At 69.8% G+C, this 55,741-nt stretch carries 57 protein-coding genes and 1 pseudogene (2 of these 58 cut by a window edge); 30 read left to right on the forward strand and 28 right to left on the reverse strand.

What is annotated here, in order from left to right; translation table 11 throughout:
- On the forward strand, nt 1–824 hold the 3' portion of the coding sequence (argF, locus tag OG407_RS05780) for an ornithine carbamoyltransferase (RefSeq protein ID WP_405855625.1). The gene continues 205 nt to the left of window position 1, outside the view; only the last 824 of its 1,029 coding nucleotides appear in the window; its start codon lies off the left edge, out of view; its stop codon occupies nt 822–824.
- Nucleotides 825–834: 10 nt separating this feature from the next.
- The gene (locus OG407_RS05785) at nt 835–1,833 is read left to right on the forward strand and encodes a carbamate kinase (RefSeq protein WP_405855627.1); all 999 of its coding nucleotides are present in this window, start codon (nt 835–837) and stop codon (nt 1,831–1,833) included.
- Between the two features lie 102 nt (nt 1,834–1,935).
- Here the strand turns inward: OG407_RS05785 and OG407_RS05790 are convergent, their stop codons facing one another.
- From OG407_RS05790 to OG407_RS05815, 6 genes are read right to left on the reverse strand one after another with little or no spacing between them, the layout of a single operon-like run.
- A complete protein-coding gene (locus tag OG407_RS05790; RefSeq protein ID WP_405855628.1) occupies nt 1,936–2,607 on the reverse strand; it encodes a hypothetical protein in 672 nt (223 codons plus the stop codon).
- A 2-nt stretch (nt 2,608–2,609) separates the two neighbouring features.
- Entirely contained in the window at nt 2,610–3,059 is a 450-nt protein-coding gene (locus OG407_RS05795; protein ID WP_405855630.1) for a hypothetical protein, read from the reverse strand.
- Nucleotides 3,056–3,880 (reverse strand): ABC transporter permease, encoded by an 825-nt coding sequence (locus OG407_RS05800; RefSeq protein ID WP_405855632.1) that lies wholly within the window; start codon nt 3,878–3,880, stop codon nt 3,056–3,058. Before OG407_RS05800 ends, OG407_RS05795 begins: the two co-directional genes overlap by 4 nt.
- Complete coding sequence (locus OG407_RS05805; RefSeq protein WP_405855634.1) at nt 3,877–4,806, reverse strand: ABC transporter ATP-binding protein; 930 nt, start codon at nt 4,804–4,806, stop codon at nt 3,877–3,879. Before OG407_RS05805 ends, OG407_RS05800 begins: the two co-directional genes overlap by 4 nt.
- Nucleotides 4,803–5,144 carry a hypothetical protein gene (locus OG407_RS05810; protein WP_405855636.1) on the reverse strand — a complete coding sequence of 114 codons (342 nt, stop codon included), beginning with the start codon at nt 5,142–5,144 and terminating at the stop codon, nt 4,803–4,805. Before OG407_RS05810 ends, OG407_RS05805 begins: the two co-directional genes overlap by 4 nt.
- An 18-nt stretch (nt 5,145–5,162) precedes the next feature.
- The gene (locus OG407_RS05815; protein WP_405855638.1) at nt 5,163–6,380 is read right to left on the reverse strand and encodes an Acg family FMN-binding oxidoreductase; all 1,218 of its coding nucleotides are present in this window, start codon (nt 6,378–6,380) and stop codon (nt 5,163–5,165) included.
- A gap of 1,074 nt (nt 6,381–7,454) precedes the next feature.
- On the opposite strand from OG407_RS05815, the gene OG407_RS05820 reads away from it, so the two are divergent.
- Nucleotides 7,455–7,661 (forward strand): DUF2180 family protein, encoded by a 207-nt coding sequence (locus tag OG407_RS05820; protein ID WP_329347865.1) that lies wholly within the window; start codon nt 7,455–7,457, stop codon nt 7,659–7,661.
- 103 nt (nt 7,662–7,764) lie between these two features.
- On the forward strand, nt 7,765–9,456 hold the full coding sequence (locus OG407_RS05825) for a GAF domain-containing protein (protein ID WP_405868299.1): 1,692 nt from the start codon (nt 7,765–7,767) through the stop codon (nt 9,454–9,456).
- A 14-nt stretch (nt 9,457–9,470) separates the two neighbouring features.
- Here OG407_RS05825 and OG407_RS05830 read toward each other — a convergent pair whose 3' ends face one another.
- From OG407_RS05830 to OG407_RS05850, 5 genes are all read right to left on the reverse strand, one after another.
- A complete protein-coding gene (locus OG407_RS05830) occupies nt 9,471–10,160 on the reverse strand; it encodes a response regulator (protein ID WP_405855640.1) in 690 nt (229 codons plus the stop codon).
- A gap of 107 nt (nt 10,161–10,267) precedes the next feature.
- Nucleotides 10,268–10,852 (reverse strand): hypothetical protein, encoded by a 585-nt coding sequence (locus OG407_RS05835; RefSeq protein WP_405855642.1) that lies wholly within the window; start codon nt 10,850–10,852, stop codon nt 10,268–10,270.
- Nucleotides 10,852–11,358: a flavodoxin domain-containing protein gene (locus OG407_RS05840; protein ID WP_405855644.1), complete on the reverse strand. Its 507-nt coding sequence runs from the start codon at nt 11,356–11,358 to the stop codon at nt 10,852–10,854. Before OG407_RS05840 ends, OG407_RS05835 begins: the two co-directional genes overlap by 1 nt.
- A 15-nt stretch (nt 11,359–11,373) precedes the next feature.
- A complete protein-coding gene (locus OG407_RS05845) occupies nt 11,374–12,105 on the reverse strand; it encodes a CBS domain-containing protein (protein ID WP_405855646.1) in 732 nt (243 codons plus the stop codon).
- A 13-nt stretch (nt 12,106–12,118) separates the two neighbouring features.
- On the reverse strand, nt 12,119–12,742 hold the full coding sequence (locus OG407_RS05850; RefSeq protein WP_405855648.1) for a hypothetical protein: 624 nt from the start codon (nt 12,740–12,742) through the stop codon (nt 12,119–12,121).
- Nucleotides 12,743–13,588: 846 nt separating this feature from the next.
- Here OG407_RS05850 and OG407_RS05855 point away from each other — a divergent pair.
- The gene (locus OG407_RS05855; protein ID WP_405855650.1) at nt 13,589–14,233 is read left to right on the forward strand and encodes a hypothetical protein; all 645 of its coding nucleotides are present in this window, start codon (nt 13,589–13,591) and stop codon (nt 14,231–14,233) included.
- Nucleotides 14,234–14,330: 97 nt separating this feature from the next.
- Nucleotides 14,331–14,489 (forward strand): twin-arginine translocase TatA/TatE family subunit, encoded by a 159-nt coding sequence (locus tag OG407_RS05860; protein ID WP_403595043.1) that lies wholly within the window; start codon nt 14,331–14,333, stop codon nt 14,487–14,489.
- A 10-nt stretch (nt 14,490–14,499) separates the two neighbouring features.
- Here OG407_RS05860 and OG407_RS05865 read toward each other — a convergent pair whose 3' ends face one another.
- Both OG407_RS05865 and OG407_RS05870 read right to left on the reverse strand, forming a co-directional pair.
- A complete protein-coding gene (locus tag OG407_RS05865) occupies nt 14,500–14,691 on the reverse strand; it encodes a hypothetical protein (RefSeq protein ID WP_405868301.1) in 192 nt (63 codons plus the stop codon).
- A gap of 195 nt (nt 14,692–14,886) precedes the next feature.
- Complete coding sequence (locus OG407_RS05870; protein ID WP_403595040.1) at nt 14,887–15,462, reverse strand: TerD family protein; 576 nt, start codon at nt 15,460–15,462, stop codon at nt 14,887–14,889.
- A gap of 173 nt (nt 15,463–15,635) precedes the next feature.
- On the opposite strand from OG407_RS05870, the gene OG407_RS05875 reads away from it, so the two are divergent.
- Entirely contained in the window at nt 15,636–16,052 is a 417-nt protein-coding gene (locus OG407_RS05875) for a BlaI/MecI/CopY family transcriptional regulator (protein ID WP_405855653.1), read from the forward strand.
- A gap of 6 nt (nt 16,053–16,058) precedes the next feature.
- The gene (locus OG407_RS05880) at nt 16,059–16,991 is read left to right on the forward strand and encodes a M56 family metallopeptidase (protein WP_405855655.1); all 933 of its coding nucleotides are present in this window, start codon (nt 16,059–16,061) and stop codon (nt 16,989–16,991) included.
- Between the two features lie 103 nt (nt 16,992–17,094).
- On the opposite strand, the gene OG407_RS05885 is transcribed toward OG407_RS05880, so the two are convergent.
- Nucleotides 17,095–18,333 (reverse strand): cation:proton antiporter, encoded by a 1,239-nt coding sequence (locus OG407_RS05885; RefSeq protein WP_405855656.1) that lies wholly within the window; start codon nt 18,331–18,333, stop codon nt 17,095–17,097.
- Nucleotides 18,334–18,337: 4 nt separating this feature from the next.
- Complete coding sequence (locus OG407_RS05890; RefSeq protein ID WP_328685276.1) at nt 18,338–18,823, reverse strand: TrkA C-terminal domain-containing protein; 486 nt, start codon at nt 18,821–18,823, stop codon at nt 18,338–18,340.
- A 288-nt stretch (nt 18,824–19,111) separates the two neighbouring features.
- Here OG407_RS05890 and OG407_RS05895 point away from each other — a divergent pair, with 288 nt between their 5' ends.
- Entirely contained in the window at nt 19,112–19,567 is a 456-nt protein-coding gene (locus tag OG407_RS05895; protein WP_405855658.1) for a hypothetical protein, read from the forward strand.
- A gap of 301 nt (nt 19,568–19,868) precedes the next feature.
- Here the strand turns inward: OG407_RS05895 and OG407_RS05900 are convergent, their stop codons facing one another.
- Nucleotides 19,869–21,335 carry a WGR domain-containing protein gene (locus OG407_RS05900; RefSeq protein ID WP_405855660.1) on the reverse strand — a complete coding sequence of 489 codons (1,467 nt, stop codon included), beginning with the start codon at nt 21,333–21,335 and terminating at the stop codon, nt 19,869–19,871.
- A gap of 121 nt (nt 21,336–21,456) precedes the next feature.
- Nucleotides 21,457–21,861, reverse strand: coding sequence for a MerR family transcriptional regulator (locus OG407_RS05905; RefSeq protein WP_405855662.1), 405 nt, complete (start codon nt 21,859–21,861; stop codon nt 21,457–21,459).
- Between the two features lie 281 nt (nt 21,862–22,142).
- Here OG407_RS05905 and OG407_RS05910 point away from each other — a divergent pair, with 281 nt between their 5' ends.
- Nucleotides 22,143–23,615: a SulP family inorganic anion transporter gene (locus tag OG407_RS05910; protein WP_405868303.1), complete on the forward strand. Its 1,473-nt coding sequence runs from the start codon at nt 22,143–22,145 to the stop codon at nt 23,613–23,615.
- On the opposite strand, the gene OG407_RS05915 is transcribed toward OG407_RS05910, so the two are convergent.
- A complete protein-coding gene (locus OG407_RS05915; RefSeq protein WP_405855664.1) occupies nt 23,609–24,019 on the reverse strand; it encodes an alpha/beta fold hydrolase in 411 nt (136 codons plus the stop codon). The two genes, OG407_RS05910 and OG407_RS05915, sit on opposite strands and share 7 nt — an antisense overlap.
- A 7-nt stretch (nt 24,020–24,026) precedes the next feature.
- Here OG407_RS05915 and OG407_RS05920 point away from each other — a divergent pair, with 7 nt between their 5' ends.
- Nucleotides 24,027–26,000, forward strand: coding sequence for an SMI1/KNR4 family protein (locus OG407_RS05920; RefSeq protein WP_405855666.1), 1,974 nt, complete (start codon nt 24,027–24,029; stop codon nt 25,998–26,000).
- Between the two features lie 85 nt (nt 26,001–26,085).
- Nucleotides 26,086–26,322 (forward strand): hypothetical protein, encoded by a 237-nt coding sequence (locus tag OG407_RS05925; protein ID WP_405855668.1) that lies wholly within the window; start codon nt 26,086–26,088, stop codon nt 26,320–26,322.
- Between the two features lie 8 nt (nt 26,323–26,330).
- Here OG407_RS05925 and OG407_RS05930 read toward each other — a convergent pair whose 3' ends face one another.
- Complete coding sequence (locus OG407_RS05930) at nt 26,331–27,746, reverse strand: DUF1254 domain-containing protein (protein WP_405855670.1); 1,416 nt, start codon at nt 27,744–27,746, stop codon at nt 26,331–26,333.
- Between the two features lie 265 nt (nt 27,747–28,011).
- Nucleotides 28,012–28,518 carry a cupin domain-containing protein gene (locus tag OG407_RS05935; protein ID WP_405855672.1) on the reverse strand — a complete coding sequence of 169 codons (507 nt, stop codon included), beginning with the start codon at nt 28,516–28,518 and terminating at the stop codon, nt 28,012–28,014.
- A gap of 177 nt (nt 28,519–28,695) precedes the next feature.
- Between OG407_RS05935 and OG407_RS05940 the strand changes: the two genes are divergently transcribed.
- Nucleotides 28,696–29,106 (forward strand): winged helix-turn-helix transcriptional regulator, encoded by a 411-nt coding sequence (locus tag OG407_RS05940; RefSeq protein WP_405855674.1) that lies wholly within the window; start codon nt 28,696–28,698, stop codon nt 29,104–29,106.
- A gap of 410 nt (nt 29,107–29,516) precedes the next feature.
- Here OG407_RS05940 and OG407_RS05945 read toward each other — a convergent pair whose 3' ends face one another.
- Complete coding sequence (locus tag OG407_RS05945; RefSeq protein ID WP_405855676.1) at nt 29,517–30,386, reverse strand: LuxR C-terminal-related transcriptional regulator; 870 nt, start codon at nt 30,384–30,386, stop codon at nt 29,517–29,519.
- A 129-nt stretch (nt 30,387–30,515) separates the two neighbouring features.
- Between OG407_RS05945 and OG407_RS05950 the strand changes: the two genes are divergently transcribed.
- The 6 genes from OG407_RS05950 (at nt 30,516) to OG407_RS05975 (ending at nt 38,290) form a co-directional block, all read left to right on the forward strand.
- Nucleotides 30,516–32,159, forward strand: a complete 1,644-nt coding sequence (locus OG407_RS05950) for an AMP-binding protein (protein WP_405855678.1) — start codon at nt 30,516–30,518, stop codon at nt 32,157–32,159.
- Nucleotides 32,160–32,177: 18 nt separating this feature from the next.
- Nucleotides 32,178–33,527, forward strand: a complete 1,350-nt coding sequence (locus OG407_RS05955; protein ID WP_405868305.1) for an alpha-L-fucosidase — start codon at nt 32,178–32,180, stop codon at nt 33,525–33,527.
- A 35-nt stretch (nt 33,528–33,562) separates the two neighbouring features.
- Entirely contained in the window at nt 33,563–34,516 is a 954-nt protein-coding gene (locus tag OG407_RS05960; protein ID WP_405855680.1) for an alpha/beta hydrolase, read from the forward strand.
- A 182-nt stretch (nt 34,517–34,698) separates the two neighbouring features.
- Nucleotides 34,699–36,171 (forward strand): FAD-dependent monooxygenase, encoded by a 1,473-nt coding sequence (locus OG407_RS05965; protein ID WP_405855682.1) that lies wholly within the window; start codon nt 34,699–34,701, stop codon nt 36,169–36,171.
- Nucleotides 36,172–36,209: 38 nt separating this feature from the next.
- On the forward strand, nt 36,210–37,472 hold the full coding sequence (locus OG407_RS05970; RefSeq protein WP_405855684.1) for an amidohydrolase family protein: 1,263 nt from the start codon (nt 36,210–36,212) through the stop codon (nt 37,470–37,472).
- Nucleotides 37,473–37,474: 2 nt separating this feature from the next.
- Nucleotides 37,475–38,290: an antibiotic biosynthesis monooxygenase gene (locus OG407_RS05975; RefSeq protein WP_405855686.1), complete on the forward strand. Its 816-nt coding sequence runs from the start codon at nt 37,475–37,477 to the stop codon at nt 38,288–38,290.
- Nucleotides 38,291–38,298: 8 nt separating this feature from the next.
- On the opposite strand, the gene OG407_RS05980 is transcribed toward OG407_RS05975, so the two are convergent.
- Both OG407_RS05980 and OG407_RS05985 read right to left on the reverse strand, forming a co-directional pair.
- Nucleotides 38,299–38,913 (reverse strand): TetR/AcrR family transcriptional regulator, encoded by a 615-nt coding sequence (locus OG407_RS05980; RefSeq protein ID WP_405855688.1) that lies wholly within the window; start codon nt 38,911–38,913, stop codon nt 38,299–38,301.
- Nucleotides 38,914–38,945: 32 nt separating this feature from the next.
- Nucleotides 38,946–39,794: a helix-turn-helix domain-containing protein gene (locus OG407_RS05985; RefSeq protein ID WP_405855689.1), complete on the reverse strand. Its 849-nt coding sequence runs from the start codon at nt 39,792–39,794 to the stop codon at nt 38,946–38,948.
- A gap of 137 nt (nt 39,795–39,931) precedes the next feature.
- On the opposite strand from OG407_RS05985, the gene OG407_RS05990 reads away from it, so the two are divergent.
- Nucleotides 39,932–40,288: a nuclear transport factor 2 family protein gene (locus OG407_RS05990; RefSeq protein ID WP_405855691.1), complete on the forward strand. Its 357-nt coding sequence runs from the start codon at nt 39,932–39,934 to the stop codon at nt 40,286–40,288.
- A gap of 117 nt (nt 40,289–40,405) precedes the next feature.
- On the opposite strand, the pseudogene OG407_RS05995 reads toward OG407_RS05990, so the two are convergent.
- Nucleotides 40,406–40,756: pseudogene (locus OG407_RS05995) on the reverse strand (AbfB domain-containing protein); the annotation flags it as partial.
- Between OG407_RS05995 and OG407_RS06000 the strand changes: the two are divergent.
- Complete coding sequence (locus OG407_RS06000) at nt 40,658–41,005, forward strand: hypothetical protein (RefSeq protein WP_405855693.1); 348 nt, start codon at nt 40,658–40,660, stop codon at nt 41,003–41,005. The pseudogene OG407_RS05995 and the gene OG407_RS06000 sit on opposite strands and share 99 nt — an antisense overlap.
- A 21-nt stretch (nt 41,006–41,026) precedes the next feature.
- Here OG407_RS06000 and OG407_RS06005 read toward each other — a convergent pair whose 3' ends face one another.
- Genes OG407_RS06005 through OG407_RS06015 form a run of 3 tightly spaced genes read right to left on the reverse strand, consistent with a single transcriptional unit; the run spans nt 41,027 to nt 44,453 of the window.
- The gene (locus OG407_RS06005; protein ID WP_405855694.1) at nt 41,027–41,626 is read right to left on the reverse strand and encodes a carboxymuconolactone decarboxylase family protein; all 600 of its coding nucleotides are present in this window, start codon (nt 41,624–41,626) and stop codon (nt 41,027–41,029) included.
- Nucleotides 41,623–42,993, reverse strand: a complete 1,371-nt coding sequence (locus OG407_RS06010) for an MmgE/PrpD family protein (protein ID WP_405855696.1) — start codon at nt 42,991–42,993, stop codon at nt 41,623–41,625. Before OG407_RS06010 ends, OG407_RS06005 begins: the two co-directional genes overlap by 4 nt.
- A 26-nt stretch (nt 42,994–43,019) precedes the next feature.
- Entirely contained in the window at nt 43,020–44,453 is a 1,434-nt protein-coding gene (locus OG407_RS06015) for an aldehyde dehydrogenase family protein (RefSeq protein WP_405855698.1), read from the reverse strand.
- A 210-nt stretch (nt 44,454–44,663) separates the two neighbouring features.
- On the opposite strand from OG407_RS06015, the gene OG407_RS06020 reads away from it, so the two are divergent.
- The 4 genes from OG407_RS06020 (at nt 44,664) to OG407_RS06035 (ending at nt 49,223) form a co-directional block, all read left to right on the forward strand.
- Nucleotides 44,664–45,497: a helix-turn-helix transcriptional regulator gene (locus OG407_RS06020; RefSeq protein WP_405855700.1), complete on the forward strand. Its 834-nt coding sequence runs from the start codon at nt 44,664–44,666 to the stop codon at nt 45,495–45,497.
- 752 nt (nt 45,498–46,249) lie between these two features.
- Entirely contained in the window at nt 46,250–47,254 is a 1,005-nt protein-coding gene (locus OG407_RS06025) for a sugar ABC transporter substrate-binding protein (protein ID WP_405855702.1), read from the forward strand.
- Complete coding sequence (locus tag OG407_RS06030) at nt 47,254–48,330, forward strand: ABC transporter permease (RefSeq protein WP_405855704.1); 1,077 nt, start codon at nt 47,254–47,256, stop codon at nt 48,328–48,330. The genes OG407_RS06025 and OG407_RS06030 overlap by 1 nt, the downstream gene beginning before the upstream one ends.
- Before the next feature lie 5 nt (nt 48,331–48,335).
- A complete protein-coding gene (locus OG407_RS06035; protein WP_405855706.1) occupies nt 48,336–49,223 on the forward strand; it encodes an ATP-binding cassette domain-containing protein in 888 nt (295 codons plus the stop codon).
- Between the two features lie 67 nt (nt 49,224–49,290).
- Here OG407_RS06035 and OG407_RS06040 read toward each other — a convergent pair whose 3' ends face one another.
- Nucleotides 49,291–50,292 (reverse strand): LacI family DNA-binding transcriptional regulator, encoded by a 1,002-nt coding sequence (locus OG407_RS06040; protein WP_405855707.1) that lies wholly within the window; start codon nt 50,290–50,292, stop codon nt 49,291–49,293.
- 208 nt (nt 50,293–50,500) lie between these two features.
- Here OG407_RS06040 and iolC point away from each other — a divergent pair, with 208 nt between their 5' ends.
- The 5 genes in view from iolC to OG407_RS06065 are tightly spaced (at most 13 nt apart) and all read left to right on the forward strand, a layout consistent with a single transcriptional unit that may run on beyond the window.
- Nucleotides 50,501–51,469, forward strand: coding sequence for a 5-dehydro-2-deoxygluconokinase (gene iolC, locus OG407_RS06045; RefSeq protein WP_405855709.1), 969 nt, complete (start codon nt 50,501–50,503; stop codon nt 51,467–51,469).
- Nucleotides 51,470–51,473: 4 nt separating this feature from the next.
- A complete protein-coding gene (locus OG407_RS06050; protein ID WP_405855711.1) occupies nt 51,474–52,346 on the forward strand; it encodes an aldolase in 873 nt (290 codons plus the stop codon).
- A complete protein-coding gene (iolB, locus tag OG407_RS06055) occupies nt 52,343–53,221 on the forward strand; it encodes a 5-deoxy-glucuronate isomerase (protein WP_405855713.1) in 879 nt (292 codons plus the stop codon). The genes OG407_RS06050 and iolB overlap by 4 nt, the downstream gene beginning before the upstream one ends.
- On the forward strand, nt 53,218–55,095 hold the full coding sequence (gene iolD, locus OG407_RS06060; RefSeq protein ID WP_405855715.1) for a 3D-(3,5/4)-trihydroxycyclohexane-1,2-dione acylhydrolase (decyclizing): 1,878 nt from the start codon (nt 53,218–53,220) through the stop codon (nt 55,093–55,095). The genes iolB and iolD overlap by 4 nt, the downstream gene beginning before the upstream one ends.
- A 13-nt stretch (nt 55,096–55,108) precedes the next feature.
- A protein-coding gene (locus OG407_RS06065; RefSeq protein ID WP_405855717.1) for a CoA-acylating methylmalonate-semialdehyde dehydrogenase crosses the window boundary here: on the forward strand, nt 55,109–55,741 show its 5' end (the start). It continues 858 nt past the right edge of the window; only the first 633 of its 1,491 coding nucleotides appear in the window; its start codon is at nt 55,109–55,111; its stop codon lies beyond the right edge, outside the window.

Below are 55,741 nucleotides of genomic sequence, written 5' to 3' on the forward strand. Positions count from 1 at the left end.
CCCGCTGCGCGTTCGAGGTCGCCGCCCACGACCAGGGCGCCCACGTCACCTACCTCGGCCCTGACGGCTCCCACATCGGCCACGAGGAGTCGATCCGGGACACCGCCCGCGTGTTGGGCCGGATGTTCGACGGCATCGAGTTCCGCGGCTTCGCCCAGGACACCGTGGAACAACTCGCCGACCACGCCGGGGTACCGGTGTGGAACGGCCTCACCGACTCCTGGCACCCCACCCAGATGCTCGCCGACATCCTCACCATGACCGAACACCACCCCGGCCCGCTGGAGCAGACCGCCTACTGTTTCCTGGGCGACGGCCGCAACAACGTCGCCCGCTCCCTGCTGGTCACCGGCGCCCTCCTCGGCATGGACGTACGCATCGCCGCCCCCCGTGAACTGTGGCCCCCCGACGATGTCATCGCCGCCGCCCACCGCCTCGCCACCACCAGCGGCGCCCGCGTGCTGGTGACCGACGACGTCGAACAGGGCGTGGCAGGCGCCGACTTCGTCTACACCGACGTATGGGTCAGCATGGGCGAGTCCGACGAGCGATGGAGCGCCCGCATCGACCTGCTCCTGCCCTACCGCGTCACCGAGAAGGTCCTGCACGCCTCGGGAAAGCCCGACACGAAGTTCCTGCACTGCCTGCCCGCCGTCCACGACCGCAGCACCCAACTCGGCGAGCGCCTCCATGAGTTGTACGGCCTCAGCGGCGCCGAGGTCACCGACGACGTCTTCGAATCGCACCGCTCGATCGTCTTCGACCAGGCCGAGAACCGGCTGCACACCATCAAAGCGGTCCTCGTCGCCGCCCTCGGCGACTGAGGCGGCCGGCATGCGCATCGTGGCCGCACTCGGCGGCAACGCACTCCTGCGACGCGGCGAGAAGCCCGACGCCGTCATCCAGATCGAGCACGTCCGGGCCGCGGCCCGGGCCCTCGCCCCGCTCGCCGCGCACCACGAGCTGCTCATCTGCCACGGCAACGGCCCGCAGGTCGGCATGCTCTCCCTGGAGAGCGAGAACGACCCGTCCCTGACCCGCCCCTACCCACTGGACGCGCTCGTCGCCCAGACACAGGGCATGATCGGCTACTGGCTGGCCCAGTGCCTGCACAACGCCGGAGTGACGAAGCCGGTCCTGAGCATCGTCACCCAGACGCTGGTCGACGCGCACGACCCGGCCTTCGCCGCGCCCACGAAGTTCGTCGGACCTGTCTACGATCACCAACACGCTCTGGAACTTGCCGAGTTGCACGGCTGGCAGGTCGCCGCCGACGGTGACCGGTGGCGTCGCGTGGTTCCCTCGCCCGAGCCACGGCGGATCGTCGAGCAGGACTCGATCACCCATCTGCTGGAGAACCAGGCGGTGGTCATCTGCGGAGGCGGCGGCGGAGCCCCGGTCGTCGACGACGGCACCGGCCTGCTCCAGGGCGTCGAGGCCGTCGTCGACAAGGACTTCACCGCGGCCCTGCTCGCCGTCGCCGTGCACGCCGACCGGCTGCTGGTACTCACCGACGTGCCCGCCGTGATGGCCCACTTCGGCACACCCCAGGCCACCCCGCTGAGCCGCCTCGACCCGGACGACCTGGCCCGTATGCGGTTCCCGGCCGGTTCCATGGGCCCCAAGATCGCCGCCTGCCACCGCTTCGTCACCGCCACCGGCCGGCGAGCCGCCATCGGTTCGCTGTCCGAGGCCACGGCCGTCCTGGACGGCAGCGCCGGAACCACCATCACCGCGGACCCTACCCACCGTACGGATGCCCGGCCAGGCCCCGGACCGGTGAGCGAGCCCGTGCCCATGTCCACCACGGTGACAGGACAGGAACGCGGTTGACCCTGCAGACAGCCTCCGCCCCCGGCCGACGATCCTCCCGGCACCGATCCATAGGAACCGTCGGCCGATCCGTTCGCGGACCCGAGGAGTCCCCGGACGGGTTCACGCCGTGGACTCGGCGCGCTCCTTGAGGGTGAGAAGCATCTTGCGCTCCATGACGAGGCTTCCGGGTTCCATGACGTAGCAGGAGAAAGCCCTGGACGCGAGGGAGGGATCGGGAGTGGCGATGCGATTGCGGCTCACGAGCCTGGTCGCGCCGTCCTGCGGGTAGAGGCCGAACGCCCAGATCCAGAAGCCGTCTTCGGAGCGCAGCACCAGCGTGTGGTCGGACTCCAGGACTTCGATCCGCATGCGCGGACCGCGGGTGCCCAGGGGGATGACGTCGCCGACTTTCAGGTCCTGGAACTCGGGCAGGATTTCATTCGCGCTGTGCATGTCCAGGCCGAGGAGGTTCTCGACCCAGTCGTAGGTGTACGCGCCGCCCCGGCCTGGGCCCATCTGCACCAGCCAGGGCCAGACCGCCGAGGGGGGCGCATCCACGGTGATCGCCCGTGTCGAGACCAGCGGCGCGCCGGGCAGGAGTTCATCGCCGGGCATCGCGCGACCGGCTTCCGCGTGGCTCGCGCCCCATGTCAGACACCGCCTGCGCCAGAGCAGCGGGTAGCCGGCGCCTGCGAACGCGGCAACTACGGCAATGGCTCTCACGGCAACAGACTTGCTGTTCATCGCGGCCTCCTCGAAGGGGGTGATCGACGGCACGAGCCGTGCGTACACGGTCAGGAGGTTTTCCTGCGGCGGTTCCTGGCGTGGAGCAGAACTGCCACGACGATCAGCGGGACATGGATGGCTGGCAGGTTGTGGGCGAGCCATTTCGGCAGGTAGATGTCGGTGACGGGAGCCCTGCTGCCGCCGAGCGGAACGGCCAGCTCGGTGAGGGGGCAACTGGCCCCGTTCGCCAGGAAGATCAGGCTCTCCCCGGCCACGACCGCGGCGGCGACCGCCACCCGCCGATCGGATCGTCCGGCGACTCCGGAGTACAGAAGGTAGACCATGCACGATTCCACCGAGAACCAGATGAGCGTGTGGACGGCCTTGAGCGTCCGCAGCGCCACCGGATGCACCTGCTGCGGCGCGGGACGAGATGCCCCGGCAACAGTGGGCGACCGGACTGCCGTCACCGGAGAGACCGGTACGCCGTCCGGACGGGTCGGGCGTGGGCCGCTCATGCGTCACGCCGTACGAGAAGAACCGCCGCGAGGGCGAGCGTCGCTGCGGCGTAGCCGGACAGGAGGAGAAATCCTCCCGCGGGGCTCAGCAGGTTGGGGAAATGGACGACGGCCGACATCGCGGCCCCGGCCGAACTCGGCAGGTACCGCGTGACGTTGTCGTTCCACGGGGAGGGCAGCAGGGCCACCAGGCCGGGCACGACGAGGAGGACCGCGAACAGCACCGCGACCGCTCCCGCGGTCCGGCGCAGGACGGCCCCCACGCCGACGGCGATGACCGCGATCAGGACGAGGTGCGCCACTCCCCCGATCACGGCGCGCAGGACGCCCGGGTCGGAGATCGAGACGCCGGCATGCTGGGGGGCGAGGAGTGCCTGGCAGACGAAGAACGCCGCGGCGCAGGAGACGAGGCCGATCGCGGCGACCACCGAACTGAACGTCGTGACCTTCGCGGCGAGCAGCAGACGTCGCTGCGGGGTGGCGCCGAAGGTGAGCTTGATGGTGCCGGTGACGTATTCGGAGGTCATGACGAGCACCCCGAGGACGCCGATGGACAGTTGGGCGAGGTTGATCCCCGCGAAGCTGTAGAGCAGCGGGTCGAATCCGGTGGCCTCCGCGGCTGTCCGGTGATCCCAACGGCTGACTTCGAGTCCCGTGAGGAGGGTTCCGAGGCCGACCGTGCTCACCAAGGTGAAGATCAGCACCCACAGGGTGGAGCGGACGGTGCGCAGCTTTGTCCACTCCGCGCGTACGGCTGCCATGAACACCCTGGGCAGCGTCGGAGGGATCGGAACGTGGCGGGGGGCGAGAGTCTGGCTCATCGGGTGCTCCGCAGAGGGCTGTCGGCCGTAGCGCGGAAGTCGGCGTGCTCGTGGGTGAGTTCCATGTAGGCGTCCTCCAACGAGGCGCGCTGGGCCGACAGTTCGTAGAGAGTCACTCCCGCCCCGGCCGCGAGAATCCCCACGTCGCGGCACTCCATTCCCTTGACCGACAGTTCTTCCGCGCCGTTCATGGTGACCGTCGCGCCTTTCTCGCGCAGCAGTGCGGCGAGGCTGGGGGCTTCGGGTGTCGCCACGCGTACGTGGTGGCCCGAGGTGCGTTCGATGAACTCGGCCACGCTCCCCGACGCCAGCAGGCGGCCTCGTCCGATGACGATGAGGTGGTCGGCGGTCAGAGCCATCTCCGACATCAGGTGGCTGGAGACCAGCACGGTGCGCCCTTCTGCGGCGAGGGAGCGCAGCAGTCGGCGTACCCACAGGATGCCTTCGGGGTCCAGGCCGTTGATCGGCTCGTCGAAGATCAGCACCTGCGGGTCGCCGAGCAGCGCGGCGGCGATACCGATCCGCTGCCCCATGCCGAGGGAGAAGGTGCCCGCTCGGCGGTGCGCCACCTCGGTCAGGCCGACCATCGCGAGGACCACATCGACGCGCTGCCGGGGGATGGCGTTGGTGTCGGCGAGCCAGACCAGGTGGTTTCGGGCGCTGCGGCCGGGATGGACCGCGTGGGCGTCCAGGAGCGCGCCGACCTCGTGGAGGGGAAACCGCAGCTTGCCGTAGCCGCGTCCCGCGACAGTGATCCTCCCGGCAGTGGGAGCGTCCAGTCCGACGATCATCCGCATGGTCGTCGACTTCCCGCTGCCGTTGGGTCCGAGGAATCCGGTGACCTGTCCGGCAGCGACGGTGAAGGTCAGGTCGTCCACGGCCAGTGTCGTGCCGTAACGCTTGGTCACCTGCTGCGCCTCGATCACGGCCGTGGCTCCAAGGAGGTGACGGATACCGCGTCGTGCTGCGGTCGGCCGAGGTTGCGGATGGCGAACCAGCCCAGCAGCAGGACCAGTACGGCCAGGACCGGTGTGGCGATGCTCCACCAGGTGCTGACGGCAAGGGGCAGCGCACCGGCGGCCAGCAGGACCAGCGCGCCCGGCACGGAGCGGTGGGCCGCGACGAGCGCGGCGAGGACGACCGGGCCACCGGCGAGACCCAGGATCCGGTCCCATCCGTGGGCGGTGAGCCCGATCCACATGTAGAGCAGCGCGACGACGGCCACCAGCACACCGGGCCAGGTCCGACGCAATGTCTCGTTCACCGAAACCTCCGGGGTGCGTTACGCGCGTACGACATCGGCGGTGGGCCGGCGAGGGCTCGGCAGCGCGGTGGTGGTGGGGTATCCGATCCGGAACGTCATGACCGCGTGCGAGCCGGCGGGCAGCATCGCCGCGATGGCGTCGGTGACCTCTGGTGGCAGGCCGGCCGAGGTCTCCCGGTCGACACGTTCGGGGATCTGGCACAGCGGCTGCATCCCCAGCCCCTCGGTGGTGGCCGTGAGGTGGACGCGCTGCCAGATACGTCCGGCCCGGAGGCGCTGGAGGGGATCGTGCGGATCCTGTACGACCAGGGCACCGAAAGCCGACGCGGTGGGCAGCTGGGTGTCGCGGGTGCCACTGAGCCAGCCGTCGTTGTTCTGCTTACGGGTGGTGGGCAGCAGCTTGGAGAGGGTCCTGACGACTGCGGACCGGCCAGAGGGATCGATGGTGATGCCGTCCTTGTGCCGCTGGATGTCGTGCCAGTCGGAGCGGTACCAGCGGTAGTCGTCGGCGGCCTGCCGCGGGTCGGCGATGATGGCCCGGGTCGCGCGAACGGTCAGGTCGCTGAACGCCTTCTTCTGCGCGTCGGTGGTGAACCAGACCAACCGCGTGCCGGGGATGTCGGCCAAGGCGCTGAGCGTGTCTAGTTGACGGCCGGTCACCGTGCGGCTGGTGCTGTAGGCGCCACGACTGGTGTGCCGTCTGGCGATGGCGTCGAACAGCGGTGAGCGCGAGGCTGCGGCCGGGGTCAGCGACACCGTCGCGATGTGGGTGGTGTCGGACGGGGTGGGCAGGAAGGACACCTTCGCGGCCATGCCGTTGGGCGCGGCGGCCAGCGCCAGGTTCTCCACGGCGCACCCGAGCGAGATCTGCATCTCGCGCAGCAGCGGGTCCATCGCCCCGGTGGTGCGGGACAGGTCGGCGAACAACTCGACACGGTCGGCGGAGACGGCGAATTGCCAGGGCTGGGTGTTGTGGGCGTTGGCGGCCAGAATCGCGGCGTCGACCAGGTTCAACGGATGGCCACCCGGGCCCGCCCGGCCCCAGGCGTCGTAGGCGGAGCCGGTCCCGGTCGAGAACACCCCGCCGTCAACGGCCCGCCAGGTCAGGCCAGTTGCCCCGGCGACCGCTACGACACCGGACCCCAGCCCGAGGATCTGCAGGGCCTTACGACGGCTCACCGGCCGCGCGACAACAGGTTGGCCAGGAGCGGGCGGCTGTTCCAGGTCGGTTCGCACGGGAGCGGCGCCCTTCTCAACGCCGCGCACCCGGCGGGCACGTCGACGACGGTGGATGAAACAACCACCAGGGACCGGGGCGACGACTTCACCCTACGCTCCATGGCCCCGATGAGAGGCGGACGATGCCGCGGGCACCGCTGGTCACGAGGCCCAGTGTCGGATCCGCCCAGATCGTGGCCGTAACCCCGGTCACGGGCAACGGTGTTGGGATGTCGGTCACGGGCAACGCCTACCGGGTCGACCTGGGACGGGGCAGCCGCCCGATGGGTCACGCGAAGAACCCGAGGGGCTTCGGGTCGTGACCTGCCACGACGTTCTCGCCTTCCTGGCGTGGTCCGGCCGTCGGAGACCAGAGCCTCATATCCCGGTCCAGGATCACGCCTGATCGAGCACAGGTGTCGAAGGGCCCTGTCCCCCGGTCTGATCCCGGCGTCCCCGGGAAGCTGTCGCTGTCCAGGACCGAATCCGGGGACTAGTCTGAGTGGTGCCGCCCTGGCCCCCGGCCGCGCCGCTCCCACCGCGATGTCGCACCGAAGCACTCCGCCCACCCGTCGCAGGGCCCGTGTCCCGTTCCCTGCACACGGTGCTCCTGGGCAACCCGATGCGTCCAGCGAGGCATCTCCCGCTGCCCCGCCCTTCTCGACAGGCCATCGAAGCCCTGGCGGTGCTCATGTACGTACTGCTCCTCCCGGCGGTGCTCCCGCTCACCCTGCTCGGCACGATGATCGCGCTGTCCTGGTGGGAAGACTGCCTCCCGCCGCGGCAGACCGAAGGGCTCCCTGCGGCGTCGGTGGTCGTGTCCCTTCGCCCCTCTGCGCCTGCCGAGATGTCGGCCGTTGACCATCGCCCGCTCATCGGGGGCGTAGAAGCGCACTGGACGGTAAGACGCTCCACTGCGAGGTCCTCGCGCCGACGTGCGCTCTTCCTGCCTGCGGACGACGGTCAAGGCGCGGAACGGGACCACACAGCTCTTACGCCGCTGAAGCGTGCGCCTGTTTCAGGTCTCGGCTCAAACGGGCGTGCTCGCGCACCCCGTCGCACCTGTCGACCTCTCAGAGAGGAGAACAAAGCATGAACTGCTACGAGTGTCACCAGTCCGGGACGACCACCGCCGCAGTCGCCGTCTGCCGGAACTGCGGCGCTGCTCTCTGCCCCGATCACGTCAACGTCGACCCGCAGCATCTGGAGCGGCCGGAGGGCATGGGTGTGACCACCCTCAAGGAACCTGCTCGCCGCATCACGTGCCTCACCTGTCATGACGCGGAGCACCAGTTCTGACCTGGCCGCGCCACCCACCGGGCACCAGCAACAGCAGGGTCACCCGGGACGACCGAACGACCGGAGGCAGCAAGTGGACGTCGGGGAACACGCGCGGTCCGAGATGGTGCCGCAACTACGTCTGGACGAGCTGCTCGAAGAACTCCAGGCCCAGATCCGCGTGGTCCGCGGCACCCGAGGACGCCTCCACGGACTGCTGCAGGCGATCCTGTCGGTGGGCCGCGAGCTCGATCTCTCCCAGGTGCTGCGCCACATCACCGAGGCCGCGGTGGTTCTGGTCGACGCCGAATACGGCGCACTTGGTGTCATAGGTCCCGATCAGCGCCTCACCCAGTTCGTCACGGTCGGGGTCAGCGAGGCCGAGCAGGCACGGATCGGGGCTCTGCCCGCCGGACACGGGGTACTCGGCGAGCTGATCAGGCATCCGGAACCGCTGCGGCTGACAGAGCTGTCGCAGCACCCGGCCTCGCACGGCTTCCCCCCGCACCACCCGCCGATGCACTCCTTCCTGGGTGTGCCCGTCAGTGTCCGGGGAGAGGTGTTCGGCAACCTCTATCTCACCGAGAAGCGCGGCGGTGCCCAGTTCGACAGCGAGGACGAAGCCGTCCTGTCGACCCTGGCCGTGGCCGCAGGGGTGGCGATCGACAACGCCCGCCTGTACGCGGAGGCACAGGTCAGAGAACGCTGGATGGCGGCCGGCGCCGAACTCACCCGCGGCCTGCTCTCCGGAACCCCGGAGACGAAGGTGCTGGAGCTGATGCTGAACCGGGCGCAGGACATCACCTCGGCCGATCTCGGCGTGGTCGACCTGGTCACCGCCGGAACGCGGGAACTGCGCGGGGTACTCGCGCTCGGGGAAGGTGCCGAGCTTCATCGTGGTGTGAGGCTGCCGCGCGAGGGGACTCTGAGCGGGGCGGCCCTGGCCGCAGAGCAGTTGATCGTCACCTCGGATGTGGGAAGCGACTCTCGGATCACCTACTGCCCCGAACGTTGGACAGGGCTGGGGCCCGCGGTCGCCGTTCCCATGAGTACCAGTGACGGAGATCGCGGGGTGCTCGTACTCGCGCGCACCGCCGGGTGCCCGCCCTTCACCCGAGCGGAGATCGCGCCGCTGCCCAGCTTCGCCGGCCAGGCCGCCCTCGCGCTGGAACTCGCCGACCGGCGCAAGGCGGCCGAGCAGGTGAGCCTGCTGGAGGACCGTGACCGTATCGCGCGCGACCTCCACGACCTGGCCATCCAAAGGCTGTTCGCGACGGGAATGACACTGCAGAGCGCGCATCGCTTCGTCGCGCACCCGGAAGGGACCGAGCGGATCGACCGGGCGGTCGACGACCTCGACACCACCATCAAAATCATCCGGTCCACGATCTTCGGTCTGCGGGCCCACGACAGCACCGCGATCGGCCACGGCCTGCGGGCCCGTGCTTCCAAGACCGCCGAGGAAGCCGTTCCCGCACTGGGGTTCACTCCGTCCCTGCTCATGGAGGGACTGCTCGACACCGATGTCCCGCACACCATGGCGGACGAAGTCGTGGCGGTGCTGAGCGAAGCGTTGTCGAACATCGCCCGGCACGCGCAGGCCTCGTCCGCGGAGATCGCACTCGTCGTCCGCAAGGAGCGACTCACGCTGACGGTCACCGACGACGGCGTCGGAATCGTCGAAGGCGGACACCGCAGCGGGCTGCGCAATCTCAGCGAGCGAGCGCGGAACCTGGGCGGTGAACTCACCCTGGCCGCACCGCCCGAGAGCGGCACCCTTCTGCGCTGGGGCGTACCACTACCCGATCGGCGCTAGCGCGGCCCTGCGTATCACGTGGTGTGGCACAGCGATGCGAGCCGGACCGCCAGGACCGCCGCCTGGACGCGGCGCTCGACCCCGAGTTTCGCGAGAAGCCGCGAGATGTGGTTCTTGACGGTCTTCTCCGACAGATGGATACGTTTGCCGATCTGCCGATGGGTGAGGCCCTCACCGATGAGATCCAGGATCTCGCGTTCGCGCACGGTCAGAGCGTCCAACTGCCCTTCCCCTGCAGCAGGTTGCCCGGAGGGCGCGCGCAGACTGCTCATCAGCCGTCCGGTGGTTGCCGGGTCCAGCATCGACTGCCCGGATGCCACCGTCCGCACCGCCGTGACCAGATCGGAGCCCTTGATCTGTCTCAGGACGTAGCCGGCCGCCCCGGCCAGGATCGCGTCCAGCAGGGCGTCGTCATCGTCGAACGACGTCAGCATCAGACAGGCCAACTCCGGTATCCGGTCCCGCAGTTCACGGCAGACGGTGATGCCGTCACCGTCCGGGAGGCGAATGTCCAGGATCGCGACATTCGGACGCAGCGCCGGGCCGCGGAGCAGCGCCTGGGCGCTGGTACCCGCCTCGCCGACCACCGTGATGTCCGGTTCCAGATCGAGCAGGTCGTGCACCCCGCGTCGTACGACCTCTTGATCGTCGAGGAGGAAGACCCGGATCGGTGACTCCGGTGTGAATGCGCGTTCCTGGCTCACATCGCCCTCCGGGCGTCGGTTGTCCCCGTCGATCGTGCCGACCCCGTTCAGCGGCGGCCAACGCCCTTATCTCCCCGAGGAGTTGTGCGACCGGGATCGTCAGCGACTCAGGCACGGTGAGCCCATCGGGGCTCGATATCGGCCCAGGCCCGATCCCATTCGATCAACCGCCGACGAAAGCCAAGACGTCCGACAGCCAGCCGGACACCAAGCACCGAGACGATGACGCCCACGAACGCGGCCACACCCGCGAGCACGGACCGCGCCACGATGCCACCGGGACCGAGCGGTGCCGATGTGACTCGATTGCGCCGATCGACCCAGATCGTGATCACCGTCCCGCTGAGGCTGTCGACCGTCACTGTGGCGATCCCGGTCTTCTCGCGCCCCCGCACGCTCCAGTGGGCAACGGCCTTGCCTTTCGCACCGACCACTCCGCGCACGGTGTACAAGTCCTCCGTGGGAGTACTCCCGATCAGTTTCGCCTGCACCGGATCCCGGGAACCTCGTTGCTGCTCAGCCCTGTCCTGCTCATGGTGGTACATGGCCTGGACCGCCAGCACACAGGCGAGGGGCGCGGCGAACAGGAGAAGCACTCCCAGCAGGAGCCGGGTCCACGCCTCGATCCTGTCCGAGGTCCTGCGCAGCGGATTGCTCCGCCACCGCCACATCGCGGCTCCGGCGCCCGTCATCACACCTGCGCCTCTGCCGTGCTCTCCTGCGCGATACCGGTGGCCCACGAGGAGATCCGGTCGAAGTCCCGGAAGTCCCCGCCGCGTCCGGACTCGACGATCATCCGTGCCATCCGGCCGCGCGCCCCGGCTTCGAGTCGGCCGCCGAACGTCACGTGCTGCCGGGCGTCGAGGCGCATCGCCGCCCGCCGGGCGCCCCGTACCGGCGCGATGTCCCGCTTGTCGGCCGACGCGTCGAGCGGGCCGCTGCTGAACAGCCACACCGGCCGGTCCAGCAACGCGACACGGTGCCGGCGCGCGAACCGCACCGCGTCCCCGTGCCAGCGGCCCGCGTACAGCGCGCCGCCGAGAACCACCACGTCGTACGGGCTCACGTCACTGACCTCGGAGGCGGGATACACCTCGGCCTCGATCCCGTGGGTACGCAAGGTGTCTGCGACGGCCTCGGCTATCCCCTGTGTCGAACCGTTCTTCGTCCCGTACGCGACGAGTGCTCGCCGTGCCATGGCCGATCCTCCCTCTCAGAGTTTGTGGATCCAGGCGTCCGCGACGTCCTTCAGGTCCTCCTCCACCGCCTCGCCCACGCTGTCGTCGATACGCCAGGTCAGCTCGGAGACGACATCGATCACACCGTCGACCTGCTGGACCATCCGCTGCGCGACCGTGGCCTCGATGCGCCGCTCCACCTCGCCCGTGAGAGTGACCACTCCGTCGTGGACGTCGACAGCAACCGCCGTGGGCGGCAGGCACAGGGCCCCGCCCAGGACCTCTGCCACGACCTCGCGGTGCAGGTGCGCGTCCGGCCGCAGGAAGAGCTGCAGCAGGTCCCGCCGGGTCACGATGCCGACGAGGCGGTCCTCCTCGTCGACGACCGGCAGCCGTTCGACCCCGTGCTGCGCCATCATCCGCGCGCCTACGGCGACGGTGTCCTCGGCGTGCACCGTGACGGCCGGCTTCGACATCAGTTGGCCGGCCGAATGTGCCCGGACCCTGACATCGTCGTCCCCGGCCCCTCGCCCCTTGGGCAGGAAGCGCAGGCGCGGCCGTGGCTGCGGCGAGGCCACTGTGCGTGCCCGGTCGACCATGAGGTCGGTGCCGGAGACGACCCCGATCACCCGCTCGTCGCCGTCCACGACGGGCAGACCACTGATCCTGTGGTGGGCAAGGAGACGGGCGACCTCCTTGAACGGAGTGCCGAACTCGACGCATACGACGCCGCCCGTCATCACTGAGCCGATCTTGCTGTGCCGCATGACCGCCGTCCTCTCAGCTCAGCCAGCGGTTGTCGCGCACGATCGCCATGCGATCCCAGCCACGGCCCAGACCCCACACCCGACCGGCATGACCGACAGCGAGCGCGATGAGGATCACCGCGTACAGGACGTGATAGTCGACCAGGGGGTTCGACGACATGCTCGGCGCACCGGTCGAGAGGTGCTGGGCCGGCGGCCACTCGGCCGCCCACATCATCGCCATCATCACGGTGCCCGCGACCGCGGCGAACCGCAGCGCCACGCCCGACATCACGGCGACGCCGATGGCCAACAGCCCCAGCATGAACAGCCAGTTCACCCAGGCGTCGCCCGCCATGCTGTGGAAGGTCGACTGCAACGGTCCCGCGGCGACTCCGCTCAGGAAGCCCTTGGTCGGTGATCCGCCGTCGACCCAGCCCTTGCCCGAAGCGGTCGCGTAGCCCCACCCGAACGTCTTGTCGAGGAAAGCCCACAGGAAGACGAACCCGGTCAGGATCCGCACGCCCGCGAAGACCATGGCGAACGCGGTCGGCCGGGTGGTGTCACGCGCCGCGACAGACGTCGCCGAGGTCGCTGCCCTGCTGCGCGAGGGAAACCGTACTCCCGCTCGCCCGCTCGAATGATCGTGAACTGCCATAGCGATCCCGTCCTCCTGGCACTGCCACCGCGAGTGCGGTGACCTCTTCAATGTCCCGCCCCGGCCGTCATCGCGCTGTGGGCCGAAGGACCGTGCGGGGGGCCAACCGGCCCTAAAACGACGCGCGATCAGGTTCTCGGCAGAAGCAGCCACGAGTCGCGGAGAGCACACGCCGGACCTGTCCCGCGTTGGGTGAAGTCGAGTTGCTTGGTTTCAGGCGACTGGCCGGGTGGGCGTCAAGCCACACACCGTCGGACACCTTGTGGGCAACCCTCGACAAGAGGTCCCGGGGAGTTCGTCGGTGGCGCGGACGCCGAGGAAGCCGGAGGTGTCGAGCCACGGCGTCGCGCGACTGCCCCCGCCTGGGCCCGGCCTGGTCGGGTCCGGTGTGTCTCCTAGAGGAGAGAAGCGGAGAAGCATCACGCGTGTGACCTCACCGATATGGAATCTGCCGCCGACATTCCCCCTGCGAGGGCAGAAAAACCTCAGCTCCCCCACAGGGGGCTACGCGGGCGGCACCAGAGCAGTTGGATCCGTTAGCCGTTCGAGGGCTTCGGCATTGCCGACAGCGGGTTGAGGGCCGGGATCCGGCAGCGCCCACCGCATGATCTTCAGTCTTCACACACCGATGATCAACGGTGGTCGTACTCGTATCGTCAGCAGGCCCTTGCCCCAGGGTCCGGCTTGCGGCGGAGCGCTTCTGCCCGTCAACACGGAAGTCTTCGTCCCCCCAGTCCCGGACCTCTGCATCGGTCCACTCGCCGGGAAGTGCCCGTCCCGCAACGACGATCTGAAACCACCTGCGCTCCCAGAGGGCAGAGTGTCGGCGCCCGCGCCTACGCCTCCGTGGCCACCGAGTCCGGCTGGATCGCCAACACCGTCCCCGCCGTCTACTCGGGCGAAAGCATGAAGACGTACCGCGAATGGCTCGGCGCCAGGACCTTCGAGGCCAACCTCTCCCTCGGTGGCAGCTTCGCCTCCGACCGCGTCGAGGACTACTACGTCAGCCCCTGGGACCTCGGCTACGGCCACATCCTCAAGTTCGACCACGACTTCATCGGCCGGGAGGCCCTGGAGCGCCGGAAGGACGAGAAGCACCGCCGGAAGGCATGGCTCGCCTGGCACCGCGACGACGTCGCGCGTGTCTTCGCCTCCCAGTACGAGCAGGGCGACCGGCGCTTCAAGCACATCGAGATGCCCGCCGCCTTCTACGCCGCCTCCCAGTTCGACCGCGTCGAGAGCAACGGCCGCCTCGTCGGCATCTCGACGCTGTGCAGCTACACCTCCAACGTCCGCGGCTGGATATCCGTCGTCATGATCGACGACGACGTCCACTACGGACAGCAGGTCGAACTGGTCTGGGGCGAACCCGACGGCGGCTCCGCCAACCCCACGGTCGAACGCCACTCCCAGACCACCGTCCGCGCCACGACATCTCCCCGCTCCCGAGCCCGTCCGCGGAAGGCTCGCCGGGCAGGGCGGGGTTGTTGAGCGATCGCACCTCGGGAGAGACTTCTACAGCACTGTAGATTGAAGCGTGTGGCCGGTACGTCGTAGCGGCCCTGCTCCCCGGGAGAAAGCAGACCTGATGTTCGGCTTGAGCGAACTGGCCGTGATCCTTCTCGTCGTCGTGGTCGTCCTCGGGATCAAGAAGCTGCCGGAGCTGACGCGTTCGGCGGGCAAGGCGACCCGGATCTTCAAGAGCGAGGCCAGGGCACTCCGGGAGGACGACTCGCGACGCCCCTGACGATTAGGCCCTAATCCGGCTGGGCGGCGAACAGTTCAAGGTGGGCGCAGGTCGGGCAACGAAAGGCGTCGATCTGCCAACGCGGTCGGCCCATCTTCCTGGCGTTGCCGAGCGGGCCGCGCTGAAGGGGGCCCGCGATCCACCGTGCGAACCCGCGAGCCCCTTGCCCGGACTCCTCGACGAAGCCCGGCTCCAGCCCCACCGCACCGCATTGGGTGCACCGTATGTTGTTCACCGAGGGACGGTTCCCCTCATCGCCCTGTCCGACACCCGGAGTCGGGAGGCCGGACAGGGACACGGCCGAGGTCGACGAACCCCCGTCCGTACCGAACTCAGGGCGCCGCCATCGGACTTGCCCAGGTCGACCGACCTACGTCAGGCCTCCCCCCAACGGTTCTCAGACACCTACGCCGAAGTCGGACGCAATCCCCGCCAGCCCGGACGCGTACCCCTGGCCCACCGCACGGAACTTCCACTCCGCGCCGTTGCGGTACAGCTCGCCGAAGACCATCGCGGTCTCGGTCGACGCGTCCTCGGAAAGGTCGTAACGGGCGAGTTCGGCGCCGCCGGCCTGGTTGACGACGCGGATGAAGGCGTTGCGGACCTGGCCGAAGGACTGCTGGCGGTTCTCGCCGTCGTGGATCGAGACCGGGAAGACGATCTTGTCGACCTCGGCGGGTACGGCGGCGAGGTCCACCTTGATGGACTCGTCGTCGCCCTCGCCCTCACCGGTGGTGTTGTCACCGGTGTGCTCCACCGAACCCTCGGGGCTCTTGAGGTTGTTGTAGAAGACGAAGTGCTGGTCGGAGACGACCTTGCCCGAGGCGTTGAGCAGCAGCGCCGAGGCGTCCAGGTCGAAGTCGGTGCCGGTCGTGGTGCGCACGTCCCAGCCCAGGCCGACCAGCACCGCCGTAAGCCCCGGTGCCTCCTTGCTCAGCGAAACGTTGCCACCCTTGGACAGGGAAACACCCATGGCTCATTCCTCCACGCATACCGACGGTTCGGGTCCGCGGCACGGACCCGAACCAAAATCTACAACACTGTAGAAATAGTCGAGGGGACGGGACGGTGCGGCCGAGTACGGTGCGGCCGAGCAGTACCCCGTCGATACGATGGACGGGAGGATCGCGAGCCCGAAACAGCGCAATGGCACACAGGAGGAGGCGGAGCGTGGCGAAGCAGCCGGATCCGCGCCCTCCGCGCCGGGCGCAGGGCGAGTTGGAGACGCAGGTGCTCACCGTGCTGCGCACGGCCGACGCGCCGGTGACCGCGGCCTGGGTGCAGGAACGCCTGGACGCCGAGCTCGCGTACACGACCGTGATGACCGTGCTGAGCCGACTGCTGGAGAAGCAGGCCGTGACCCGGGTGCGGGAGGGCCGTTCCTTCGCCTGGTCGCCGGCCGCGGACGAGGCGGGGCTCGCCGCGCTGAAGATGCGCAAGGTGCTCGATCGCGAGCAGGACCGCCGGGCGGTGCTGGCCAGTTTCATCACCGCCCTTCCGGAGGACGACGAGCAGTTGCTGCGCGACCTGCTGGACCAGGCCACCGACGAGTCGGCGGGCTGACGTCCCGTGGGCGTCTTCGTCTTCCTGCCGCTCGTCCTGCCGTTGACGGCCTGGCCGATCGCCCGCCTCGCCACCCAGCACCTGCATCCCCGCACCGCCACGGGCCTGTTGAGCGCGATGGCCGCCGTCATGGCCCTGTGCAGCACACTCTGCCTGGGCCTGCTGATGGTGGTCGGCACCGCCCAACTGCCGGGCAACCCGCTGCCGGACGGCTGGTCGGACCCCGAGGTGCGGGAGAGCGTGCCCCACGACGAGATCGTGGGGAAGGCCGCGATTCCCGTCCTCCTCGCCGTGGTCATGGGCTGCGCCCGAACTCTCTGGCGCCACTGCCGAGTTCGGCGCCGGGCCCACGCCGCACTCGCCGGACTGCGTGCCACCTCGGTCGCGATCCTCCCCGACGACGAGCCGTACGCCTACGCCCTCCCCGGCGGCCCACGCGACCGCATCGTGGTGACCAGCGCCCTGCTCGCCTGCCTGAACTCCCGGGAGCGCCGGGCCCTGTTCGCCCACGAGCGGGCCCACCTCACCGCCCGGCACCACCGCCACCTGCTGATCGCCCAACTGGCCGCCCGCGCCAACCCGTTCCTGCTGCCGCTGCGTACGGCGGTCTCCTACGTCACGGAGCGCTGGGCCGACGAGGAAGCCGCCCAGTCCGTCGGCAGCCGTAGAGCTGTCGCCCGCGCGATCGGCAAGGCGGCCCTCGTCTCCCGCGGCACGCCGGCACCGACGCTCGCGGCCCTCGCGGCGCCGGGTCCCCTCCCCCGTAGGGTCGCCGCCCTACTGGCCCCGCCGCCCCCGGCACGCACCTGGCCGCCGCTCTTCACCGCCGTGAGCCTGGCGCTCTGGAGCGCGGCGGCGGGTGCCGCCCTGTCCGCGACGCTCTCCGCGAACTCGGCCGTGACGCTGCTACTGCTCCTGCACGCGGCAACCCCGCTCTAGGAGCCAGAAGGTCCGGACCGCCGACGAGCGGTAGCGAAGCGGAGAACGGGCCGGGAAACCCGGCAGTCCCGCACCTCCCACCCGTGGCCGACGGTCCACACCATCACTGGCCCACCTCGTGCGGCTCCTCGGCCACGCTCTCCAGTCCGCTGTCCGCCGTGTCGGACGCGGGTGCGGGCTTGCGTAGCCGCCCGGTCAGGAGGGTGGCCAGGGGCTCGGTGTAGCGGGCGGTGAGCGGGCCGACGATGACCAGGATCAGTACGTACGCCGTGGCCAGGGGGCCGAGGGAGGGTTCGATGCCGGAGGTGACGGCGAGTCCGGCGATGACGATGGAGAACTCGCCGCGGGCGACCAGCGTGCCGCCCGCGCGCCAGCGGCCCTTCGCCGAGATTCCCGCGCGCCGGGCGGCCCAGTACCCCGTGGCGATCTTCGTGCCGGCGGTGACGACCGCCAGGGCCAGCGCGGGCAGCAGGACCGGCGGGATGCTCGCCGGGTCGGTGTGCAGGCCGAAGAAGACGAAGAACACGGCGGCGAACAGGTCCCGCAGCGGGGAGAGCAGGTTGTGCGCGCCCTCCGCGGCCTCGCCGGACAGGGCGATGCCGACCAGGAACGCGCCCACGGCGGCGGAGACCTGGAGCTGCTGGGCGAGTCCGGCGACCAGCAGGGTCAGGCCCAGGACGACCAGCAGCAGCTTCTCCGGGTCGTCGCTGGAGACGAAACGGGAGATGTGGCGGCCGTAGCGGACCGCGACGATCAGCACGAGCGCGGCGGCGCCGAGGGCGACGGCCAGGGTGAGGCTGCCGGCCGCGAGGCCCGTGCCGGCCAGCAGGGCGGTGATGATCGGGAGGTAGACGGCCATGGAGAGGTCTTCCAGGACCAGGACGCTGAGGATGACGGGGGTCTCGCGGTTGCCCAGGCGGCCCAGGTCGCCGAGGACCTTGGCGATGACACCGGAGGAGGAGATCCAGGTGACCCCGGCCAGCACCACCGCGGCGACCGGTCCCCAGCCGAGGAGGAGGGCCATGGCGGCGCCCGGGAGCGCGTTGAGCGCGGCGTCGACGAGTCCCGCGCTGTACTGGGTCTTGAGGTTGGAGACGAGATCGCTGGCCGAGTACTCCAGGCCGAGCATCAACAGCAGCAGGATGACGCCGATCTCGGCGCCGATGGCGACGAACTCCTCGCTCGTGCCCAGCGGCAGCAGCCCGCCCTCGCCGAAGGCCAGCCCGGCCAGCAGATAGAGCGGTATCGGGGAGAACTGGAAGCGCGCGGCGAACCGCCCCAGCAGTCCCAGGGCCAGGATGATCGCGCCGAACTCGATCAGGAACCTCGCGGACGAATGCATCGGTTCACTCCCGCCCGAGTATCGCCGCGGCCGACTCGACGCCCTCGCGCGTGCCGATCACGATCAGGGTGTCCCCGCCGGCCAGCCGGAAGTCCGGCGTGGGAGACGGCACGGCCTCGGCCCGGCGCAGTACGGCCACGATCGAGACGCCGGTCTCGGTGCGCATCCGGGTCTCGCCCAGCACGCGGCCGTTCCAGTACGAGAGCGCCGACAGCTGGACGCGCTCCGCGACCAGCCCCAGTTCGGTGGTGGACAGCAGGTTCGGGCTGTGGTGCGAGGGCAGCAGGGCGTCGATGAGCGCCGTCGTCTCCCCCGCGGTCAGCCGCACCGACAGGGCGCAGGCGTCCGGGTCGTCCGTGCGGTACGCGTTCAGCGTGCGCTCGCCGTCCCGGTGCGCGACCACCGAGACACGGCGCCGCTCACGCGTCGTCAGGTCGTACCGGACACCGATCCCCGGCAGCGGCGTACTGCTCACGCGTGGAGTACCCATGTGTGTCTTCCTGTCCTCTCTGTTGGAATCCGATTCTCTTGGAATCCGATGCGCCACGGGAACGGGGCCAGGACCGCGACGGCACCCCCTCTGATCGTGTCAGCCGCAGAAGTCGGCGTGATCAGGAGGGGGTGACGAGTACGAGGACGGACGGCTGTACACCTCGCGGTGGCCAGCTGGAGCAGACCTGCACGGCTAAAGGCTGGTACGCGTTCGATAGAGCCGCACGGCCAGGGGCGCGAAAACAGCGATCATTCCGAGCGAGTAGACGGTCGTCGCGAGGACGGGATGCTGCAAGGGCCAAGCCTGCACCGCACTCGCTGGATTCAGGACATCGCGCGGGTCATCGTGGAGCAGATCATGGAGGTGAACGGCGGCATCGCGGACCGGCTCACCGTGGCGGGCAAGGACACGGAGGCGTGGCAGCGCGCGTTCGACCAGATCATCGAGATCGCCCTGACGAACCGCCGGCTGTTCATGGTCTGGGACCGCAACGACGACGCCTTCCAGAAGCTGTTCGCCGACGACCCGGTCCTCGGACCGCGGATCGAGGCCCAGGGCGAACCCCTCGCCGCACTGTTCGCCGACCCGTCCCTGCCGCCCGCCGACCGCATCCGGCTGGGCTGCGCCTTCGGCGCCATGATGGGCCCGCTGGTGATGTACACGTCCTTCTACGAGGACCTGGACGCGGACGTGCTCCGCGAGCACATCCGCACCACGGTCGCCACCCTGCTACGGGGCTGACGACCGCTTCGACGACGGCGGGAGCGGCGGAACGGACGGACGCGGCGGCACCCGGCGACAGTGACAACACCTCGCACGCTGCACGGAGTGCAACTCGACCGGACCCATGGGCGCGCGAACTCCCGCCCGTACCAGGCGAGTTGCCGGATTCACCGATGTGTACCGCTCAGGCCGGGCAGCACCTTGGTACTGGGGCAGGGCAGTTCAGCGACGGGCGCGTCTCGCGACCGGCACGACGGCGGAAGTGGTCCGGACCGGTCCCCGAACGAGAGCGCGGCACATGGCCCGCACCGCCCGCCCGTCACACCAGGCGCCTGATCTCCCCGCGCACCCGGTAGAAGCCGGCCGAGGATGAATGCAGCGCGTCCACCACATAGCGCGCTCCGGGCTCGCGTATCGCACGCGGGAACTGGACGTTCCAGCCCTGCTCGTAGCCCTCGGAGACCACGTGGACCCGCACGCGGCCGCCTTGATCGAAGCACTCCACGACGACTCCGCTCCCCGCCGCGGAGACGGCGCTGACCGTGGCGACGGACGCGGCGGTGGTCAGCGGTGCGTACGTCGGCATGGCGGCCGCCAGCTTGATGTCCGCGGCGACCGGCACGGTGCCCGACTGGGCGGCGGTGATCGCGGCCTCGCTCGCGTCGATGCAGGCGAGCGAGCCGTCCGTGGAGACGATGTACAGCCGTTCGTCGTGGTACTGCATGGAGAGCGCCGAACCGCCGCCCGTGCCGAGCTTCCACAGCCGGGTGCCGTCGGCGGTGAAGCAGTAGACGGAGGAGGCCGAGTCGCCCGCGAAGACGTACCGGCCGCCGGCGGACGTGGCGCACGAGTACACGGCGGCATCGCACTGGTACGAGGCCTCGATGACCCCGGAGGACTTCGCGAGGCGCTGGACGACCCGCCGTCCCGTCCCGGCGTAGACCGCGTGCTCCTCCTGCCAGCCGAAGAGCACGTTGCCGTTGGTCGCGGTGTGCCAGAGCTGTCTGGCGCCGTCCGCCGCGTAGGCCGTCACACCTTGGCTGTGCCCGTGGTAGACGGCGTGGTCGTCGGCCCGCACCATCCAGGCGTTGTCCCCGGCCGAGTTGCGGGACCACTGGAGCTCGTCCTCGTGGTCGATGACCGTCAGCCCGCCGTTGCGGTCCGAGACGTTCAGCACGCCCGCGTGGATGTCCAGCCAGAAGATGTCGACCTCGGCCGCGATGTCGTAGGCCGCGAACGGCACCTTCGAGGAGAGGTCGTACACCCGGCCGTCGTCGCAGCCCGCGTAGATCCAGAAGTCGTCGGCCACCAGGCACTTCACGCCGTCGGGCAGGGAATAGTGCGCCAGCACCTCACCGTCGTGGCTCAGGTTGTAGACGCTGCCGTGCTGGTTGCCGACCCAGCAGCGGTCCTCGTCCACGTGGATGCCGAACGCCGAGGCGCCGGTGCGGAACCGCCACAGCACCGGGGCGGTCGCCCGTGCCGTCGACGGGGCGGACGTCACCTGACGGCGCGTCACGGGGCGGGCCGCGCGCTGCCCCTGAACCGCGGGCGCGTACCCCTTCCGTACCTTCTCGGCTATCTTCTTCGCCGCTGCCGCCTGCGCCTTCTCGACGGTCGGAAAGGCGGAGGTCTGGTGCTGCCCGTCCACACCGATCCGTCCGTACCGCACGGAGACGGTGGTCCCCTCGACAGTCACCTCGTAGAACTTGTGGGCGCCACCACTCTCCTGAGACAGCTCCAGGTACGTCGTGTTCCCCGACTGTCGTGTCTGCGCAGCGGACACAGCACACCCCTCCCCAAAGGCCCGTTCGGCCCGTGCGGCCGATCTCCAGTGACTCCAAGCTAGTGGTCACCACTGACATCGCCGTACCGGCAAGGGCAGTTGGCGTCCTTCCGCTCGCATGTCAGGGCGCGGGGGTCCGCGTCAGGCGTTCCGCCAGCGTGACCGCGAACTCCTCCGCCCGTGCCAGCTGGGTGCGCAGGTCCGCCACCCGCCGGTGAGCGGCGCGCTCGAAGCCGCGAATCCGCTCCAGCAACTCCTCGCGCTCCCCGGCCGGCAGTTCCTCACCGGAGTCCAGGCGGTCCGTGGCCGCCAGCAGGTCGCGCATCTCGTCCAGCGTGAAGCCGAGCGGTTTCATCCGGCGGACGACCATCAGGCGGGCGACATCGGATTCGGTGTAGAGGCGGAAGCCGCCCTGGGAGCGGGCGGAGGGGGTGACCAGGCCGGTGTCCTCATAGTGCCGGATGGTGCGCAGCGACAGTTCGGTCCGTGCGGCCACCTCGCCGATCTGCATGTGCTCGCTGCTCACGCGGAGGGCCTTCCTCGTCTCTCGATACGGCCCCCGGAGGACCGCCGCCGAACTCTACTCTAACGTTAGGGTAGAGTTCCCTGGCGTTGAGATCGGCGTGTGCTGTGCCGTGCCCATCAACCATGTCGGGGCCGACGACGTCATGGATCGTCACTCTCCCCTCCCCTCATGCCTCCCCGCGCGCCCACGGTGACACCGGGCGTGCCCGAGCACGACAGGTTCATCGCGTCTTGGCCCCTTCCGTACCGTCCCCGCTGTCCCACCTGTCCCCGGCCGCGTGGATGCGCGGCTCCCGTCGTCCGTCCTGGCTGTCGCCGAAGGTGCTGCGCACCGAGGTGCTGGCCGGTCTGGTGGTCGCCCTCGCGTTGATCCCGGAGGCGATCTCGTTCTCGGTCATCGCCGGGGTCGACCCGGCGATCGGCCTGTTCGCGTCGTTCACGATGGCCGTGACCATCGCGGTCGTCGGCGGCCGGCCCGCCATGATCTCCGCGGCCACGGGTGCCGTCGCCCTGGTCATCGGTCCGCTCAACCGCGAGCACGGCTTCGGTTATCTGGTCGCGGCCGTGATCCTCGCGGGTGTCTTCCAGATCCTCCTCGGCGCGCTCGGCGTCGCGAAGCTGATGCGGTTCGTGCCGCGCTCGGTGATGGTCGGCTTCGTCAACTCCCTCGCCATCCTCATCTTCGTGGCGCAGGTGCCGGAGATGCACGACGTGCCCTGGGCCGTCTATCCGCTCCTCGCCGCCGGCCTGGCCATGCTGGTGTTCTTCCCGAAGGTCAGCAAGGTGATCCCGGCGCCGCTGGTGTCCATCGTCGTGCTCACGGTCATCACCGTCGCCGCCGGGATCGCGGTGCCGACCGTGGGCGACAAGGGCGATCTGCCGTCCTCGCTGCCGGTACCGGGCCTGCCGGACGTGCCGTTCACCCTGGAGACGCTGAGGATCGTCGCGCCGTACGCGCTCGCCGTGGCCCTGGTCGGCCTGATGGAGTCGCTGATGACCGCCAAGCTCGTCGACGACATCACCGACACGCACTCCGACAAGACCCGCGAGTCCATCGGCCAGGGCATCGCGAACATCGTCACCGGCTTCTTCGGCGGGATGGGCGGCTGCGCCATGATCGGCCAGACGATGATCAACGTACGGGTCTCCGGTGCCCGCACCCGGCTGTCGACGTTCCTGGCCGGCGCGTTCCTGTTGGTGCTGTGTGTCGTTTTCGGTCCGGTCGTCTCCGAGATCCCGATGGCCGTCCTGGTCGCCGTCATGGTGATGGTCTGCTTCGCGACCTTCGACTGGCACTCCATCGCACCCAGGACCCTGAGGCGGATGCCCGCCGGGGAGATCACCGTCATGGTGGTCACCGTCGCGTGCGTGGTCACCACGTCCAACCTCGCCGTCGGCGTCGTGGTCGGCAGCGTGACCGCCATGGTCATCTTCGCCAAGCGCGTCGCCCACCTGGCCGACGTCACCTCGGTCACCGACCCCGACGGCACCCAGGTCGTCTACTCGGTCACCGGCGAACTCTTCTTCGCCGCCTCCAACGACCTCGTCGGCCGCTTCGACTACGCCACCGATCCCGACAAGGTCGTCATCGACCTGTCCGCCGCCCACATCTGGGACGCCTCCTCGGTGGCCGCGCTCGACACCATCGAGACGAAGTACGCCCAGCGCGGCAAGACCGTCGAGATCATCAGCCTGAACGACGCCAGTGCGCGCATCCACCAGACCCTGAGCGGCGAACTCACCGGCGGTCACTGACCGTTCTCGGCTGTCACTCCGTTCCGCGACCGTACGTCTCCGCACCCGGTGAGAAATCCGACGACCGCCTCGTTCACCGCGTGGGGCCGTTCCAGATAGCCGTAGTGACCGCAGCCGGGTATCTCGGTGTACGTGGCCGCCGGGATGGCCGCGGCGAGTTCGCGCGAGAGGTGGGGGCGGACGACAAGGTCGTCCTGGAAGGTGATGACCAGGCAGGGGTGGGTGATCCGGCGGTAGTGCGGAAGGCGGTTCGGGATGACTTCGAGGCCGAGTTGAGCGCGGATCGTCGGCGGGTCGGGGCCGGAGAGACAGGGCTTTCCCGCTTTCCCGCGCCGACATTGAACAGTCGGCTTCCCCCCCCGTCCCGGCAGCAGCGGGGCGTTGTCAGTGGTGGGTGGCAGCATCGGGCGTATGACGGATTCCACGACATTCGACTGGCGGTCCTTCCTGCTCGGGTGGAGCGGGGAGTGGGCCGATTCCCTGCCGGACGGCGAGACGCGGGGCGAGGGCGACGAGGTCGCGCGACGGGCGCGCTGGCTGGGGTTCCCGGCTGCGCCGGAGGGGCGGATCGCGGCGATGGAGGAGCGCCTCGGCCGACAAATGCCCGCGTCGTACCGGGAGTTCCTCAAGGTCAGCGACGGGTGGCGGCACGCGGGCGGGTTCGTGTCGCTGCTGGCGGGAACCGAGGACGCACACTGGCACAACAACGCGTCGGGGCTCGCGGACCTGCGCGAGGACGCCGGGCCCGAGGAGCGGCGGGAGGCGGACATCTGGCGACGCGGGCTGCAACTCGACGTCGTCTCGGACATCACGCACGTCCTCCTCGACCCCGAGGACGTGGACGAGAACGGCGAGTGGGCCGTGTACACCTGGGCGAGCTGGCGGGCCGCGCCGCCCGAACGGCACGCCAACTTCACCGCGTTCATGCGGGACATGCACCGCGAGTTCCACAGCCTTCAGGCGCGCCCGAGCGACGGGAAGCCGGTGTTCGCCAACGACACGACGCGAAGGCTGGACGCCCAGGTGGAGGAGGCCCGGCTGGAGGCGCTGCGCGGCGGCTGGGAACAGGCCTTGGAGGCGCTGGACGAGGCCAAGGGGTACGGCAGACCGCGGGCCGCCGGGCTGGGTGACCAGATACGCCGCCTGCTCGGACAGACCTACACGGTGTACTACGACGGTCTCGTGACGGACCCGCGGTACACACCCGAGATGCTGCCGCCGCTGGTCGCCGAGCACGCGGCGCACTCGTACCGGGACGACTCCACACTGAAGTACCAACTCCGGTGCGCCGACGACGACTTGATGTCCCTCGGTCACGCGACGCTGGATCGGGTGAGGAACGGCACGTACCGGTACACGGCGGCCGGGCCGTTCGGCGAAGCGGTCGAGCGGGCGCGGGAGTTGGCGCGGTGGGGAGACACCGACAGGGCATGGCGGACACTGGCAGACGCTCTGCCCCTGTGGGAGCCGTTGGGACCGGACCATCTGGCGCCGCTGGCATGGGTGGCCGATCCCGTGCTCGGCCCGCTGCTGACCCCGGAGCGGGGCCGCGAACTGCTGTCCACACCGAGGAGCGGGCAGTCCGGCGAAGCACCGAGTCCGACGCCCGACCTCGACCCGGGCGACCTGGCATGGCTCGCGGAACCGGACCGGGGCAACAACCGCACGTCCTACCGGTTCGTCCTGGTGGAGGCCGCCGAGCCGAAGGAGTTGCCCGCACGCCTCACGGACGCTGACACGGACAGGGATGAGGATGAGGACGGGGACGGGGACGGCACCGTGCTGAACGAACCCATGACCTTCTGGGACGCGCGCCAGAGATCGCAGCTCAACCGGAGGGAGTCCTCGTCCTACGACGACAGGCCCCTCATGGCGGTCGGCCGGGCCGGCACCGGCTGGAGCTTCGCCTTCGACGGCGCTCCCGCCCCGTTCAACCGGCCGCGCTTCGTCTCCCCCGCATCGACCGCCAGCGCGGACAGCCGCGCGGTGGTGGTGTGGAGCGGTTTGCGGACACCCCACGGAAAGCCGTTCTTCCACCTCTCGGTGGCACGGGACGGTGCCGAGCAGTACGCATTCACGTACGCGGACGGAGAGATCCAGCGGAGCGGGGAAATACCGCGGGCGCTGGATCCGAGCCGGTTCTTCGATGGCCTGGAGGACAGCGCCCGAGCGGAACGACCGCTGCTGGAAGCGGTGGCCGAGGAGTTCGGGGCGTCTCTGCCGCGTCACGCCATCATGAACGGGCGGCTGCACACATTCACCACCCGCTCCTGGACCCGGCCACCACGAAACGGCGAGACGTACGCGGTGATCCGCATGCACCCGGCGACCACGCGCCCGGTGGCCCGTGAGCGGGCGGGAGACGACGGGCCGGAGAGCAGGTGAGCAGCCCGAGGGGATAGTTCGTGGAGGTGCCGGGTGGTCATCCCGGCGGAGTGTTGGAGGCGCTGCTTGTGAACACCGCATCGCGGTGCGCCTGGCCGATCTCGCCGAGCTGGTCGCCCGGCGCCGCAAGGCCGGAGTCAGCGCGACGGGCGAGGGCGACGACGTGTACCCGTTCGTCGTCGACCCGCGCGGTGTCGACCAATTCCGCGAGCTGATCCGGCGGTTGGAGAAGCGCGGTTACCGTTCGGAACGCATCGAGAAGATCCTCGGCAAGAACTTCGCGGACTACACGGACTACGCGGAGCGCGTCTGGACTTCTTGATACCTGCGTCAGAGGGCACCGGCCGACGTGATCGACGGCATCTCATAACTGCCGTCGAGCAGCGCCGCGCCGGGCTGATAGGTGCGCAGGACCAGGATGAAGGAACCAGTCGGCGCAGGAAGCCAGTTGGCCTGGCCTTCCGACGGCTCGTCGTTCTGGATGAGCAGTTCGAGCGAGCCGTCGGCGCCGTAGGCCAGGCCTGCCGTGCGGTCGCCGATCGAGTAGCGCTGGATCGGATTCTCCACGAGGCGCCAGTCCTGGCCGTACAGCGTGAGCGACCAGAACGCGTCGACCGGCGGCAGTTCGCCGGCCGCGAAGCGCAGGGCGTAGCGGTTCGCCCCGTTCAGCGGCTGGCCGTCCGGGCCGTTGTGCGCGGTGAAGTACAGCGCTTCCTCGGACACATGCGTACCCGGGCCGTACTGGGTGATCGCGGCGCGGTACAGCGGGTCCTTGATGAAGCCGGTGATGCCGGTGGCGACCGTCCAGCCGTTGACGCCGACGGCGAAGACGTACTGGGTGATGCGCTTGTCGGCGTCGAGCGCCGCCTGGGCCAGGACGGGGACGGCGTCCGCGTTCCGCGTCGGCTTGCGTCCCGGACCGATGCCGATCTTCGCGAACCTGGCGAGCCGGGCCCGGTCACTGGGCGGCGGCGGGGCAGCCACCAACCCCTGGCACAGCTTGTCGAAGTAGGCGGCGCCCAGCGCGCCGAGGTCGAGGATGGGGAACTTGAGCGGCTCGTCGACCGCCTCCGCCGGGACGGCACGCTCCGGATAGCAACTGAGCGGCGCCAGCGCGTACTTCGCCTGTACGGCCCGTGCGGCGGGCAGATCGGCTTCGCCCTCGACCAGAGTGCGGGCGAGGGCGAGCACCTGGGCGGTGGGCGCGGCGATGCGGGTCACACCGCGCGGCAGCCTGCCCTTCCAGCCTGGTGCGGTGAGCACGTAGGCGCCGGCGCGGGTCCCTGTGGTGCGGCGGCCGATGTAGGCAAAGGTGTTGGTGTAGACGTCCTGCAGCTGTATCGAGTAGTAGCGGTCATCGGTGTCCGGGACGATCACCACCTGCGGTTCCCTGGACAGGTCCAGCCAGGCCGAGCCGAACAGGGTGTCGTTGTTCGGGCCGCCGGCCTTCGTGGCCGGTGTGGCAAGCGAGTTGGCGACGAACAGGCGGTTCACCGGGACCTTCTGCTCACGCGCGGACGCGAGATAGGTCTCCATCATCACCAGCGGAAAGCCCCATATGTACGCCTCCTGCGCCAACGCCGCCCGATCCGTGCCGGCCACCGACACGGCTGACGCGGCGGGGGCCGGGACCCCCAGGGCGAGCGCCACGGCTCCGGCAGGTGCGAGTGCCAGAAGCCGACGCCGGGTGAACTGCCGCGCCGCGAAAGCGTGTTCCGGCAGCGAAGGGTCCTGCTGTGCACACATGGTGGGCTCCTCGGACTGACCGTGCTTGATCATGGATCGTGCACGGCACGGAGCCCTTGCGGGAGTCCCGGTGCGAACTGTTCATACGACTGCAGCAATGCCGGACGGGCCAATGGCGCGTGGCCCCCGTCGTAGCCCGGCGTCCTGATCGAAACCGACATCCGCAGCCTCGGCAGGGGGTGCAGTACGCGGCATCGCGGTCCGCACCCTCGCCTCGTATCACTTGGCGACAGACATCAACTCACGAACGGCCGTCGGCGTTCCGTCATTTGTCCCGGCCCATCATGACGACCGCGATGACGGCATCCACGGAGTGCGGATTGCGCCAGTTGTGCGGGGTGCCCAGCTGGGCGAACGCCTCCCCCGCCGACAGTTCCGCGGACGTCCCGTCCTCCATCTCCAGCACGATCCGTCCGGAGAGGACGATCCCGACGTCGAGCGAGGAGGTCTGGTGGAACTCCGCGGGCGGCGGAGTACCCGGGGTCTCGGGGGGCACGGTCACCGACCAGAACCGCACTCCACCCGCCTCGGGGAAGAACGGCGACTCACCCGCATCGTCCCCTGATGTCGCCGCGTCACCGCCCGGCAGCACCCCGTCGGCCTCCCAGAGCCGGCTGAGGCCGCGCCCGTCCGGGACGGTGTTGACGGGCACGACGTTGTCCCGGGCGATCGTCGAGAGGCCCGTCGCGGTCACCCCGGTCTCGACCACTCGGTAGCTACTCGTCAGCGGCGTTTCGTCCTGCTGTGCAGGAGTCGGTACGGATCCGGTCATGTGGTGCCTCCATGGTGGGTCAGGGCGCCGCCGCGGCGCACGATCGAGGACTGGCCTGTGCCAGGCAGAACAGCGTGACCTCGATGCATACGATTAGTATGTAGCGCCACGATAGGCCAGTATGAGAGGGCCTACAAAACACACACCCGTGTCCGCTACCGAAGGGGGATGTCCGTAATGGACGCCGTCGCAGCCCAGGAGGAAACAGCCGCGGTCCCGGGGCCCTGCTCCCGTATCCCGGTCGAGGACGCGGACTTCGTCCGCCAGATCATGGACCGGGTCGGGGACAAGTGGACGCTGATGGTGATCGCGACCCTGCAGGACGGCGTGATGCGCTACACCGAACTGCTGCACGCCATCCCCGGCATCTCCCAGCGCATGCTCTCGCGCACCCTGGCCCAGCTCCACCATGACGGCCTGATCACCCGGACCGCCTATGCCGAGGTGCCGCCACGGGTGGAATACGCCCTCGCTCCGCTCGGCGCCAGCCTCAAAGACATCGTGGCCTCCCTGATCGACTGGGCCATCACCCACCATGCCGAGATCCGCCGGCACCGGGCCCGCACCGGGACAGCCGACAACCGCTAACGGGCCGCGCCCACACGGGTCGCTGCGAGCTGGAACAGGCGGCGCCGACCGGAATCGATCAGGGCATCGACCGCTCCGCGACTTGAGAGGGCGACGAGACAACTCACCGGCCTGGTGCGACAACTACGGGCGTTCATCCACCCGGGAGTCAGCGAACTCTACGACCGACCTGGGTGAGCGGGGTCCCAACGGCTACAGAAGATCGCCGATGATTCATGTGCGCACCGGCAAGTCCGCGACGGCCTTCGAAGCACGGGCCGATACCAGCCGTAGATCGCGCTCTTGCCGTCTTAGCCGCTACTGCACTCGTGCCGCGCCCGGTACGCGGCACCTGCTGCGGCCATCGCTCACACGCGGGCCAGTCGCCTCTCTGTGCTCCACCGCCGTATGCGGTCAGGACTCGATGCGTCTCACGGCAGGAGGCCCAGGCGGCGGGCGGCCACGACCGCTTCCAGACGTGAGCGGGATCCGAGTTTGCGTGTCGCGCTGCGCAAGTAGCTCTTCACCGTCTCGACACCGATGCCGAGTTCGACCGCCGCGTCGGCGTTGCTTCGCCCGACGGCGACGCACGCCAGGACGTCCAGCTCCCGGGGAGAGAGCACCGGTGCGCGGGAAACTCCGGGAGCCGAATGCCCCGCGGCGGCGAGCTTTTCGCACGCGACCTCGAACTGCTGCCTGGCCTCGGAATCCGTGAGCTGTCCCGCGAGGCTCCGCAGATCCGCGTACGCCTCTCTGACCAGCTCCCACTGGGGCGTCACCGGCCCCGGCGCCGGCTCCGCCGCAGCCGCCCGTTCGCTCAACCAGGCCAGGCGCCGGGCCACTTCGTCGCGTACGGCGAGTTCCTGTTCCAGGTCGCGGGCCGCGTCGGCCACCGCCTGCACGGCGCGGTCCCCCAGCGGGACGACCTGGCGGACCGCCCCGTACAGCACCCCGCGCACTGTCCGGCACACCACCACCGGCACCGCCACCATCGCGCGCAGCCCCTCGGCGGTGATCACCCGGTCGTAGTGGTGGCTGATCCGCTCGCTCGCGACGTAGTCGTTGACCGCCATCGGGCGTCGCAGGGCGACCACCTTGCCGCCGAGTCCCTGGCCGAAGGCCAGGCCGACACCGCGCAGCGCGCCCTTGGTGACTCCGGCGAACTCGTCGAGCCGCACCTGCCCTTCGGCGGTCACCACACCGCCGAAAGCGAGGCCCAGCCCGGTGGCGTCACGCAACTCGGCCAAGGCCCGGCCGATCATCCGGCTGTCCTCGGCGACAGAGGTCGGTCTGGTGGTCATGACGCCTCCTCGAAACGGTGCGGCGCTGTCCGCGGCGCCCCCCTCATCCGGGGGTGCCGCACTCGGAGCGGTCCGAGGAAACATCGCGTTGACGGTACGCGCCGATCAACGCCCCCATCAAGGAGCAAGATGACCAGCCCGGAACAGCACATGGCGGACCTGCTCGCGATCTTCGGTTCGCCGGCGGCGTGCACGGCGGAGCTGCTGTGCGACCGGCACCCGGCCGACGCCGTCGCGTTCACGCTCGTCGAACCCGACCTGACCGCGCGGCACTTGACGTTCGGAGAGCTGACGGAGTCCTCGGGCCGGATGGCGAGCGCGCTGGCCGATCTGGGCGTCGGCCCCGGCGACCGCGTCGCCACGCTGATGGGCAAGTCCGCCGAGCTGGTCATTGCCCTGCTCGCCATCTGGCGCCTCGGCGCGGTGCACGTCCCCTTGTTCACGGCCTTCGCGCCGCCGGCGATCGGGGTCCGGATCACCGGCAACGGCACCAAGGTGGTGTTCGTCGACGCCGACCAGCGTGCCAAGCTCGACGCCTCCCCGGCGCTCCCCGCGGACGCCGGACGGCGGATCATCACGACCGGGCCGAGCGACGACGGGACGCCGGCCTTCGCCGACCTGATCGCGGCGTATCCACCGCTGGAAAGCGCCGTGGCCGCGGGTGGCGACGCGCCCGTCATCGAGTTGTTCACCTCCGGCACGACCGGATCGCCCAAGGGCGTACCGGTGCCGCTGCGTGCCGTCGCGGCGTTCGCGATGTACCAGGAATACGGCTTGGACCACCGGCCCTCGGACGTGTTCTGGAACGCCGCCGATCCCGGCTGGGCCTACGGCCTGTACTTCTCGCTCGTCGCCCCGCTCGCGCTGGGCCGCACCGCAGTCCTCGTGCACTCGGGGTTCAGCCCCGCGCTGACCTGGTCGGTGCTGTCACGGTTCGCCGTCACCAACTTCGCGGCAGGGCCGACCCTCTACCGCGCCCTGCGGCACGCCGACACCCCGGTCCCCGAGAACCTGCGCCTGCGGCACTGCTCGTCCGCGGGCGAGCCCCTCACGCAGGACGTGATCCCCTGGGCCGAACGCACGCTCGGCGTCCCGGTCCTCGACCACTACGGCCAGACCGAACTCGGTATGGCGGTCGCCAACGCCTGGCACCCGGACCTGCGCGGCGAGGTGCGACCCGGATCCATGGGACGCGCCCTGCCGGGCTGGACCGTCGAGATTCTCCGACCGGACGAGGACGTCCCCGCCGGGCCCGGCGTGACCGGCCGGGTCGCCGTCGACTGCGCCCACAGCCCGCTGATGTGGTTCACCGGCTATCAGGACGCCGAGGGCCGCACGGCGGAACGGTTCAGCCCCGACCGGCGCTGGTACTACACCGGCGACGTCGCGACGAAGGACGAGGACGGACATCTGTTCTTCGCCGCCCGCGACGACGACGTCATCCTGATGGGTGGCTACCGCATCGGGCCGTTCGACGTGGAGAGCGTGCTGGCCGCCCACGAGGCCGTCGCCGAGGCGGCTGTCGTCGGCGCCCCGGACGAGCTGCGCGGTGAAGTGCTCGTGGCCTTCGTGGTGCTGCGTCCCACCGCCCGGCCCGGCGACGAGCTGGTCGCCGAACTCCAGCAAGCGGTCAGGACCGGCTTCGCCGCCCACGCCTATCCCCGTGCGATCCACTTCGTGCCCGAACTGCCCAGGACGCCGAGCGGCAAGACCCAGCGCTTCCTGCTCAGGCAGCGGCTCCAGGCCGGTTCGGCGCATCCCACCACACACTGAGAGGCTCACTCCGTGGCCATGTTCCAAGAAGCGCCGCAGCGACCGGAGCAGTACCGCAGGTTCGAGCGGGAGACACCGGGCTGGTTCCGTGACGCCAAGCTCGGCGTCTTCGTCCATTGGGGACCGTACTCGGTGCCCGCCTGGGCCGAGCCGACCGGGGCCTCCGGCACGATCGACCCGGACAGGTTCTTCCTCCACAACCCCTACGCGGAGTGGTACTTCAACACCATCCGCATCGCCGGCAGCCCCGCCGCGGAACACCACCGCGAGGCGTACGGCGACGCACCGTACGACGACTTCCTCGACCGGTGGACGGCCGAGGACTTCGACGCCGCCGATCTCATGGAACTGGTCGCCGCCACCGGCGCCGGCTACTTCGTCCCGACGACGAAACACCATGACGGCGTCACCCTGTGGGACGCCCCCGGTACCGGCGACCGCAACACGGTGCGCCGCGGACCGCGCCGAGACCTCGTCGACGAGCTCGGCGTCGCGGCCCGCGCGGCCGGAGTCCGCTTCGGCGTGTACTACTCGGGCGGACTCGACTGGCATGTCGGGAGCACGCCGCCCATCGTCGACGTCGAGAGCTTCGGGGTACGCCCGGTCGACCGGGCGTACGCGGACTACGCCCACGACCACGTGGCCGACCTCATCGCCCGCTACCGGCCGGACGTGCTCTGGGGCGACATCGAGTGGCCGGACACCGGAAAGGCCGAGGGCCCCAAGAGCCTGGTGAACCTCTTCGAGAGTTTCTACGCCGCGAACCCCGAGGGCGTCGTCAACGACCGGTGGGGTGAGACGCACTGGGACTTCCGGACGAGCGAGTACCAGCACGGGGGCGCCGTCGAGGGCGGCGAGACGTGGGAGAACACCCGCGGCATCGGCTACTCCTTCGGCTACAACCAACTGGACGACGAGAGCACCTCCCTCAGCGGACCCGAGGCGATCAGGCACTTCGTGGACGTCGTCTCCCGCGGAGGCAACCTCCTGCTCAACATCGGCCTGACCGCCGAGGGAACCGTTCCCGGCCTCCAGCGGCGGACACTCGTGGAACTGGCCGAATGGAACTCCGCCAACGGCCCGTCCGTCTTCGGCTCGACCCCGGTCGCCGCCGAGCTGGCCAAGCCCGGCGAAACGCCGTGGGTCCGCTGGACGCGGACCGGCGACCAGCTCCACGCGTTCGTCCGGACCACCGAGACCGCCCCGACGCTCACCGTGGACACGGCCCGCGTGGACCCGCGGTCCGCCCGCTTCGCCGACGGAGCACGGGCCTCCGTGACGATCACCGGCGAGGGCGTGGTCGTCGGCATGCCGGCCGCGGGTGCCTCCGTCCCGGTCCAGGTGACGTTCGACCTGCGCTCCGCCTGACCCACGAAGATCCGCCTCACGAAGAGAGGAAACGTATGTCCGGGACCACGCCCGCACGCCCCAAGCCACCGCTGATCGCACGCGCCATCTGGAAGATCCCGCTCATCGCCGGGCCGCGACTGGCCACAGCCACCGCCGCGCAGCTGGAGAAGCAGCAGGAACGGACGCGGGCGAGAGCCGACCGGCTGGGGCCGTCGACACATCAGCGGGTCATCGACGGGCCCGCCGGTGACATCACCCTGCGCGTCCACACCCCCAGCGCCGAAGCCCCGGGCGAGCACGCCGTCGTCGTCCACTTCCACGGCGGCGGATGGGTGTCGGGAAGTCCCCGCGAAGCCGACTTCATCTGCTCGACGGTCGCCGAGGGAACGGGAGCGTTCGTCGTGTCGGTCGACTACCGCCTCGCTCCCCGAAACCGCTACCCGGCGGGACTCGACGACTGTTACGCGGCACTGGTCTGGGTGGCCGGGCACGCCGCGGAACTCGGCGGCGACCCGACACGCATCGGGCTGCTCGGCGAGAGCGCCGGCGGCAACCTGGCCGCGGCCGTCTCCCTGCTCGCCCGGGACCGCGGCGGCCCGACGATCCGCCACCAAGGGCTCCTGTACCCGGCGACCGACGCCTCGATGACAGCACCCTCGTACCGCACGAACGCGAACGCCCCCTGGCTCACAGCCGCCGGCGTGCGAAACGCCTACCACCACTACCTGCCGGAGGACGCCAACCCCCTGGAACCGGGGATCTCCCCGCTGCACGCAGCCGATCACGCGGGCCTCCCGCCCACGACGATCGTCCTGGCCGGCCACGATCCGCTCCACGACGAAGGCGCCCTGTACGCCGAGCGCCTGCGGCAGGCCGGCGTCCCCGTGGACGTGTTCGACTACCCCCGCATGGTGCACGGTTTCGCGAACGTCCCCCATCTGTTCGGCGAAACAGCCGCCGCCCTGGGCGAGGTCGTGACGGCACAGCGCCGGTATCTGACGCACTGAGGCACTGTCCCGGCGATCAGCAAGGCGTCCACCCTCCGACACCCAAAGAGAAACGATCGTTTGCACTAGAGATTGCGGAGTGCTACTTTCAGCATGAAACGCAAACGAACGTTCTCGTTTGGTGATGCCGACGCCTCGAAGCCTCTCCGGGCGCCGCCGCACCGGACGGCGAGGAGCCCGTCATGCCGAAGTCGCCAACTGCCCCTGTCCTCCCGTGCCACACGGATGTCCTGATCTCAGGGGCGGGCCCCACGGGACTGACCCTGGCGGCGAGCCTGGCCCAACTGGGCGTGGACCATGTACTGATCGACCGGAACGCCGAGATCCAGCCCGGCTCCAAGGCCGCCGCCGTGCAACCGCGAACACTGGAGTACCTGGACCGGATCGGTGTCAGCGCGGACCTGGTCGACGGTGGGAAGAAGGGGCGCGGCTTCTGTCTGCACGACCGTGAAAAGGCGCTCCTGCGGACCAGTTACGACCGGCTGAGCACGCCGCACCCCTACATGCTGCTCGCGTCCCAGCAGACCACCGAGGAACACCTGGCGCGGCGGCTGGAGGACCTGGGCGGCACTGTCCACCGTGGGCATCGGCTTCTCGGCTTCGCCCCGGACTTTCCCGGCGTCACCGCCACGGTCACCACGCCGGACGGGACACTGCGTGCGGTGTCGGCCCGGTATCTGGTCGGCTGCGACGGCGTGCACAGTACGGTGCGCACCGCCGCCGGCATCGGTTTCCCCGGGGACGCTCCCGAGCAGTTGTTCGCGCTCGCCGACGTACGCCTGAAGCCGGGATCGCGGGCGGCGGCGTCCGAGGATGCCACGTTCTTCCTGTCCGACGCCGGGCTGCTGCTCCTGTCCCCGCTCATGCAGGGCCTGCACCGCCTGGTCGCGCCGGTGCCGCCCGGCTCGGCCGCACCGGATGCGGGAGAAGTCGAAGCGTTGCTCGCCGCGCGCGGTCCCGCCGGCGAGAGCGCGGCCGTGGACGAGGTCGTCGCGGCCGCCACCTACCGGGCCCAGGAGCGGCTGGCCGAGCGCTTCCGCGCCGGGCCGGTCTTCCTGGTCGGGGATGCCGCCCACACCCACAGCCCGGCCGGGGGCCAGGGCATGAACACCGGCATCCAGGACGCCGGGAACCTCGCCTGGAAGCTGCACGCCGTCCTCACCGGCGCCGCACCGGACGAACTGCTGGACAGCTATCACCGCGAGCGGCAGCCGGTCGCGGCCCAACTCGTCGCTTCCACAAGCCAGTTCGCCCGGATCGCCACCCTGGCCGACCCGGCCGCGGGCCGACGCCGCAACGCCCTGCTGTCCGCGGCGGCCGCCACCCCGGGCATCACCGACTGGCTGGCCGACACCCTCGCCCAGCTCGACATCAGCTACACCCGCGAACCCGACCTCGGCGCCCCACGCATCGGCACCCGCGTCTCGCCCCTGACCGTCCCCCCGGACGGCCTGCGCTGGACCCTGGCCCTGCCCGGCCCGGGCGAACAGCAGCCCGACCACCAGGTGAGCCGACGCGGGCCACTCACCGTCCGGCACGTCCCCGGTCTGCCGACCACGCTCCTCGTACGCCCCGACGGCTACCTGGCCGCCGCCGGAGTCCCGACGGACCAGAGCGACCTCACCGACCTGCTCCGCCAGCGCGTACCCCAGTAAGTCCCCCTGAAGGACAGCGAGTTCAAGGAGACACGGACATGACCCCTCGTACCACTTCACCCACCCTCATCCGCCAGGTCGCCGTCTTCGACGGTCGTCGACCGCAGCCGGTGCAGGACGTCCTGATCGACGGCACCGTGATCGCGGCCGTCGGCACGGGTCTGGTCGCACCGGCGGGAGCGACGGTCCTCGACGGCACCGGCCGCACCCTGCTGCCCGGCCTGATCGACGCCCACACCCACACCACCGACACGGCACAGCTGCGTCAGGCGCTGGCGTTCGGCATCACGACCGAACTCGACATGGGCGGCGCTCCCGACACCGCCCGGCGGATGCGCGCCGCCGCCGACGAACGGGACGACCTGGCCGACGTGCGCGTCGCCACCACCGGTGCCACCGCGCCGGGCGGACACCCCTGCCAGCTGGTCGAACTCGGCATGATCGAGCCCTTCCCCACCGTGGCCGGACCCGACGACGCCGAAGCGTTCGTCGCGGCCCGGGTCGCCGAAGGCGCGGACCACCTCAAGATCTTCATCGAGGACGGCACCGCCATCGGCAAACCCATGCCCCTCATGTCTCCGGAAACGGTCATCGCCCTGGTCAGGGCAGCCCACGACCGCGGGCTGCGGACCGTCGCCCACACCCTCACCCGCACCGCGGCACGCCAGGCGATCGCCAGCGGCATCGACGGCCTGGCCCACGCTCCCGCCGACGGCCCCAGCGACCAGGCACTGATCGAAGCGGCGGCGGAGAACGGCGTGTTCGTCGTGCCCACCTTGACCACGCTCACCGGGATGACCGACGCCCCGGCCGAGTACGAACTCGCCGAGGACCCCAGGCTGCGCCCCTACGCCGATCCGCAGTGGCTGGCGGACCTGGAGAAGACTCGGGTCACCACCCCCGGACAGCGCGTGGGGCCCATCGCGGTCGACCCACGGCACGCCGCCGACGCCGCCGTACGGATGTTCCGCCTCGGGGTACCACTGCTCGCGGGCACAGACGGTACGGGCGGCCACGGGCACCCCACCACCCACGGCATCAGCTACCACGGCGAACTCGCCCTGCTCGTCGCCGCCGGCCTCACCCCCGCCGAGGCCCTGACCGCCGCCACCGCCGCGCCCGCCGACGCGTTCGGCCTCACCGACCGAGGCCGGATCGCCCCCGGACTCCGGGCCGACCTGCTGCTCGTCGACGGCGACCCCACCCGCGACATCACCGCGTTGCGCGACATCACCGCGCTGTGGCGTCGTGGAGCCCGCGTCGAACGCTCCGCCCACCTCGCCACGCAGACCCAGGAGTGACGATGAACATCGCCGACCCTTCCGTGATCCCGACGCCCTCGGGCATCCACCACATCAAGCTGCCCGTCACCGACCTGGAGCGCAGCGTCCAGTGGTACGCCGCCGTGCTGGGCGCCGGCCGTCTGACCCAGCTGGACCACCGTCGCCCCGACGGCACTCTCTTCGCCGTCATCCTCGACGTCCCCGGGCTGGGCACCCGCCTGGAACTGCGCCTGGACCCGACGACCGCGACCGCCTTGGAGGGGTACGAATTCCTCACCCTGGCCGTCGACGACCGTGCGGCCCTGGACCGATGGATCACTCACCTGGACACCCTCGGCATCACCCACTCACCGCCGGTAGTGGCCCTGGTGGGCTGGGTCCTGGTCATCCCCGACCCCGACGGACAGCGCCTGCGCCTCTACACCACCGCGCCCCACGGACTGGACGCCGACCGGATCGAGTACGCCTCACCCTGGCTCAGCACCGGCCCCGGCCCCGAGTCTCGTCCGGACGACGAGGACGCGACCAGCAGTGGGGGTGAGCCACTCTGTCTGGCGGCGAGGTGCACGGCTCTGCCCGGCCGAGGCGATCTGCTGAAGTCGCGGTTGGTGACCCTGGCGCGCGCCACCCGCCGTGAACCAGGCTGCTTGGCCTTCCGGGTGCACCGCAGCCGGCAGGAGCGGGACGCCTTCGTCGTCTACGAGGAATGGACCGGCCAAGAGGCCCTGGACGCCCATCACACAACACCCCATGTGGACGCCTTCCGCGCCGGCGCGGCGGATCTCATGGCCGTGGCACCGTCCCCGGAACGTCTCGTCCCCTGCACCCGGATCTGACCCCGCCCTCACTTCGGCGCGTCGTCGAAGGCCGAGCCGAGGGACGAGAGGCCGCCGATCAACTGCTCGGTGGCGACGGGCTCCACGAGGTGTCGGCCGACCAGGAGCCCGGGCATGAGCGTCATCAGCGCGGTCGCGATCTGCGCCGGATCCGCCGTGGGCGGTACCTGTCCCTCGTCGCGCCAGCGGCTGGCCAGTTCGACGAGGTTGTCCCGCATGCTCAGGTAGAAGGTCCGGGTGCGCCCTTCGAGTTCCGGACTGCGCAGCGCCTCGCCCCACGCCTGGATCGCGATGCGGCTCAGATCGTACGACTGTCCCTCGCCCCGGTCGCGGGCCTCGGCCGCCATCGCCTCAAGCACCTCGGACGGCGACGGGGTGGGACGCCGTTCCAGGAGCCGGCGGAACAGGTCGCCAACCAGGCTCAGGCCCTCGTCCGCGGCGGCGTCGATGAGGTCGTCCTTGCTGCGGAAGTAGCGGTAGACGGCGCTGGAGGACATGCCGGTCGCGGCGATGACATCGTCCATCGACGTGGCATGGAAACCGTTGCGGGAGAAGCAACTCCAGGCACTGGTGAGAATGTGGCGCCGCCGTTCTTCCCGGCGCGCCTCGCTCAGACGGGGCATGCCCTCACCCTAAACGCAAACGGTGGTTTCCGTTACGGGAGGGCGGTGGAAGTCTGCCGATCATCGAGCGTTCGCGGAGCACAGAGCAGGGCCAGGCGGTCGGCGTCCGTGCTGCCGGGCTCAGCGGTGCCCACGAGCAGGCACTGGCCCGGCGCGTCCTGCACCTCGAAGGTCTGGTACGAGAGGGTCAGCCGTCCCGCCACGGGGTGGTCGAAGGTCTTGTCCCTGCTGCCCAGCCGGTTGACGTCCTGGCGCCCCCATAGTTCCGCGAACTCGCCGCTTTCCGCGCGGAGTTCATCGATCAGAGCCGCGAGCCGGGGATCGTGGCGCTCGTGGCCGTAGGCGAGCCGTAGGGCGGCGACGGTGTCGCGAGCCACGGTGCCCCAGTCCGCGAACAGCGTGCGTGCGGCCGGGTCGCGGAAGAGGGAGCGGACCATCTGGCGCGGGTCGGTCAGCGGGGAGAGCAGGGCGGCGGCCGACGCGTTCGAGGCGAGAACATCCAGCCGCCGGTTGACCACGTAGGCGACGGCCGCCGGGAAGCCGTCCATCAGCCGCCGCAGCCCGGGCGCCACCCGCTCCACATCAAGGTCGGGGGCTTCCGGTCGCGGTACCAGCCCGGCCAGACGGTAGGCGTGCCAGCAGGCGTCGGAGTCCAGGCGAAGCGCCCGCGCGAGAGCGTCGACGACCTGGCCGGACGGTTTCCGTTCACGGCCCTGCTCCAGGCGGGCGTAGTAGTCGACGCTGACCCCGGCCAGCACGGCCACCTCCTCGCGTCGAAGCCCGCTGACCCGGCGATCCTCCGAACGGGGAAACCCCACCTCCTGCGGACTGAGGCGGGAGCGACGCGCCAGCAGGAACTCCCCCAGTTCGTTGCCGCTCATACCTCGATCGTACGTCGCCGCTTCCTAGGAGTGCGGCACCCAGGAAGCTCCTGCCTGCCGACAGCGCGGGATCGGGCCCATGCTGAGGAGATCACACGGCTCACCCGTGGGCGCCCAGCACAGAGAAGGAAGCCGCGATGGTCACGGAAGATCAGGTACGCACCTGGATCGAGCGCTATGTACAGGCGTGGACCACCAACGACAAGAAGGACATCGCCGCACTGTTCACACCGCGGGCCGAGTACCACGAGTGGCCGTACGAGACCGACTGGATCGGCCGCGACGCGATCGTCGAGGGCTGGCAGGGCCGCGCGCCGTGGCAGGAGGGCGGCTGGGACTTCGACTGGTCCATCCTCACCATCAACGGCGACACGGCGGCCGTCGAAGGCACCGGCCGATACAAGGAGTTGGGCACCTTCGCCAACCTCTGGACGGTGACGTTCGACAAGAGCGGCAAGTGCACCGTGTTCCGCATGTGGAACAACGAGATCTGACCCACGGCACCTTTGGTGGTCGTTGTGCGGGCAGGGGCTCTCAGCCCAGTGACACCGTCGAACCGCGGCTGCTGCCGGCACTCCCGTCCGCCTGGCCGGGCGGCAGCGGCCGGGGTAGTTGTACGACTCCAGGGAGACCGGCCCGTCGGCGGAGCCCGGCCGGGCGCAGAAGGTGGCGTCCTTCTGGAAGACGGCCGATCCGTCGTTCACGTCCAGCCGGACGCGGAAGGCGTAGTGGCGCAGGTATCTGCCCGAGGCGTCCTCGATCGAGTAACAGTGGGAATCGGCCAGCCCGGCGACGCATCGGAAGATGGCCTCCCGCTTCGCGGGCCCGGGGCTGGTGGCGGTCACGGGACCAGGGACGCCTGGATGGCCGACTTCGACGCGCCGAACGTCAGCGAGATGGCGGCCGAGGTCAGGCCCGAGAGCGGCGGTGGTGACTACGGAACCGGCGGCGGCCTCGACCACCTCGGCTTCGGCACCCTGACCTTCACCCGGGACAGGGCGATCGTCTCGGCCACCACACCGACACCGTCCGCGAGCGCGTCCGACACGGCGTCCTCCTCCGACACCGGCGCCGCGACCCCTGCCGCCGATGCCGGCGACGGAACCCAGCCGCAGGGCCGCCGGGGCGAGGACCTCGCCGCCACCGGCGTCCTCGCCATCACGGGCGGCTTCATCGCCCTGCGCCGCGGAGGCACCCGCGACAGCGGCTGAACACCGCGCGACTCGGGCCGTTCATCGCGTAGCACCCCTACCCGATGGCGGCCTGTCCGCCGGTCGTTCGGCACCCGTCCAGCCGTCCGCTCCTCGCAACTCCGCGTACATCCGGGTGAGTTGCACGTCCAGGACAGTGCAGAGACGGCTGAAGGTCCAGTAGTAGCCGCAGAGATGGAGTAGCTCGACGAGTTCGCGGGCGGAGAGGAACTCGCCTGCCGCGGCGAACACTTCATCGGACACCCGGGATCCCGCGACGACCTCGGCGGCGAACTGGATCACCGCACGGTCGTGCTTCGGCAGTGCCGGATTGGCATGGTCCCCGTTCTTGATCAGTTCGCGGGTCGCGTCGTCCACGCCGGCGTTCCGTGACAGGGGTACGTGCTGAGTGAGGACGAAGTCGCACCGCGCGCCTTCGGCCACGGTCAGAATGACCAACTCCCGTGCCCGCACGGGTAGTTCCAGGGTGGTGTAGAGGGCCTGGGCCAGGCCGATGAAGGGCTGAACGGTGGACGGTGAGTGTGCCAGCATCTTGAACATCGGGTCCGGTGGGAAGTCGGCCAGGAACCGGGCGACCTCCTCGGGGATGTCGTTCGGGTCGGGGTCCCGCAGTCGGGTCATCGCTCTCTCCGTCCGGTGAGATTCATCAACTCGGCCACGTCGGGGAGGCGTTCGAGTCCCTTGATCCGCTCGATGATCTTTCGGGCGGCCGGGAGGCTGATGACGCCTTCGACGTTGTCGAGGAACTTGGCCTCGATGTCGGTGTCTTCGGTGTCGGGATGCGCGGGGTGTCCCCGGACGCCCCACTGGGTGTGGGACAGCACACGGCCGTCGGCGAGGACGATGTCGACCCGGCAGCTCAGAAAGGGCGCGTCCGGCGGGAACTCCATCGGGTAGGGCACCACCTTGTCGACGACCGACAACAGATCGGGGTCGGTCCACAGCACGGGATCCATGTAGTCCTCGGGACGGTTGTGGCCTCGCACCAGCCGCAGCGCCACGCTGAACGCCGTACTGAACTGTGCCGAGACCATGTCCGTCGGCCGGGTGACCGCCGCCCCGTGCCCGACCGCGATCGCGGGCAGACCGAGCCGGATCTCCTTGATCTCGCGCCACGGCAGGTGGTCGCGGGCCAGGAGATGAGCCACGGCTTCGATGGCCGGTCCGGCGGATCCGATCGTGGGATACAGCCGGAAGATCGTGTCGACGATGTGGAAGTGGTCCCAGAGCCCGTCGACGCCCGACGTGTCCCGGGTGCCGGCGAAGAGACGGAACAGTCCGCGCTCGCCCTCGATGATCGTCGCCGGTCCGGTGAGTCCGTCCCGGGCGAGCAGTGCGGCCTGGGAGCCGCTGCGGGCGGCGGATCCGGAGTGCATCCGCTTGACCTCGCCGCCGCTCCGTTCGTACTCCATGGTGCCGCCCGCGTCGCTGCCCGCGATCCCGAGGGCGTCGGTGAGCCGGCCCGGAGTCAGGCCGAGGAGCCGGCCCGCCGTCGCCGCGGCGCCGAAGGTGCCCAGGATCTTGGAGCCGTGCCAGCCCACGCGGACCATGTCCCGCACGGTGGTGGCGCCCAGCAGAGACATCACCTGTGCTCCGGCGACCACAGCCGTGAGCACCTCACGGCCGTGCGCACTGGTGCTCTCGCCGAACGCCAGAGCGGTCGGGACCACGGCCGAGCCGATGTGCGCGGCGTACATGTGGACGTCGTCGAACTCGAAGGCGGCGCCCAGGGTTCCGTTGGCGAAGGCGGCGTACGGGGCGACCGTCCGGGCGCCGGAGAGCACCATCGTGCTCTCCGGCTCGGCCCTCATCGCTTCGACGAGCCGGAGCTCTGGCCGGACGTTGGGCAGGGTCGCGCCGCGGACCTGCAGACCCAGTTGGTCGAGGATCAGCAGCTTCGCCATCTCGACCGCGCGGGGCGGCAGTTGGTCGTACTCCAGGGCGGCGACCCATGCTGCCAGCCGGGTTGCCAGAGTGTTCTCACTCATCACGCACCTCGTCGCGGTGGGGGTGGTCAGCGCTGGATGGCCTTGGTCTCCAGGAACTCCTCCAGGCCGAAGCGGCCCATCTCCCGACCGTTGCCGGACTGCTTGTAGCCGCCGAACGGGGCGAGCAGGTTCATCTGCGGACCGTTGACGTCGATCTGCCCGGCGCGCATCCGCTCGGCGATCGCCAGCGCGTGCCCCGTCTCACCGAACACGGCGCCGTTCAGGCCGTAGTCCGTGCTGTTGGCGATCTGTACGGCGTGGTCGTCGTCGGTGTAGGGGATGACCGCCAGCACGGGGCCGAAGATCTCCTCACGGGCGATGACGGAGTCGGGGTCGACGTCGGCGAAGACGGTGGGCCGGACGTAGGCACCGGTCTCCAGCCCCTCGGGCCGGCCGGGTCCGCCGACGACGACCGTGGCACCGTCGGCGACGCCGCGTTCGATGTAGGAGGCGACGCGTGCGCGCTGGGTCTCCGAGGCGAGCGGGCCGAGAAGGGTGCTCTCCTCGGTCGGGTCGCCCACCGTGTACGCGGCGGACGCCTCGCGGAGCAGGTCGACCACCTCGTCGTGCAGTTCGGCGGGAACCAGCATGCGGGTGTAGGCGCCGCACACCTGGCCGCTGTTGATCCAGGCGCTCGACAGGCCGCGGGTGACGGCGTCCGTCAGGTCGGCGTCCCGCAGGATGATGTTCGCGGACTTGCCGCCGAGTTCCAGCGCGACCTTCTTGACGGTCGCCGAGGCGAGCTCCGAGACGCGCTTGCCGGCGCGGGTGGAGCCGGTGAAGGACACCATGTCGATTCCCGGGTGCGCGGCGATCGCCTCACCGACGACCGGACCGGTGCCGTGCACGACGTTGAACACCCCGGCGGGCAGACCGGCCTCGGCGGTGACCTCCGCGAGGATCCGGGCGGCCAGCGGGGCGACCTCCGACGGCTTGAGCACCACGGTGTTGCCCGCCAGGAGAGCCGGGACGACCTTGGTGATGACCTGCTGCAGCGGGAAGTTCCACGGGGTGATCGCGCCGACCACACCGATCGGCTCCCGTACGACGAGCGAGTTCGCGATCTCCTCCGTCCAGGGGAAGTCCGCCACGACGGAGACGGTGGCCTCGGCGGCCATCACCGGCAGGCCCGCCTGGCCCATGCGGGCGAAGGAGATCGGGGCACCCATGTCGGCGCTGATCGTGGCGGCGATCTCCTCGGAGCGCGCCTGAAGCCCCGCCGCGATGCGCCGGACGACGGCGGCACGCTCCGCCGGGTCGGTCGCGGCCCAGGCCGGGAACGCGGCGGTGGCCGCCGCCACGGCATGGTCCACGTCCTCGGCCGTGCCGGCCGGGACCGTGGCGATGACGGCCTCGGTGGCCGGGTTGACCACGTCGATCACGGGCCCGCCGAAGGGAACCGCCTTGCCGTCGATCCAGTGGGCGGGGGCGGGGAAAGTGAGTTCGCTGTTGGCGTTCATGCACCCCAGCGTCACAAGCGCCGAAGATCGCATCCAGGGACGGATTGTCCCGTGATCCACGTCACATTCAGTACGGCTGGTGGTCGCTCATCCACGGATCGACCGACCCTGGCTGAGCTCTTCGGCGCCCCTGTCCGATCTGCGAAACTGGGTGCTGGGAGCGCTTCTGACCTGGGCGTCACCGATGAGCGAAGCGAGAGGAGCAGGCGTATGGACCGCGCCGAGCTCGCCGACTTCCTGCGTACCCGGCGCGCGGCGCTGCAGCCAGAGGACGTCGGCCTGCCGCGGACCCGTCGCCGCCGTACCGGGGGTCTGCGCCGCGAGGAGGTCGCCGCCCTCAGCAGCGTGTCGACCGACTACTACAGCCGTATCGAGCAGCAGCGCGGCCCCCGCCCCTCCGAACAGATGCTCGCCGCCCTCGCGCAGGGCCTGCGCCTGTCGCTGGACGAACGCGACCATCTCTTCCGGCTGGGCGGCTACGACACTCCCCAGCGCGTCTCGCGCACCGACCACATCAACCCCGGGATGCAGCGCATCTTCCAGCGCATGGACGACAGTCCGGCCCAGATCATCAACCATCTGGGCGAGACACTCGCGCAGAACCGCCTCTCCACCCTCCTCGTCGGCGACCAGACCCGGCACACCGGCATGGCCCGCTCGCTGGCCTACCGCTGGTTCACCGACCCCGCCGAACGGCAGCGCTTCCCGGCCGACGACCATGCCCAGCACGGCCGTACCGTCACCGCCCAGCTCCTCGCGACCCACACCCGCAATCCCGACGACCCCCGCGTCACCGGCCTCGTGGAGACCTTGCTCAGAAAGAGCGAGGAGTTCGCCGACATCTGGCGCCGGCACCCCGTCCTGGGGCCGTACTGCGCCCCCAAGCTGATAGAGCATCCCCGAGTCGGCCTCATGGAGCTGCACGGACAGAGCCTGATAGATCCCGACCAGTCGCAGATCCTGACGGTCTTCACCGCCACCCCGGGCAGCGAGAGCTACGAGAGACTCCAATTCCTCTCCGTTCTGGGCGACCAACTCCTTTGACGTGCGTCACCACGGCAGACCCCGCTGTCTCCGGCAGGTAAGCCGTTCGGGAGCCCGCCACCGTCCGACATCCTCGTCCCCAGCGGTCAGCCGATTCGACGCCTCCACCGGAACTTGGGGGTCAGTCAGCTTCCAACCGCAGGTCAGCGCCTGATCACAGGCCACCGTCGCAGAGACGGGATACAAGCGGCGACGCCATGGTGGCCCCCAAACTGCCCCGGCATCTGCTGGAAGACTTCGCCCCGCACCTTTCCCTGGGCAGACCAAGTGCCACACGCCCCCTCGCCTCGCCAAGCCGATCCAGCGCGAGCGCGAAGCCCGGGGACATCAGACATGACCGCCCGAACCGGCACACCTCCGCTCCGGAGGCCATGAGCTCCGGCCGTCTGCCCGGCGTCGATCAACCCTTCGCCCAGGGCAGTCAGGTGGCCAGTACAGCCAACCCCATGACCGGATCCGCGGCTCAATTTCATTCCGAACACTTTGTTGGTACGTCCTGACATACCTGTTGACATCCCCGCGGAGACGGCCTCATAGTCTCTCCAACTAGAGCGCGCTACTAAAGCGCTCCAGTCGCTGAACAGGCGGTCTACACCAACGACCGCCACAGAAGACGAGCCGCCACGCACGGCACATACACACCACTCGCGCACCACGTCGCCACTCGCCGAACACGCATCGGCCGCCGACGCGGGACGCGCTACCGCCCACCACCGACTCCACCCTGACAAGCACAGCGAGGTGCAAGGGACATGCGCAGAAACCACCGAGCCGCAGTTTTCACCGCCACCGTTCTGGTCGGCACTCTGTTCGCCGCCGGCTGTTCCAGCAGCTCGGGCGGCAAGAAGTCCGAGGAAGGAGGTGCGGACGCCTCGGCGGGCAAGGCCACCACCCCGCGTATGACGGTGGCCATGGTCACCCACGCCGCCCCCGGCGACACGTTCTGGGACCTGGTCCGCAAGGGCGCCCAGGCCGCTGCCGCCAAGGACAACGTCAAGCTCGTCTATTCCAGCGATCCCAGCGCCGGCAACCAGGCCAACCTCGTGCAGAACGCGATCGACCAGAAGGTCGACGGTATCGCGCTCACCGCGGCCAAGCCGGACGCCATGAAGGACGTGGTGGCCAAGGCCAAGTCGGCCGGTATCCCCGTGGTCGGCTTCAACTCCGGTGTGAGCGACTGGAAGAAACTCGGCATGCTGGAGTACTTCGGACAGGACGAGAACATCGCCGGCCAGGCCTTCGGCCAACGCCTCAACAAGCTCGGCGCCAAGCACGCCCTCTGTGTCATCCAGGAACAGGGTCAGGTCGCCCTTGAGGCCCGCTGCGCCGGTCTGAAGAAGGGCTTCAGCGGCAAGACCGACATCCTCTACGTCAACGGCACCGACATGCCGTCGGTGAAGTCGACGATCACGGCCAAGCTCAGCCAGGACTCCTCCATCGACCAGGTGGTCACCCTCGGCGCCCCGATCGCGCTGACCGCGATCCAGTCCTTGTCCGACTCCGGCAGCAAGGCCAAGCTCGCCACCTTCGACCTCAGCAAGGACCTGGTGAAGGCCGTCCAGGACGGCAAGATCGAATTCGCCGTGGACCAGCAGCCTTATCTCCAGGGCTACTTGGCGGTCGACGCGCTGTGGCTCTACAAGACCAACGGCAACTTCAGCGGCGGCAGCACCGCGCCCGTCCTCACCGGACCGGCTTTCATCGACAAGACGAACGTGGACAGCGTCGCCAAGTTCGCCGCCAACGGAACCCGGTGATGAGTATGACCCAGCACGCCGAGCCGGCGGTGACCTCACCGCCGGCCCCCGGCCCCAAGGAGGTTGACGGCCGCACGGCCGAACGTCCGCGGGCGCTACGGCTGTTGGCCCGCCCCGAGGTGGGTGTCTTCCTCGGTGCGGCAGCGGTGTACGTGTTCTTCCTGATCGCCGCCCCGCCGGTGCGCGAGGGCGCCGCGATGGCGAACATCCTCTACAGCTCGTCGACGATCGGCATCATGGCGCTGCCGGTCGCCCTGCTGATGATCGGTGGGGAGTTCGACCTCTCCGCCGGTGTCGCGGTCATCACCTCGGCGCTCACCGCGAGCATGCTCAGCTACCAACTCACCATGAACGTATGGGTCGGTGTGATCGCCGCCCTGGTCGTGTCGCTGGCAATCGGCTTCCTCAACGGCTGGCTGGTGGTCAAAACCGGGCTGCCGAGCTTCCTGATCACCCTGGGCAGCTTCCTGATCCTCCAGGGCGTCAACCTCGCGGTGACGAAGCTGGTCACCGGCAACGTCGCCACCGACGACATCAGCACCATGGACGGCTTCGGCCAGGCCAGGAAGGTCTTCGCCTCGTCGTTCGACGTCGGCGGCGTTCAGGTGAAGATCACCATCGTGTGGTGGCTGGTGTTCGCGGCGATCGCGACCTGGGTGCTGCTGCGCACGAAGTACGGCAACTGGATCTTCGCGGTCGGCGGCAACAAGGACTCCGCGCGTGCTGTGGGTGTCCCGGTGGCGTTCACGAAGATCTCGCTGTTCATGCTCGTCGGCTTCGGTGCCTGGTTCATCGGCATGCACCAGTTGTTCTCCTTCAACACCGTGCAGTCGGGTGAAGGCGTAGGGCAGGAGCTGATCTTCATCTCGGCGGCCGTGATCGGCGGGTGTCTGCTGACCGGTGGTGCCGGTTCGGCGATCGGCCCGGTCTTCGGCGCGTTCATGTTCGGCATGGTGCAGCAGGGCATCGTCTACGCCGGCTGGAACCCCGACTGGTTCAAGGCGTTCCTCGGCGTGATGCTGCTCGGCGCCGTCCTCATCAATCTGTGGGTCCAGCGCACCGCGACCCGGAGGTGACCTTCATGGTAAGCAACGAATCCGGCACCCACGGCGCCATCCTCCAGGACACTAAGCCGGAGGACGGGGACCACCCGACCGTCCAGCTCCGCAACGCGGGCAAGGCGTACGGCAACGTCCGCGCCCTGCACGGCGTCGACCTCGCGGTCCGCCCCGGCCAGGTCACCTGCGTCCTCGGCGACAACGGCGCGGGCAAGTCCACGCTCATCAAAATCATCTCCGGCCTGCACCAGCACACCGAGGGCGAGTTCCTCGTCGACGGGGAGCCGGTGCACTTCACCACCCCCCGTCAGGCACTGGACCGGGGCATCGCGACCGTCTACCAGGACCTGGCCGTCGTCCCGCTGATGCCGGTGTGGCGCAACTTCTTCCTCGGCTCCGAGATGACCAAGGGCCCCTGGCCCTTCCGCCGTCTCGACATCGAGCGGATGAAGAAGACCGCCGACGAGGAACTCCGCAACATGGGCATCGTCCTGGACAACCTGGACCAGCCCATCGGCACCCTCTCCGGCGGCCAGCGCCAGTGCGTCGCCATCGCCCGCGCCGTCTACTTCGGCGCCCGCGTCCTCATCCTGGACGAGCCCACCGCCGCGCTCGGAGTCAAGCAGTCCGGTGTGGTGCTCAAGTACGTGGCCGCCGCCCGCGAACGCGGTCTCGGCGTCATCTTCATCACCCACAACCCGCACCACGCCTACATGGTCGGCGACCACTTCAGCGTCCTGCGCCTGGGCACGATGGAGTTGTCGGCGGAGCGCAGCGAGATCACCCTCGAAGAACTCACCAACCACATGGCCGGCGGCACCGAACTCGCCGCGCTCAAGCACGAGTTGTCCCAAGTACGCGGTGTCGACGTCGAGGAACTCCCCGACGCGAGAGACCTGACAGCGCTGTAGCGGCATGTCCCCAGCAGGCAAGGCCAAAAGCCCCAACTGCTGGGGGACATGCCCGGTCGCCGATGCCTCAGGCCGATGTCTCCGGTGCCTTGCCACTCGTACCGCGCACCACGAGCTTCGGATCCAGTATGGCCTCGCGGACTTCCAGCTCCGGATTCTCCAGCCGTTCGACGGCGAACCGCACGGCGTGTTCCGCCATCAGAGCCGCGTCCTGGCGGACGGTGGTCAGGCCGATGGGCATGAGATGGGAGAGGTGACTGTCGTCGTAACCGACAACCGACACATCACGCGGGACGTCGACGCCTGCGCGCGTCAGGGCCATCAACAGGCCCCACGCACACCGGTCGTTGCCCGCGAGGACCGCCGTCGGCAGGGCCTGCCCCCGATCGCGTTCCGCCAGGAACAGGCGGCCCGACTCGATGCCCGATTCCTCCGTGTGCTCCCCGGGGATGACCCGTACCTCGGCCTCCAGCCCGTGCCGGCGCATCGCGGCCCGGTAGGCACGCCGCCGATCGACCGATCCGGGGCCCCGGCCGCCGTCGATGTGCACGATTCGGCGGTGCCCCAGTTCGACGAGATGCTCCATGGCCTGGTGTACCCCCTTGCCCTCGGCGCTGTGGACGAAGTCCACGCGGGCGCGGGGCACTCGGCGGCTGACCGAGACCGTCACCGCTCTGTGTCCGAGTTCGTCGAGATACGCGGCCTCCGCCTCGGGGCCGAGCAGGATCAGCGCCTCGCAGCGGTGGCTGAGCAACGCCTCGGCCGCCTTCGCCTCGCTGCGGCCGTGGGTGGCCGCGGAGAGCAGGACGTCGTAGCCGAGGCGTTCGGCTTCGGGGTAGATCCCCGCGATGAGGTCCGCGTGGAAGGTCTGGTGCACGGTGAACATCACGCCGAGCGTGCGGCTGCGGCCGCGGGCCAGCAGCCTGGCCGCGCTGTCGGGGTGGTAGCCGATCTCGTCGGCCACCCGCAGCACCCGCTGCCGCGTCTCATCGCTCGCGCCCGGCTGACCGCGGAAGATGATCGAGACGAGCGCCCGCGACACGCCTGCTTTCGCAGCGACGTCCGCCATCGTGGGCCGCTGCTTTCCTGACGCATCCACCTGTGAATCCACCCTCCGCCGCGGCCAACCCTACGGGCCTCTCGAAATCTCCTGGCAACAAGGTATTGACATGACATTTGGACAGGAGTCATCGTACACAGACTAGAGCGCGCTAGTAGAGCGCGGCAGTGAATCTCCTGAACGCCTCCGTCTCCGGTACGAAAGGGAAACCAGCGTGATGCCGTTCGAAGTGCTGACCATGGGCCGCGTAGGGGTGGACGTGTATCCGCTCCAGACCGGTGTGGGGCTGGCCGAGGTCACGTCGTTCGGCAAGTACCTGGGCGGGAGTCCGACCAACGTCGCCGTCGCCGCGGCCCGGTACGGGCACTCCGCGGCCGTGGTCACGAAGACGGGCCGGGACCCTTTCGGGGACTTCGTCCGCACGGCCTTGGAGGGGTACGGCGTCGACAGCCGGTTCGTCGGTACGTCGGACATCGCGCCGACGCCGGTGACGTTCTGCGAGATCTTCCCGCCGGACGACTTCCCGCTCTACTTCTACCGGCTGCCCAAGGCCCCCGACCTGGACATCCAGCCGGACGAACTGGACCTGGACGCCGTCCGCGACGCCCGGATCTTCTGGGTCACCGGGACGGGGCTGAGCGAGGAGCCGAGCCGCGCGGCCACGCTCGCCGCGCTGGCGCACCGGGCGAAGTCCGGGCCGACGGTGTTCGACCTGGACTGGCGGCCGATGTTCTGGCAGGACGCGGATCAGGCGCGGGCGTACTACGTCGAGGCCCTGCGGCACACCACCGTCGCCGTCGGCAATCTCGACGAGTGCGAGGTGGCGACGGGCGAGCGCGAGCCGTACGCGGCCGCGAAGGCACTGCTCGCCGCCGGGGTGGAGCTGGCGGTGGTGAAGCAGGGCCCCAAGGGTGTCCTGGCCGTCGACCGCGACGGTTCGGCGGTGGAGATACCGCCGGTTCCGGTGGACGTCGTCAACGGGCTCGGTGCCGGTGACGCCTTCGGTGGCGCGCTCTGCCACGGTCTGCTCTCCGGCTGGGACACCCGCCGCACGGTCGCCTTCGCCAACGCGGCCGGTGCCGTCGTCGCGGGCCGGCTCTCCTGCTCCGACGCGATGCCCACCGAGGCCGAGGTCGACGCCAAGCTCCGCGAGGCATCCCTCGCTTCCATCGAACGAAAGGCGTGACGACGTGCCGTCCGACATTGTGGGCCGGATCGTGGAGGCCCGGGTCAACGACCCCGGCGCCATCGCGACGGCGGCAGCACGCCGCGTGAAAGCCACCTCGCTCCTCGGCGCCCACGGCAAGGCGATGATCGTCGCGGCCGACCACCCGGCCCGCGGCGCCAACGGCGTCGGCGCCGACCCCACCGCGATGGCCGACCGCTTCGAACTCCTCGACCGCCTGTGCACCGCGCTCGAACGGCCGGGCGTCACCGGGGTGTTGGCCACCGCCGACATCCTGGAGGACCTGCTGCTGCTCGGCGTCCTGGACGGCAAGAGTGTCTTCGGCTCCATGAACCGCGCGGGCCTTGCCGGTTCGGTCTTCGAGATCGACGACCGCTTCACCGGCTACGACGCCGAGACCATCGCCGCGATGCGCTTCGACGGCGGCAAGATGCTCACCCGTATCGCCCTCGACGACCCCGCGACACCCTCCGTCCTGGAGAACACCGCCCGCGCCGTCAACGAGCTGAACGACCGTCAACTCATCGCCATGATCGAGCCGTTCCTCTCCTCCTGGCAGAACGGCCGGATCCGCAACGACCTCTCGACGGACGCCGTCGTCAAGTCGGTCACCATCGCCTCGGGCCTGGGCCGCCGCACCGCCTACACCTGGCTCAAGCTGCCCGTGGTCGACGGCATGGAACGCGTCCTGGCCTCCTCCACCCTCCCCGCGCTCCTCCTCGGCGGCGAGGTCAGGGACCCCGAAGCGGCCTTCGCCTCCTGGGGCAAGGCCCTCAAACTCCCCACCGCGCAGGGCCTGATGGTCGGCCGTTCCCTGCTCTACCCCTCGGACGGCGACATCGCCGGCGCCGTGGACCGGGCGGTGAGCCTGCTGTGACGGACACGAGCAAGTACCATCTGCCCAGCGGGACTTCGGCCGACGGCCCCTACGATCTCCTGGTCACGCCCGAGTCGGCGGGCTGGGGGCACTCCGGCCTCAGGATCCTGACCCTGAGGCCGGGCCAGGCGCACACCCTGTCCACCGGGGACTCCGAGTTCCTGGTCCTGCCGCTGACGGGATCCTGCACCGTCAGCACGGACGGCACGGCCTTCGAACTCACCGGCCGGACAAGCGTGTTCGCCTCCGCCACCGACTTCGCCTACCTCCCCCGCGAGTCGGTGGCCCTGATCAGCAGCGCGGACGGCGGGACGTTCGCGCTGCCCTCCGCCCGTACCGAGCGGAGCTCACTCTCCGCTCGGTACGGGCCCCAAAAGAACGTGCCGGTCGAACTGCGCGGCGCCGGCGCGTGCTCCCGGCAGGTCAACAACTACTGCCTGCCCGGCACGTTCGAGGCCGAGCAGCTCCTGGTGTGCGAGGTCCTCACCCCGGGCGGCAACTGGTCCTCCTACCCGCCCCACAAGCACGACGAGGCCCGGCCGGGCCAGGAGTCGGAGCTGGAGGAGATCTACTACTTCCAGGTCGCGGGCGAGGACGGCTTCGCCTATCAGCGGGTCTACGGCACACAGGACCGGCCGATCGACGTGCTCGCCGAGGTCCGCTCCGGCGACACCGTGCTGATCCCGCACGGCTGGCACGGCCCGTCGATCGCGGCGCCCGGCTACGACCTCTACTACCTCAACGTCATGGCCGGTCCGGGCCAGGACCGCGCCTGGCTGATCTGCGACGACCCCGCCCACGGATGGGTGCGGGAGACCTGGGAGTCCCAGGACGTCGACGACCGCCTGCCCTTCGAAGGACTCACGCAGCGATGACCACCCTACGACTCACCACCGCCCAGGCGCTGGTCCGCTTCCTCGCGAACCAGTACAGCGAGCGCGACGGCCAGGAACAGCGCCTCATCCCCGGCGTCTGGGGCATCTTCGGGCACGGCAACGTGGCCGGCATCGGCCAGGCGCTGCTTCAGGCCGCCGTCACCCAAGAGGCCGACCTGCCCTACTACTTGGCCCGCAACGAGCAGGGCATGGTGCACGCCTCGGTGGCCTACGCGAAGATGCGCGACCGGCTGGCCACCTTCGCCTGCACCGCCTCGACGGGCCCCGGCTCGACGAACATGATCACCGGCGCGGCCCTCGCGACGACCAACCGCATACCGGTTCTCCTGCTGCCCAGCGACATGTTCGCGACCCGCGCCGCCGACCCGGTGCTCCAGCAGTTGGAGGACACCCGGGGCGGGGACGTCACCGTCAACGACGCCTTCAGGGCCGTATCGAAGTACTTCGACCGGATCTCCCGGCCCGAACAGCTGATCCCGGCCGCGCTGGCCGCGATGCGGGTGCTGACGGACCCTGTGGAGACCGGCGCCGTGACCCTCGCCCTGCCGCAGGACGTGCAGGCCGAGGCATACGACTGGCCGGTCGCGTTCTTCCGGCGCCGGGTGTGGCACGTGGGCCGCCCGGTGCCGGAGCCCGCCGCCGTGGAGCGGGCCGTACGGCTGCTGCGCAAGGCACGCAAGCCGCTGATCGTCGCGGGCGGCGGTGTCGTCTACTCCGGCGCCGAGACCCAGCTGCGGGCCTTCGCCCAGGCCACCGGCATTCCGGTCGCCGACACCCACGCCGGCAAGGGCGCCGTCCCCTGGGACCACCCCTGCGCGGTCGGCGGCATCGGCTCGACCGGCTCCTACGCGGCCGACGAACTGGCGAAGGAGGCCGACGTCGTCCTCGGCATCGGCACCCGGTACAGCGACTTCACCACCGCCAGCCACACCGTCTTCGGCAACCCGGACGTCGCCTTCGTCAACCTCAACGTCGCCCGCCTGGACGCGGTCAAGCACTCCGCCGAGCCACTGGTGGCCGACGCCCGGCTCGGCATCGAAGCCCTCGCGGGAGCCCTGAAGGGCTGGGAGGTCGCACCGGAGTACCGCGAGCGAACCCGTCAACTCATCGCCCGTACAAGAGAGATCGAGGACGCCTGCTTCACCGTGGGCCACGGTCCGCTGCCCGCCCAGACCGAGATCCTCGGCGCGCTGAACGACGTACTGGGCGACCGTGACGTCGTCATCAACGCCGCCGGCTCCCTGCCCGGCGATCTGCAACAGCTGTGGCGGGCACGGGATCCGAAGGCGTACCACGTCGAGTACGCGTACTCCTGCATGGGCTACGAGATCGCCGCCGGCCTCGGCGCCAAGATGGCCGACCCCTCGCGCGAGGTCGTCGTACTCGTCGGCGACGGCTCGTATCTGATGATGGCTCAGGAGATCGTGACCATGGTCTCCGAGGGCCTGAAGGTCATCGTCGTCCTCGTCCAGAACCACGGCTTCGCCTCGATCGGCGCGCTGTCCGAGTCGCTCGGCTCGCAGCGCTTCGGCACCAACTACCGCTTCCGGAACGGTGGTTCGGGCCTGCTCGACGGAGACGTCCTCCCCGTCGACCTCGCCGCCAACGCCTCCTCGCTCGGCGCGGACGTCCTGCACGCCACCTCCGTCGACGAGTTCCGTACGGCGATGGAGAAGGCGAAGGCCGCGAGCCGCACCACCGTCGTCCACGTCGAGACCGACCTGTACGGGCCCAACCCGCCGGGCCACGGCTGGTGGGACGTCCCCGTCAGCCAGACCTCCGCCCTGGAGACCACCCGGACCGCGCACGAGACGTACGCCGCCCACAAGCAGGCCCAGCGCCACTACCTGTAAGGACACCCCACCCGTGAAGACCATTCAGCACTGGATCGACGGCACGGCCGTCCCCGGCACGGACACCGCTCCGGTGTTCGACCCGGCCACCGGACGACAGCAGGCCCAGGTGGTCCTCGGCGGGACCGCCGACGTCGACACCGCCGTCACGGCCGCCGCGCGGGCCTTCGAGACCTGGTCCGAGTCGTCTCTCACCCAGCGCACCCAAGTGATGTTCGCCTTCCGGCAGTTGCTCGTCGAGCACGAGGAGGAGCTGGGCCGGATCATCTCCGCCGAACACGGCAAGACCGTCGATGACGCACGCGGCGAGATCACCCGCGGCCGTGAGGTCGTCGAATTCGCCTGCGGACTCGGCGACGTCCTCAAGGGGTCCTTCTCCGACCAGGTCTCCCGCGGCATCGACGTCCACAACTTCCGCCAGCCGCTGGGCGTCGTCGCGGGCATCACACCCTTCAACTTCCCCGCCATGGTGCCCCTTTGGATGCACCCCATCGCCATCGCGACCGGCAACACGTTCATCCTCAAGCCCAGCGAGCGCGACCCCTCCGCCGCGAACTTCGTCGCCGAGCTGTACCAGCGCGCCGGGCTGCCCGACGGGGTCTTCAACGTCGTGCACGGCGGCAAGGACGCGGTCGACGCGATCCTC

Origin of the sequence: Streptomyces sp. NBC_01515, from assembly GCF_045040345.1 — a bacterium.
Lineage (GTDB): Bacteria > Actinomycetota > Actinomycetes > Streptomycetales > Streptomycetaceae > Streptomyces.

What these genes read in the sequence shown, in the direction of transcription:
- OG407_RS05785 (WP_405855627.1), top strand. Translation starts at nt 835, where the DNA reads ATGCGCATCGTGGCCGCACTCGGCGGCAACGCACTCCTGCGACGCGGC.
- OG407_RS05795 (WP_405855630.1), bottom strand. Translation starts at nt 3,059, where the DNA reads ATGAGCGGCCCACGCCCGACCCGTCCGGACGGCGTACCGGTCTCTCCG.
- OG407_RS05800 (WP_405855632.1), bottom strand. Translation starts at nt 3,880, where the DNA reads ATGAGCCAGACTCTCGCCCCCCGCCACGTTCCGATCCCTCCGACGCTG.
- OG407_RS05820 (WP_329347865.1), top strand. Translation starts at nt 7,455, where the DNA reads ATGAACTGCTACGAGTGTCACCAGTCCGGGACGACCACCGCCGCAGTC.
- OG407_RS05825 (WP_405868299.1), top strand. Translation starts at nt 7,765, where the DNA reads ATGGTGCCGCAACTACGTCTGGACGAGCTGCTCGAAGAACTCCAGGCC.
- OG407_RS05835 (WP_405855642.1), bottom strand. Translation starts at nt 10,852, where the DNA reads ATGACGGGCGCCGGAGCCGCGATGTGGCGGTGGCGGAGCAATCCGCTG.
- OG407_RS05840 (WP_405855644.1), bottom strand. Translation starts at nt 11,358, where the DNA reads ATGGCACGGCGAGCACTCGTCGCGTACGGGACGAAGAACGGTTCGACA.
- OG407_RS05845 (WP_405855646.1), bottom strand. Translation starts at nt 12,105, where the DNA reads ATGCGGCACAGCAAGATCGGCTCAGTGATGACGGGCGGCGTCGTATGC.
- OG407_RS05850 (WP_405855648.1), bottom strand. Translation starts at nt 12,742, where the DNA reads ATGGCAGTTCACGATCATTCGAGCGGGCGAGCGGGAGTACGGTTTCCC.
- OG407_RS05860 (WP_403595043.1), top strand. Translation starts at nt 14,331, where the DNA reads ATGTTCGGCTTGAGCGAACTGGCCGTGATCCTTCTCGTCGTCGTGGTC.
- OG407_RS05870 (WP_403595040.1), bottom strand. Translation starts at nt 15,462, where the DNA reads ATGGGTGTTTCCCTGTCCAAGGGTGGCAACGTTTCGCTGAGCAAGGAG.
- OG407_RS05875 (WP_405855653.1), top strand. Translation starts at nt 15,636, where the DNA reads ATGGCACACAGGAGGAGGCGGAGCGTGGCGAAGCAGCCGGATCCGCGC.
- OG407_RS05885 (WP_405855656.1), bottom strand. Translation starts at nt 18,333, where the DNA reads ATGCATTCGTCCGCGAGGTTCCTGATCGAGTTCGGCGCGATCATCCTG.
- OG407_RS05890 (WP_328685276.1), bottom strand. Translation starts at nt 18,823, where the DNA reads ATGGGTACTCCACGCGTGAGCAGTACGCCGCTGCCGGGGATCGGTGTC.
- OG407_RS05895 (WP_405855658.1), top strand. Translation starts at nt 19,112, where the DNA reads ATGCTGCAAGGGCCAAGCCTGCACCGCACTCGCTGGATTCAGGACATC.
- OG407_RS05910 (WP_405868303.1), top strand. Translation starts at nt 22,143, where the DNA reads ATGCGCGGCTCCCGTCGTCCGTCCTGGCTGTCGCCGAAGGTGCTGCGC.
- OG407_RS05915 (WP_405855664.1), bottom strand. Translation starts at nt 24,019, where the DNA reads ATGCTGCCACCCACCACTGACAACGCCCCGCTGCTGCCGGGACGGGGG.
- OG407_RS05920 (WP_405855666.1), top strand. Translation starts at nt 24,027, where the DNA reads ATGACGGATTCCACGACATTCGACTGGCGGTCCTTCCTGCTCGGGTGG.
- OG407_RS05930 (WP_405855670.1), bottom strand. Translation starts at nt 27,746, where the DNA reads ATGTGTGCACAGCAGGACCCTTCGCTGCCGGAACACGCTTTCGCGGCG.
- OG407_RS05935 (WP_405855672.1), bottom strand. Translation starts at nt 28,518, where the DNA reads ATGACCGGATCCGTACCGACTCCTGCACAGCAGGACGAAACGCCGCTG.
- OG407_RS05940 (WP_405855674.1), top strand. Translation starts at nt 28,696, where the DNA reads ATGGACGCCGTCGCAGCCCAGGAGGAAACAGCCGCGGTCCCGGGGCCC.
- OG407_RS05945 (WP_405855676.1), bottom strand. Translation starts at nt 30,386, where the DNA reads ATGACCACCAGACCGACCTCTGTCGCCGAGGACAGCCGGATGATCGGC.
- OG407_RS05950 (WP_405855678.1), top strand. Translation starts at nt 30,516, where the DNA reads ATGACCAGCCCGGAACAGCACATGGCGGACCTGCTCGCGATCTTCGGT.
- OG407_RS05955 (WP_405868305.1), top strand. Translation starts at nt 32,178, where the DNA reads ATGTTCCAAGAAGCGCCGCAGCGACCGGAGCAGTACCGCAGGTTCGAG.
- OG407_RS05960 (WP_405855680.1), top strand. Translation starts at nt 33,563, where the DNA reads ATGTCCGGGACCACGCCCGCACGCCCCAAGCCACCGCTGATCGCACGC.
- OG407_RS05965 (WP_405855682.1), top strand. Translation starts at nt 34,699, where the DNA reads ATGCCGAAGTCGCCAACTGCCCCTGTCCTCCCGTGCCACACGGATGTC.
- OG407_RS05970 (WP_405855684.1), top strand. Translation starts at nt 36,210, where the DNA reads ATGACCCCTCGTACCACTTCACCCACCCTCATCCGCCAGGTCGCCGTC.
- OG407_RS05975 (WP_405855686.1), top strand. Translation starts at nt 37,475, where the DNA reads ATGAACATCGCCGACCCTTCCGTGATCCCGACGCCCTCGGGCATCCAC.
- OG407_RS05980 (WP_405855688.1), bottom strand. Translation starts at nt 38,913, where the DNA reads ATGCCCCGTCTGAGCGAGGCGCGCCGGGAAGAACGGCGGCGCCACATT.
- OG407_RS05985 (WP_405855689.1), bottom strand. Translation starts at nt 39,794, where the DNA reads ATGAGCGGCAACGAACTGGGGGAGTTCCTGCTGGCGCGTCGCTCCCGC.
- OG407_RS05990 (WP_405855691.1), top strand. Translation starts at nt 39,932, where the DNA reads ATGGTCACGGAAGATCAGGTACGCACCTGGATCGAGCGCTATGTACAG.
- OG407_RS06000 (WP_405855693.1), top strand. Translation starts at nt 40,658, where the DNA reads ATGGCCGACTTCGACGCGCCGAACGTCAGCGAGATGGCGGCCGAGGTC.
- OG407_RS06005 (WP_405855694.1), bottom strand. Translation starts at nt 41,626, where the DNA reads ATGACCCGACTGCGGGACCCCGACCCGAACGACATCCCCGAGGAGGTC.
- OG407_RS06010 (WP_405855696.1), bottom strand. Translation starts at nt 42,993, where the DNA reads ATGAGTGAGAACACTCTGGCAACCCGGCTGGCAGCATGGGTCGCCGCC.
- OG407_RS06015 (WP_405855698.1), bottom strand. Translation starts at nt 44,453, where the DNA reads ATGAACGCCAACAGCGAACTCACTTTCCCCGCCCCCGCCCACTGGATC.
- OG407_RS06020 (WP_405855700.1), top strand. Translation starts at nt 44,664, where the DNA reads ATGGACCGCGCCGAGCTCGCCGACTTCCTGCGTACCCGGCGCGCGGCG.
- OG407_RS06025 (WP_405855702.1), top strand. Translation starts at nt 46,250, where the DNA reads ATGCGCAGAAACCACCGAGCCGCAGTTTTCACCGCCACCGTTCTGGTC.
- OG407_RS06030 (WP_405855704.1), top strand. Translation starts at nt 47,254, where the DNA reads ATGAGTATGACCCAGCACGCCGAGCCGGCGGTGACCTCACCGCCGGCC.
- OG407_RS06035 (WP_405855706.1), top strand. Translation starts at nt 48,336, where the DNA reads ATGGTAAGCAACGAATCCGGCACCCACGGCGCCATCCTCCAGGACACT.
- OG407_RS06040 (WP_405855707.1), bottom strand. Translation starts at nt 50,292, where the DNA reads ATGGCGGACGTCGCTGCGAAAGCAGGCGTGTCGCGGGCGCTCGTCTCG.
- iolC (WP_405855709.1), top strand. Translation starts at nt 50,501, where the DNA reads ATGCCGTTCGAAGTGCTGACCATGGGCCGCGTAGGGGTGGACGTGTAT.
- iolD (WP_405855715.1), top strand. Translation starts at nt 53,218, where the DNA reads ATGACCACCCTACGACTCACCACCGCCCAGGCGCTGGTCCGCTTCCTC.